General features: G+C 32.1%; 68 protein-coding genes (1 of these 68 only partly in view). 9 read left to right on the forward strand and 59 right to left on the reverse strand.

Features of this window, described 5'->3' with window-relative positions; all coding sequences use genetic code 11:
* Positions 1–274 precede the first annotated feature (274 nt).
* From BFJ87_RS15260 to BFJ87_RS15300, 9 genes are all read right to left on the reverse strand, one after another.
* Positions 275–727 carry a MarR family winged helix-turn-helix transcriptional regulator gene (locus BFJ87_RS15260; RefSeq protein ID WP_077406609.1) on the reverse strand — a complete coding sequence of 151 codons (453 nt, stop codon included), beginning with the start codon at positions 725–727 and terminating at the stop codon, positions 275–277.
* A 14-nt stretch (positions 728–741) separates the two neighbouring features.
* Positions 742–1,179, reverse strand: coding sequence for a DoxX family protein (locus BFJ87_RS15265; protein WP_077406612.1), 438 nt, complete (start codon positions 1,177–1,179; stop codon positions 742–744).
* A gap of 187 nt (positions 1,180–1,366) precedes the next feature.
* The gene (locus tag BFJ87_RS15270) at positions 1,367–1,774 is read right to left on the reverse strand and encodes a hypothetical protein (protein ID WP_077406615.1); all 408 of its coding nucleotides are present in this window, start codon (positions 1,772–1,774) and stop codon (positions 1,367–1,369) included.
* Between the two features lie 280 nt (positions 1,775–2,054).
* Positions 2,055–2,615: a hypothetical protein gene (locus BFJ87_RS15275; RefSeq protein ID WP_139344266.1), complete on the reverse strand. Its 561-nt coding sequence runs from the start codon at positions 2,613–2,615 to the stop codon at positions 2,055–2,057.
* Between the two features lie 233 nt (positions 2,616–2,848).
* Entirely contained in the window at positions 2,849–4,624 is a 1,776-nt protein-coding gene (locus tag BFJ87_RS15280; protein WP_077406622.1) for an AIPR family protein, read from the reverse strand.
* 509 nt (positions 4,625–5,133) lie between these two features.
* Positions 5,134–5,451, reverse strand: coding sequence for a hypothetical protein (locus BFJ87_RS15285; protein ID WP_077406625.1), 318 nt, complete (start codon positions 5,449–5,451; stop codon positions 5,134–5,136).
* A gap of 38 nt (positions 5,452–5,489) precedes the next feature.
* Complete coding sequence (locus BFJ87_RS15290; RefSeq protein ID WP_245799649.1) at positions 5,490–5,687, reverse strand: hypothetical protein; 198 nt, start codon at positions 5,685–5,687, stop codon at positions 5,490–5,492.
* A 10-nt stretch (positions 5,688–5,697) separates the two neighbouring features.
* Positions 5,698–6,045 (reverse strand): hypothetical protein, encoded by a 348-nt coding sequence (locus BFJ87_RS15295; protein WP_077406631.1) that lies wholly within the window; start codon positions 6,043–6,045, stop codon positions 5,698–5,700.
* Positions 6,046–6,375: a YtxH domain-containing protein gene (locus BFJ87_RS15300; RefSeq protein WP_077406634.1), complete on the reverse strand. Its 330-nt coding sequence runs from the start codon at positions 6,373–6,375 to the stop codon at positions 6,046–6,048.
* Positions 6,376–6,558: 183 nt separating this feature from the next.
* On the opposite strand from BFJ87_RS15300, the gene BFJ87_RS16935 reads away from it, so the two are divergent.
* Positions 6,559–6,735 carry a hypothetical protein gene (locus BFJ87_RS16935; RefSeq protein WP_171974524.1) on the forward strand — a complete coding sequence of 59 codons (177 nt, stop codon included), beginning with the start codon at positions 6,559–6,561 and terminating at the stop codon, positions 6,733–6,735.
* Between the two features lie 90 nt (positions 6,736–6,825).
* The gene (locus BFJ87_RS17100; protein ID WP_262487738.1) at positions 6,826–6,957 is read left to right on the forward strand and encodes a hypothetical protein; all 132 of its coding nucleotides are present in this window, start codon (positions 6,826–6,828) and stop codon (positions 6,955–6,957) included.
* An 87-nt stretch (positions 6,958–7,044) separates the two neighbouring features.
* Here the strand turns inward: BFJ87_RS17100 and BFJ87_RS15305 are convergent, their stop codons facing one another.
* The 9 genes from BFJ87_RS15305 to BFJ87_RS15345 form a co-directional block, all read right to left on the reverse strand.
* Positions 7,045–7,863 carry a universal stress protein gene (locus BFJ87_RS15305; protein WP_077406637.1) on the reverse strand — a complete coding sequence of 273 codons (819 nt, stop codon included), beginning with the start codon at positions 7,861–7,863 and terminating at the stop codon, positions 7,045–7,047.
* A 22-nt stretch (positions 7,864–7,885) separates the two neighbouring features.
* Positions 7,886–9,247, reverse strand: a complete 1,362-nt coding sequence (gene hemN, locus BFJ87_RS15310) for an oxygen-independent coproporphyrinogen III oxidase (RefSeq protein WP_077406640.1) — start codon at positions 9,245–9,247, stop codon at positions 7,886–7,888.
* An 84-nt stretch (positions 9,248–9,331) separates the two neighbouring features.
* A complete protein-coding gene (locus tag BFJ87_RS15315) occupies positions 9,332–10,381 on the reverse strand; it encodes a lactonase family protein (protein ID WP_077406643.1) in 1,050 nt (349 codons plus the stop codon).
* Positions 10,382–10,568: 187 nt separating this feature from the next.
* A complete protein-coding gene (locus tag BFJ87_RS15320) occupies positions 10,569–11,978 on the reverse strand; it encodes an MBL fold metallo-hydrolase (protein WP_077406646.1) in 1,410 nt (469 codons plus the stop codon).
* Positions 11,979–12,043: 65 nt separating this feature from the next.
* Positions 12,044–13,768 (reverse strand): SulP family inorganic anion transporter, encoded by a 1,725-nt coding sequence (locus BFJ87_RS15325; RefSeq protein ID WP_077406648.1) that lies wholly within the window; start codon positions 13,766–13,768, stop codon positions 12,044–12,046.
* Positions 13,769–13,841: 73 nt separating this feature from the next.
* Positions 13,842–14,627, reverse strand: a complete 786-nt coding sequence (locus BFJ87_RS15330) for an aldose epimerase family protein (RefSeq protein WP_077406651.1) — start codon at positions 14,625–14,627, stop codon at positions 13,842–13,844.
* A gap of 27 nt (positions 14,628–14,654) precedes the next feature.
* The gene (locus BFJ87_RS15335; protein WP_077406654.1) at positions 14,655–15,242 is read right to left on the reverse strand and encodes a sugar O-acetyltransferase; all 588 of its coding nucleotides are present in this window, start codon (positions 15,240–15,242) and stop codon (positions 14,655–14,657) included.
* Positions 15,243–15,254: 12 nt separating this feature from the next.
* Entirely contained in the window at positions 15,255–16,235 is a 981-nt protein-coding gene (locus tag BFJ87_RS15340) for a PLP-dependent cysteine synthase family protein (RefSeq protein ID WP_013621769.1), read from the reverse strand.
* A gap of 92 nt (positions 16,236–16,327) precedes the next feature.
* Positions 16,328–17,569, reverse strand: a complete 1,242-nt coding sequence (locus BFJ87_RS15345; RefSeq protein WP_077406657.1) for an ABC transporter permease — start codon at positions 17,567–17,569, stop codon at positions 16,328–16,330.
* 3 nt (positions 17,570–17,572) lie between these two features.
* Between BFJ87_RS15345 and BFJ87_RS15350 the strand changes: the two genes are divergently transcribed.
* The gene (locus BFJ87_RS15350) at positions 17,573–18,808 is read left to right on the forward strand and encodes an exo-beta-N-acetylmuramidase NamZ family protein (protein ID WP_077406660.1); all 1,236 of its coding nucleotides are present in this window, start codon (positions 17,573–17,575) and stop codon (positions 18,806–18,808) included.
* On the opposite strand, the gene BFJ87_RS15355 is transcribed toward BFJ87_RS15350, so the two are convergent.
* The 3 genes from BFJ87_RS15355 to BFJ87_RS15365 all read right to left on the reverse strand — a co-directional run bounded on the left by BFJ87_RS15355 (position 18,805) and on the right by BFJ87_RS15365 (position 20,708).
* Positions 18,805–19,635 carry a sterol desaturase family protein gene (locus BFJ87_RS15355; RefSeq protein ID WP_077406663.1) on the reverse strand — a complete coding sequence of 277 codons (831 nt, stop codon included), beginning with the start codon at positions 19,633–19,635 and terminating at the stop codon, positions 18,805–18,807. The genes BFJ87_RS15350 and BFJ87_RS15355 overlap by 4 nt on opposite strands.
* Positions 19,636–19,698: 63 nt before the next feature.
* The gene (locus BFJ87_RS15360) at positions 19,699–20,193 is read right to left on the reverse strand and encodes a YkgJ family cysteine cluster protein (protein ID WP_077406666.1); all 495 of its coding nucleotides are present in this window, start codon (positions 20,191–20,193) and stop codon (positions 19,699–19,701) included.
* The gene (locus BFJ87_RS15365; RefSeq protein WP_077406669.1) at positions 20,193–20,708 is read right to left on the reverse strand and encodes a DUF2059 domain-containing protein; all 516 of its coding nucleotides are present in this window, start codon (positions 20,706–20,708) and stop codon (positions 20,193–20,195) included. Before BFJ87_RS15365 ends, BFJ87_RS15360 begins: the two co-directional genes overlap by 1 nt.
* Before the next feature lie 60 nt (positions 20,709–20,768).
* Between BFJ87_RS15365 and BFJ87_RS15370 the strand changes: the two genes are divergently transcribed.
* Positions 20,769–21,485: a class I SAM-dependent methyltransferase gene (locus tag BFJ87_RS15370; protein WP_077406672.1), complete on the forward strand. Its 717-nt coding sequence runs from the start codon at positions 20,769–20,771 to the stop codon at positions 21,483–21,485.
* Positions 21,486–21,554: 69 nt separating this feature from the next.
* Positions 21,555–22,361, forward strand: coding sequence for a hypothetical protein (locus tag BFJ87_RS15375; protein ID WP_077406675.1), 807 nt, complete (start codon positions 21,555–21,557; stop codon positions 22,359–22,361).
* Positions 22,362–22,377: 16 nt separating this feature from the next.
* Here BFJ87_RS15375 and BFJ87_RS15380 read toward each other — a convergent pair whose 3' ends face one another.
* The 5 genes from BFJ87_RS15380 to BFJ87_RS15400 are packed head-to-tail and all read right to left on the reverse strand — an operon-like array spanning position 22,378 to position 26,150.
* Positions 22,378–22,806 carry a VOC family protein gene (locus BFJ87_RS15380; RefSeq protein WP_077406678.1) on the reverse strand — a complete coding sequence of 143 codons (429 nt, stop codon included), beginning with the start codon at positions 22,804–22,806 and terminating at the stop codon, positions 22,378–22,380.
* A 14-nt stretch (positions 22,807–22,820) separates the two neighbouring features.
* Positions 22,821–23,663 carry an alpha/beta fold hydrolase gene (locus BFJ87_RS15385; RefSeq protein WP_077406681.1) on the reverse strand — a complete coding sequence of 281 codons (843 nt, stop codon included), beginning with the start codon at positions 23,661–23,663 and terminating at the stop codon, positions 22,821–22,823.
* 32 nt (positions 23,664–23,695) lie between these two features.
* Positions 23,696–24,064: a cupin domain-containing protein gene (locus BFJ87_RS15390; RefSeq protein ID WP_077406684.1), complete on the reverse strand. Its 369-nt coding sequence runs from the start codon at positions 24,062–24,064 to the stop codon at positions 23,696–23,698.
* Position 24,065: 1 nt separating this feature from the next.
* The gene (locus tag BFJ87_RS15395) at positions 24,066–24,611 is read right to left on the reverse strand and encodes a hypothetical protein (protein WP_077406687.1); all 546 of its coding nucleotides are present in this window, start codon (positions 24,609–24,611) and stop codon (positions 24,066–24,068) included.
* Positions 24,612–24,641: 30 nt separating this feature from the next.
* Entirely contained in the window at positions 24,642–26,150 is a 1,509-nt protein-coding gene (locus BFJ87_RS15400; RefSeq protein WP_077406690.1) for a helicase HerA-like domain-containing protein, read from the reverse strand.
* 169 nt (positions 26,151–26,319) lie between these two features.
* On the opposite strand from BFJ87_RS15400, the gene BFJ87_RS15405 reads away from it, so the two are divergent.
* A complete protein-coding gene (locus BFJ87_RS15405) occupies positions 26,320–26,967 on the forward strand; it encodes a 7-carboxy-7-deazaguanine synthase QueE (RefSeq protein ID WP_245799650.1) in 648 nt (215 codons plus the stop codon).
* 63 nt (positions 26,968–27,030) lie between these two features.
* Here the strand turns inward: BFJ87_RS15405 and BFJ87_RS15410 are convergent, their stop codons facing one another.
* The 7 genes from BFJ87_RS15410 to BFJ87_RS15440 all read right to left on the reverse strand — a co-directional run bounded on the left by BFJ87_RS15410 (position 27,031) and on the right by BFJ87_RS15440 (position 34,506).
* Entirely contained in the window at positions 27,031–27,888 is an 858-nt protein-coding gene (locus tag BFJ87_RS15410) for an alpha/beta hydrolase (protein WP_077406695.1), read from the reverse strand.
* Positions 27,889–28,015: 127 nt separating this feature from the next.
* On the reverse strand, positions 28,016–28,477 hold the full coding sequence (locus BFJ87_RS15415; protein WP_077406698.1) for a GyrI-like domain-containing protein: 462 nt from the start codon (positions 28,475–28,477) through the stop codon (positions 28,016–28,018).
* A 38-nt stretch (positions 28,478–28,515) separates the two neighbouring features.
* Positions 28,516–29,241: a helix-turn-helix transcriptional regulator gene (locus BFJ87_RS15420; RefSeq protein ID WP_077406700.1), complete on the reverse strand. Its 726-nt coding sequence runs from the start codon at positions 29,239–29,241 to the stop codon at positions 28,516–28,518.
* Entirely contained in the window at positions 29,242–30,222 is a 981-nt protein-coding gene (locus BFJ87_RS15425) for a sulfurtransferase (RefSeq protein ID WP_077406703.1), read from the reverse strand.
* 152 nt (positions 30,223–30,374) lie between these two features.
* A complete protein-coding gene (locus BFJ87_RS15430; RefSeq protein WP_077406706.1) occupies positions 30,375–31,262 on the reverse strand; it encodes a bifunctional 5,10-methylenetetrahydrofolate dehydrogenase/5,10-methenyltetrahydrofolate cyclohydrolase in 888 nt (295 codons plus the stop codon).
* Positions 31,263–31,312: 50 nt separating this feature from the next.
* Complete coding sequence (gene ffh, locus BFJ87_RS15435; RefSeq protein ID WP_077407149.1) at positions 31,313–32,653, reverse strand: signal recognition particle protein; 1,341 nt, start codon at positions 32,651–32,653, stop codon at positions 31,313–31,315.
* A gap of 134 nt (positions 32,654–32,787) precedes the next feature.
* The gene (locus tag BFJ87_RS15440; RefSeq protein ID WP_077406709.1) at positions 32,788–34,506 is read right to left on the reverse strand and encodes a hypothetical protein; all 1,719 of its coding nucleotides are present in this window, start codon (positions 34,504–34,506) and stop codon (positions 32,788–32,790) included.
* 115 nt (positions 34,507–34,621) lie between these two features.
* Here BFJ87_RS15440 and BFJ87_RS15445 point away from each other — a divergent pair, with 115 nt between their 5' ends.
* The 3 genes from BFJ87_RS15445 (at position 34,622) to BFJ87_RS15455 (ending at position 38,652) form a co-directional block, all read left to right on the forward strand.
* The gene (locus BFJ87_RS15445; RefSeq protein WP_077406712.1) at positions 34,622–35,134 is read left to right on the forward strand and encodes an RNA polymerase sigma factor; all 513 of its coding nucleotides are present in this window, start codon (positions 34,622–34,624) and stop codon (positions 35,132–35,134) included.
* A 94-nt stretch (positions 35,135–35,228) separates the two neighbouring features.
* The gene (locus BFJ87_RS15450; RefSeq protein WP_077407152.1) at positions 35,229–36,137 is read left to right on the forward strand and encodes a FecR family protein; all 909 of its coding nucleotides are present in this window, start codon (positions 35,229–35,231) and stop codon (positions 36,135–36,137) included.
* Positions 36,124–38,652, forward strand: coding sequence for a TonB-dependent receptor (locus BFJ87_RS15455; protein WP_077406715.1), 2,529 nt, complete (start codon positions 36,124–36,126; stop codon positions 38,650–38,652). The genes BFJ87_RS15450 and BFJ87_RS15455 overlap by 14 nt, the downstream gene beginning before the upstream one ends.
* On the opposite strand, the gene BFJ87_RS15460 is transcribed toward BFJ87_RS15455, so the two are convergent.
* From BFJ87_RS15460 to rpsQ, 26 genes are all read right to left on the reverse strand, one after another.
* The gene (locus BFJ87_RS15460; RefSeq protein WP_077406718.1) at positions 38,649–39,461 is read right to left on the reverse strand and encodes a zinc-dependent peptidase; all 813 of its coding nucleotides are present in this window, start codon (positions 39,459–39,461) and stop codon (positions 38,649–38,651) included. The genes BFJ87_RS15455 and BFJ87_RS15460 overlap by 4 nt on opposite strands.
* A 15-nt stretch (positions 39,462–39,476) precedes the next feature.
* Positions 39,477–41,249, reverse strand: coding sequence for an arginine--tRNA ligase (gene argS, locus BFJ87_RS15465; RefSeq protein ID WP_077406721.1), 1,773 nt, complete (start codon positions 41,247–41,249; stop codon positions 39,477–39,479).
* Between the two features lie 59 nt (positions 41,250–41,308).
* On the reverse strand, positions 41,309–42,241 hold the full coding sequence (gene ctlX, locus BFJ87_RS15470; protein ID WP_077406723.1) for a citrulline utilization hydrolase CtlX: 933 nt from the start codon (positions 42,239–42,241) through the stop codon (positions 41,309–41,311).
* Between the two features lie 17 nt (positions 42,242–42,258).
* Positions 42,259–43,170 (reverse strand): dimethylarginine dimethylaminohydrolase family protein, encoded by a 912-nt coding sequence (locus BFJ87_RS15475; protein ID WP_077406726.1) that lies wholly within the window; start codon positions 43,168–43,170, stop codon positions 42,259–42,261.
* A gap of 119 nt (positions 43,171–43,289) precedes the next feature.
* Complete coding sequence (locus BFJ87_RS15480) at positions 43,290–44,573, reverse strand: citrate synthase (RefSeq protein ID WP_077406728.1); 1,284 nt, start codon at positions 44,571–44,573, stop codon at positions 43,290–43,292.
* Between the two features lie 237 nt (positions 44,574–44,810).
* A complete protein-coding gene (gene eno / locus BFJ87_RS15485) occupies positions 44,811–46,103 on the reverse strand; it encodes a phosphopyruvate hydratase (protein WP_077406730.1) in 1,293 nt (430 codons plus the stop codon).
* Positions 46,104–46,232: 129 nt separating this feature from the next.
* Positions 46,233–47,345, reverse strand: coding sequence for a glutamine-hydrolyzing carbamoyl-phosphate synthase small subunit (carA, locus tag BFJ87_RS15490; RefSeq protein ID WP_077406733.1), 1,113 nt, complete (start codon positions 47,343–47,345; stop codon positions 46,233–46,235).
* Between the two features lie 108 nt (positions 47,346–47,453).
* Complete coding sequence (rplQ, locus tag BFJ87_RS15495) at positions 47,454–47,942, reverse strand: 50S ribosomal protein L17 (RefSeq protein ID WP_077406735.1); 489 nt, start codon at positions 47,940–47,942, stop codon at positions 47,454–47,456.
* A 37-nt stretch (positions 47,943–47,979) separates the two neighbouring features.
* Positions 47,980–48,972, reverse strand: a complete 993-nt coding sequence (locus BFJ87_RS15500) for a DNA-directed RNA polymerase subunit alpha (protein WP_072303176.1) — start codon at positions 48,970–48,972, stop codon at positions 47,980–47,982.
* A 16-nt stretch (positions 48,973–48,988) separates the two neighbouring features.
* Positions 48,989–49,594 carry a 30S ribosomal protein S4 gene (gene rpsD, locus BFJ87_RS15505; RefSeq protein WP_077406738.1) on the reverse strand — a complete coding sequence of 202 codons (606 nt, stop codon included), beginning with the start codon at positions 49,592–49,594 and terminating at the stop codon, positions 48,989–48,991.
* Between the two features lie 97 nt (positions 49,595–49,691).
* Positions 49,692–50,084 (reverse strand): 30S ribosomal protein S11, encoded by a 393-nt coding sequence (gene rpsK / locus BFJ87_RS15510; RefSeq protein WP_077406741.1) that lies wholly within the window; start codon positions 50,082–50,084, stop codon positions 49,692–49,694.
* 99 nt (positions 50,085–50,183) lie between these two features.
* Positions 50,184–50,558: a 30S ribosomal protein S13 gene (gene rpsM, locus BFJ87_RS15515; protein ID WP_077406744.1), complete on the reverse strand. Its 375-nt coding sequence runs from the start codon at positions 50,556–50,558 to the stop codon at positions 50,184–50,186.
* Positions 50,559–50,560: 2 nt separating this feature from the next.
* Positions 50,561–50,677: a type B 50S ribosomal protein L36 gene (gene ykgO / locus BFJ87_RS15520; RefSeq protein ID WP_013621733.1), complete on the reverse strand. Its 117-nt coding sequence runs from the start codon at positions 50,675–50,677 to the stop codon at positions 50,561–50,563.
* A gap of 1 nt (position 50,678) precedes the next feature.
* On the reverse strand, positions 50,679–50,894 hold the full coding sequence (gene infA, locus BFJ87_RS15525; RefSeq protein WP_013305172.1) for a translation initiation factor IF-1: 216 nt from the start codon (positions 50,892–50,894) through the stop codon (positions 50,679–50,681).
* Positions 50,895–50,897: 3 nt separating this feature from the next.
* Positions 50,898–52,241, reverse strand: a complete 1,344-nt coding sequence (gene secY / locus BFJ87_RS15530; RefSeq protein WP_077406747.1) for a preprotein translocase subunit SecY — start codon at positions 52,239–52,241, stop codon at positions 50,898–50,900.
* A gap of 14 nt (positions 52,242–52,255) precedes the next feature.
* Positions 52,256–52,708 (reverse strand): 50S ribosomal protein L15, encoded by a 453-nt coding sequence (gene rplO / locus BFJ87_RS15535; protein WP_013621731.1) that lies wholly within the window; start codon positions 52,706–52,708, stop codon positions 52,256–52,258.
* 16 nt (positions 52,709–52,724) lie between these two features.
* A complete protein-coding gene (gene rpmD, locus BFJ87_RS15540; protein WP_013621730.1) occupies positions 52,725–52,904 on the reverse strand; it encodes a 50S ribosomal protein L30 in 180 nt (59 codons plus the stop codon).
* A gap of 10 nt (positions 52,905–52,914) precedes the next feature.
* On the reverse strand, positions 52,915–53,439 hold the full coding sequence (gene rpsE, locus BFJ87_RS15545; RefSeq protein ID WP_013621729.1) for a 30S ribosomal protein S5: 525 nt from the start codon (positions 53,437–53,439) through the stop codon (positions 52,915–52,917).
* Positions 53,440–53,445: 6 nt separating this feature from the next.
* Entirely contained in the window at positions 53,446–53,799 is a 354-nt protein-coding gene (rplR, locus tag BFJ87_RS15550) for a 50S ribosomal protein L18 (RefSeq protein WP_013621728.1), read from the reverse strand.
* An 11-nt stretch (positions 53,800–53,810) separates the two neighbouring features.
* The gene (gene rplF / locus BFJ87_RS15555; RefSeq protein ID WP_077406750.1) at positions 53,811–54,353 is read right to left on the reverse strand and encodes a 50S ribosomal protein L6; all 543 of its coding nucleotides are present in this window, start codon (positions 54,351–54,353) and stop codon (positions 53,811–53,813) included.
* A 19-nt stretch (positions 54,354–54,372) separates the two neighbouring features.
* Positions 54,373–54,771 carry a 30S ribosomal protein S8 gene (gene rpsH / locus BFJ87_RS15560; RefSeq protein WP_013621726.1) on the reverse strand — a complete coding sequence of 133 codons (399 nt, stop codon included), beginning with the start codon at positions 54,769–54,771 and terminating at the stop codon, positions 54,373–54,375.
* Positions 54,772–54,845: 74 nt separating this feature from the next.
* Positions 54,846–55,115, reverse strand: a complete 270-nt coding sequence (rpsN, locus tag BFJ87_RS15565; protein ID WP_013621725.1) for a 30S ribosomal protein S14 — start codon at positions 55,113–55,115, stop codon at positions 54,846–54,848.
* A gap of 1 nt (position 55,116) precedes the next feature.
* Positions 55,117–55,668, reverse strand: coding sequence for a 50S ribosomal protein L5 (gene rplE / locus BFJ87_RS15570; RefSeq protein ID WP_013621724.1), 552 nt, complete (start codon positions 55,666–55,668; stop codon positions 55,117–55,119).
* Positions 55,669–55,670: 2 nt separating this feature from the next.
* Positions 55,671–55,985 (reverse strand): 50S ribosomal protein L24, encoded by a 315-nt coding sequence (gene rplX / locus BFJ87_RS15575; RefSeq protein WP_013621723.1) that lies wholly within the window; start codon positions 55,983–55,985, stop codon positions 55,671–55,673.
* An 11-nt stretch (positions 55,986–55,996) separates the two neighbouring features.
* Complete coding sequence (gene rplN / locus BFJ87_RS15580) at positions 55,997–56,365, reverse strand: 50S ribosomal protein L14 (protein WP_034642780.1); 369 nt, start codon at positions 56,363–56,365, stop codon at positions 55,997–55,999.
* A gap of 1 nt (position 56,366) precedes the next feature.
* Positions 56,367–56,406 carry the end of a 30S ribosomal protein S17 gene (gene rpsQ / locus BFJ87_RS15585; protein ID WP_072303188.1) on the reverse strand. Its footprint extends 218 nt past the window's final position, so 40 of the gene's 258 nt are visible here — the last part of the coding sequence; its start codon lies off the right edge, out of view; its stop codon occupies positions 56,367–56,369.

The following is a 56,406-nucleotide window of genomic DNA, read 5'->3' on the forward strand; positions in this document are numbered from 1 at the left end:
TTATTAAACTTTTAATTATTTTTTATTTTTACAAGAAAAAAAAGCGAATACCATAAACAAAATTCCAAGTTTAAGTATATTTTTCATAATTAATTATTTGATGTTTTTTATAGTTAAAAAATTAATAGTAAAGTGTTTATACTTTTCTAAAACTAAATTAAAAATAAAATCTAAATAATAAATTAATGTTATAATACTATATGGTTAATAATTAAAACAGGGCTAACATAACCAAAAACTGCACAAAAAAATGCTAATAAAAATGAGTTGTATACTAATTTTTAACTGTAGCAATAACCTTATCTAAAATACTTTTCATAACCTCCATTTCTTTTTTATCTACAGAAAAACAATCTAACTTTTCTACCAGTTTCTGAGGAATTTCTAAGGCCTTTTGGTGTGCGTCTTTACCTTTTTTTGTTAATGATATAATTACCATTCTTTCATCGGTTTTAGACCTATTTCTTTGTAAGTAACCATTTGTTTCCATTCTTTTTAATAATGGCGTAAGTGTGTTGGTTTCTAACAATAATTTTTCTGAAATATCTTTAACAGGAATTTCATTATTCTCCCAAAGCACCAATAAAACTAAGTACTGAGGATAGGTAATATTTAGCTCATCTAACAAAGGTTTGTATTGTTGTATAAGCAGCCTAGATACAGAATACAGAGGAAAACAAATTTGGTTTTCTAATTTAAGTGGATTGTAATTTTCTTCCAAAAGCATATATTTTAGAGCTATTATTTTTTAATTTTTTGTTTTAAAAAACCCAATGCGCCTGTAGACCATAATGCCCAAAGTATTAATACAGGCTGAAAAAATAGTCTAATTAACCTTTTGTTATCTGTATTAAGCCCAAAAGAGTCTATTTGGTTTACGTACTGGTTTATATTACCGGGAAAAATTAACACAAAAAATATAGCCAAAGCAATACCTGTTTTTACTTTAAGCTTGCGGCCAACAATCATTAAAACACCCAAAACAATTTCTACCACACCAGATACAAGCACTACAAAATCCATAGTATCTGTTTTAGAAGATAACCAGGTTGGCACTTGTGCTAAAAACTCTGTTCTTAAAAAGGTTAAATGCCCTACTCCTGCGTAAAGCATAAAAGAACCTAATAATACCCTAAAAATATTTTGTATACTGCTTGTATTTGCTTTTGTTGTATTCATATCGTAAAAGTTTTAATCGTGAACGATACAAATATATAAATAAAATATAATTTAAGCGGTTTATTATAGATGCAAAAAAAAGCCGAACAATGTAAAAATCTAATTAAGTGCGAGTTACAACTACCTTTTTTTCCAAAAAAACTATGCTCTAGTTTTTAGTAGTACAAATTGCAATGTGTAGTTTTGTTTAATTTTCCCAAACAGAATAAGCTAAAACTTCCCATTTTCCATTTTTTTTATAAAAATTACCACTGCAACCAACATCTTCTATATTAAAAGACAATCCAAATTCTGTTGTGTCATTTTTTATATGTAAGGTATGTATTATTACAAGGTCTTTTATTTTTTCAACTTTTAATTCCGCTTTAGATACAATTCTAACTTTTTGTCCAAACTTATTTAAACTAAAGTTTTTTTTAATTATATCTGTTTCCAAAACTTTAATAGGTAACCTTTCTTTTAATTCTGGGTGATAAATCCACTGTAGATTAGGCAAGTCTAGTATTTTTTGAACAATTACTTCAGCTTTCTTAAAATCTGACGTTACAGGTTCTGCTTTGGTAAGTATACTTTCAGATTCTGAAGCTTTTCCCAATTCCGTCTTTTTGGAATTAGTACACGAAATAAAAAGTAAAATTATAAACGTAAAACCTATTATTTTATTCAATTTATAAATTCTTAGTAACAGTTAATAATAGAAACTTATATAGAAAAAACTAACTTTTCAGATAAGCACAGAGTTAAATTTTTAAATTTTGTTTTTATTTTTTTCTATTTAAAAAGCCAAATCTAAAAGAATTGGCGGACTGGCGGACACTCTAAATATACCCAAACTTAGCGTTAAGCTCCAAAACCCGTATTGATTATAGCCATTGTTACCACACGTTTTTTATTTCAGGTTGATATTTATATGGATTTTTAAATTCAGTTTTTCCATCGTGATATATTAAAAAATCCGCTTTGTCTTCTTTAAATTCCAAAGTCTCAATTTTATTGATTCCAGTAACACAGGAGTTATTTCCTACGTGCTTTAATTTGTCCATAATTAGCACTGTAGTTTCTGTAATAAAAAGACTTTCACCACAAGCCATAAATCCACCGTCTCTAACCTCTATATTATGCTTTTTATCAATTTCAAATTTCGCTATTGGCGGATGAAAGGGCATTGCAAGAAGATAGAAAAAGATAATTGGCATTTCCCAAATCAGACTTGAAACCCCAAATATTGCAAGAGGTATTGTCAAAATTCCGCTATAAATTTTGGTTCCAGTTTTTTTAGTTAATCCAAACAATATAACTGTAGAAATTAAGAAAGTCAGTCCTAGAATTGTAGTCGTATATTTTCCTTTAAATCTTAAATCAAAAACTAAAAATATCGAACAGATTATAATTCCAATTAAAGAGTAAAACGAAATTCTTTTAATAATCTTCTCCAATTTGGGAAAGTCAGATTTTGTCAAAATCAGCACTAAACTAATTATTAATAAAACCGCTATCAAAACTAAAAAATTCGTCATTTCTCAAATGTGTGGTAACGTGTTTGTATATGGTTTGTTGCGTGGTTTAAACACCTAATTTAGCAAATAAAAACCGAATAGAAAATCCGCGAGGATTTTCAGAAGTAGGCGAGAACCAGCAATTACTTATAGCCATTGTTGTAGCCAGTTTTTTATTCAATATTATTCACTAATTCTTTTATGTCTTTTTCAAAACTACCTGAACGGTACCACATTCTAGGGACAAATCTTCGTACTTCTGTTCTAGACTCTTTATCGTAGTAACGCCTATGATATTTTTTTGTGTCTCGACTGTAGTCGGCCATATGCTTATCCCATATTTTGTTAACTTTAGAAAGATTCTTATTTATTGCATTATTGTAGTCTTCTAACGAATCAGGTTTGTATAATCTTGTCATAAGGAAAAGTTTTGCAAAACCACTTTTATCTTTTCTAGCACCACCGTTGCTACTTGGAAAAGGTATTTTTTGTTGCATTAAATATCCGAAGTAAAATTTATCTAATTCTTCAATAGAATCCAAAGAGTTTAAAGAAGTATCAAAACTTTGGAAAAGCCTCTTCTGTGATGCTTTATTAATTTCCCCTTTGACAGAATAATAAATTCTAAAAAATAAATTTCTTTCAATCAATTCTGTTCTATTAATATATCCGTTTTTAATTCCGTCTTCAAATTCCCCTCTTTTTCTTTCTAGCAAAAGACCATATCTTTCGTATAAGGTTTTTTGTAATTTTTTATAAACTACATCATTAGCAAATTTATCTGCATTTAGAACAGGCGTTTGTTGATTTGTGGCGTTAGATACTCTATCTATTAGTTCGACTTTACTTTGCTTTTGTTCAAAGTTCTCAGGTGTATCTAGGAAGGTGATTACCTTAAGTAAAACTTCCTTATTTTGAAAAATGTCTAAATTATCTTGATTATCTTCTAATAGTCGACTTAGTGTGAATGCAGTCTGACCACCATTTATAATTTGTGGATTCTTAACTGATAATTGAGCCTTATTCTTTTGTCCTATTCTTTCATTAATTGAGGAATCATCAGACAACATTGTAATTCCATTATTAAATAAGGCAAACTCATTTGTTGATTCATTTATTATAGTCTCCTTGATGGCTGAATTAACTTTTTTTCCATCAAATTCTAAGTAACTTCTTGGGTTGTACTTCAGAACAGAGTTTTTATACTTTAGAAGAACCTTTGCTATTTCTATGGTCGGTACGAAAAGTACAGTTATTTCACATTCTCCGTTTTTTGTAGTTACTGTATAACTAATTTTACTTCCAGCATTTTTATTACTTAAATCAAGAGAGATATTTAATTCTGTTGCATTGAAAAATGTTCCAGTAATAACAGGGAAAACTAAATCATTGTAGCATTTTTCATAATTGAAGGCAGTGACAGGATAACCTCCAGTAAGTTGTTTAAATTTCGAGTTTGGAATATTTTGCTCAATATTAGCAAGTAATATAACCTCATATCTATATCTTCCAATATTTTCTATTTCAGAAACTTCTCTTTGAAGTTGCTTTATTTTTCCATTATAATCATTTCCTTTTTCATCTTGAGTATTGCCATCTAGAATTTCATTGATGTCCATTACTAGGATTTCATCAAGTGCAATTTTCTTTGATTCAAAGTTATCTTCATTTGTTCTAAATTTAGATTGTATGAAATAGATGGTTCTAGATTCTTTGTCAATATAATAACCATCAATTCCGCCATCATATGAGCCATCAGTAATATATCTTTCTCTCTCTTCAAACGATAGCAAGCCAAATCCAACTTTTAAGTATAAATGTATAAATGCTCTAGACCTACTTTGGTTTGTCTTTTCGAGAGTTTCATCAGAATAAAGCTTTGTATATTTTTCTGGCTTTGACTGAATTATTTTATCTAAAATATTGGTTAATATGGCGTATTTTTTCATTAGTGTAATTCAGTTTTTCAAATTGGCTACAACTACATATAAACTCAAGTCATTGCGTTTATTACGCAAGTACGGCTGTATAAACGCACATATTCTATTTGTAGTTGTTATTTTTTCTCACAATTTATAATTATTTTTTGTATTGTAATTACGGAAATGTATAATTGCCCTAAAATAGTTTACCAATGGTATATTTTTAATGGTAATGTGCTGCAAAACAAAAAAGCAACACTATTATAGTGTTGCTCTTTAAAAAGAGAGGTTCTTTTGGGGAACAGTCTCGTCTCTTACAATTACAATTTAAAACCAACTAATTAACTTTACTAATTTTCCTACAAGTTACAATCTAAATTTATATCTTAACTAAACATATGTATGGTTGTAGCAAAATACTTTACCAATGGTATGTTTTTAATGGTAAATGGCACAAAATGCTTTATTTACAAAAAAAGCAACACTAAAAATAGTATTGCTTTTTACATATATATAGGGCTGTTTTGGGGAACAGTTTAACTGTTGTAATTTTCTTTGGGTATGTTTTTAAAAAACTCTGCAGCATTTAAATTACCCGTTGGACCATAACCTATTAAGGCTGTGCCTTTATTGTTGTCTTCTGTTTTTATAACGTATAGTATAGACATATCAGACGGGTTACTCATACCCTCATACCTGTGTTCTTCTACCACAAAAACTTGTTGTGGCGTGTATTTGGTTTTCTCTGCAACGTCTACCAATTTGCCATCTACCACGCTAAAGTTACTGGTGTAACCTTGGCTTTGGTATTTTTCTATGTTATCTCTTTCGTTTTTAGCATATTCATTACTCATAGTTTGTGTGTTTTTGTGATTAAAAAATAGGCAGATGCTTATTTAAAAATTTTTTTAATTACTAGTAGTGCTCCGTATTTACGGGCTAATTTATAAGCCCAACCAAACCAGTTGTAAGGTTTTAAGTCTTCTGCAACTTGGTGTTTTTGTGCTTTTAGCTCTTCTACTAGTATTTGCCTTTCTAAACTAAGCCTTTTCAAATCTAGCTCTATTTGCTTAAATGATGTGTATTGCATAGTTTGTGGTTTAATCAAAATATGTTTTAGACATATTTTTAATTAATATTTTATCTATAAATGTTCTTCTACCATATACCAACAAGCCCAACAGTATAAATATACCTCCTACTGCTGCATACCCTAATGGTATATTATTAAACAAGTCTCCTAAAGCCAATGCAGCGCCAATTGCCATAAACAAAAATGCTAACAATAGTAGGCCTCCTATAATAACTGTTTTTACCACGTAGGATGATGTACTTGTTAACTGCTGAAAAACTTTTAACTGGTAGTATTTTTTAGATACTTCTACGTATTGTTTTCCGGCCGCTGCGGCTTCTGTTGCCGTTTTGTCTATGGAGTTAATTACACTCATTTATGACTTCTGTAATTTTTTGTTTTTAGCCTTTAACTCCTTTAATTTACCTTCTAATTGGTTAATTACATCGTCTGCTTTATAGCTAGCATCAGATACTAAGTTTTCAATTCTAGTGTCCAAAGTTTCTTTATTAGTTGCTACTGTTGCAGCTACTGTGTTTCTTAAGTCTAATGCGCTTTCTGCAATAGTCTCTTTTGTTGCTACAGCTTCGTCTACCAATTTTCTTCTGGTATTAATTCCTTTGTCTGGCGCAAACAAAATTCCTAATGTTGCTCCTACTGCGGTTCCTGCTAATACTCCTAATAATGTGTTACTGTTATTGCTCATGATTTTTATATTTTATTTGTTTGTTTTACAAATTTCAGAAAACTTTAGGCGTTACATTGCCGCAAATGATATTATCCTTAACTCATTTACCATAAAGCATTTGCGTTACTTTTATTTTTTTTTGCGATACTATTTTCTTTGCCATTCTTGTATACTTGTACACACACACTAAAAACTATAACAATGAAAAGAGATTTAAAACAAGGAGAAGAAGATATTAAGTTTATGAAAGAAGAAGACAAAAAAACTAGCAACTACTTATTTCAGAACAATACCATTACTATAGTGGCATTTGTAATTGTAATTGCAGCATTAATATTATTGTCTATTGCTGTTTTTAGCACAGGAACAGAATTGTAATGTTTTTTTTATTAGACTGACAATTATCATATTATAGGTGGGTTTTAGCCAATATCTTTACGGTATGAAACATAAATACACCAACAAAAAATGAAATTATCTATAATATTATCTAATTTAAACAATGGTAAAATAATGATTGCCATTTTTGCACTAGTATGTATTGTACTAGTAGCAATAGTTGTAGGTTTTTTAATGAATAGTACTAAAAAAAAAGAATAATACGTGGTTAATGGTTAGTTGTAATAATTGATTACATGTTTGGTTGAAATGAAAAAGCAGGTTTTTAAAACCTGCTTTTTTTTATGTTTATATTTTAAATGTTACTACGGGTATGGTGGCGTGGTTGGCAACATCTTCTCCTATGCTACCCATAAAAAAGTGAGATAAGCCTTTTCTGCCGTGTGTAGATATGGCTATTAAATCTGCATTTGTTGTATTGCTGTAATTTAAAATTCCTTTTTCTACAGTATAGTCGTTATAAATTTCTACTTCTATACCGGCATTGGTTTTAGATATAAACTGTGCTATTCTGGTGTAGGCATCTTCTGTGCTTAAAAAATTATCACCTGGTGTATTTATGTACACGTAGTTTATTTTGGCTCCTAAAAGGTTGGCAAAACTTTTTACTTTATGAAAAGCTGGTATGTTGTCTTCATTAAAACTAGACGCAAAAACTATAGAGTTTACTGTAAAATCTTCAATATCGTCTTTAATTACCAAAACTGGCACTGTTGCATTACGTACTACACGCTCTGTATTGCTACCTATAAAAATTTCTTCCAAACCATCTACACCGTGGGAGCCCATAACAATTAAGTCTGCTTTGTGCTCTTCTGCAACCTCATTAACCTCACTAAATACTTTGTAGTGTTTTATTATTGGTGTTACTGTTATATCTTTTAAAAATGGTTTGTCTAAAAATTCTGAGAATCTTTTTTCTGTAAGTTTTAATAAAAATACAACTTGCTCTTGTGGTAATCCTTCAGAAGAAATCATTACTGCATTTAGTTCTAACATATGCAAAACTACAAGCTCTGCGTTTTGCTTACTAGCTAAAGATGCAGCAACTTTTAATGCTTTATTAGATTGATCTGAAAAATCTACAGGTACTATTATTTTTTTCATGCGTAAAATTTAAAGTTTATAATTAAATTGTCATTGAAAATAGTCTTGTCTGCGGTGTTTTTTGATGTAGTAACACATCAAAAGCCATACATATATTTCTAATAAAAGGCCTGCCTTTATCTAATACAGTTAGCTTTGTAGAAGAAATTTCTATAAGACCATCATTCTTCATTTCTTGTAACTTGTCTAAAGTTTCGCTTAGTTGTGCAAACTCTTCATTTTTGTTACTCCAAGAAGTTTCTAACCTACACATCAAATTTAAAATATGTTTTCTAATTACAACATCTTCTTGTGTTAAAATGTGTCCTCTATAAATAGGAATTATATTATTAAATACTAAATGATTGTATTCTTCTAAACTTTTAACATTTTGCGCAAAACTATACCAACTATCACTAATACTAGAAACACCTAAACCTATCATTACTTGTGTTTTAGATGGTGTATACCCCATAAAATTTCTATGTAAATTGTTAGTTACCATAGACTGGTATAAACTATCATTCTCTAGGGCAAAATGATCCATACCTATTTCTTTATAACCTACTTTTGCTAGTAAGTTTTTTCCTTTTTGATATTGCTCTCTTTTTTGTGTTGCAGTTGGTAAATCTTCATCTTTATAACCACGTTGCCCATTACCTTTTAACCACGGTACGTGTGCGTAACTGTAAAAAGCCAACCTATCTGGCAGCAATTCTTTTGTTTTTAAAATGGTTTCTTCTACGTGTTCTAAAGTTTGGTGTGGTAATCCAAAAATAATATCGTGCCCAACAGAGGTATACCCTATTTCCCGTGCCCATTGTGTTACGTTTTTTACGTTACTAAAAGGCTGTACTCTGTTTATGGCTTTTTGCACAGTACTGTTATAATCTTGCACGCCATAGCTTACACGTCTAAAACCTACATTGTATAGTGCTTGTAAATGTTCTTTAGTAGTGTTGTTTGGGTGGCCTTCAAAACTAAACTCGTAATCTGCTGCGCGTTCTGCTTTTCTAAAAATACCATTTATAAGTGCCTGTAAGTTTTCTGGCGTAAAAAATGTTGGTGTGCCACCACCCAAATGCAACTCTTTAACAATTGGTTTTTCTGGTAACATATTGCAATACAATTGCCACTCTTTTAATACTGCTTGTATATAAGGTGTTTCTACTTCATGCCTTTTGGTAATGCGTTTATGGCAACCACAAAACGTACAAAGACTTTCGCAAAAAGGTAAGTGTATGTACAAACTTATGCCTTCTGTAGCATTACTTTCTTTAAAAGATTTAATTAAGGTACGCTCCCACTCCTTACCAGAGAACGTGTTAATATTCCAATACGGAACGGTTGGGTAACTTGTATAACGTGGACCTGGAATATTGTATTTCTGAACTAAATTGCACATTTGTATAGCGTATTTTTAAGGTAAAAATACAGGCTATTTTATGCTATAACTATGACAAATGTCATACTACCAAAAAAATACAATTTAGGCTTTATGCCAAACTATGCACGTTGGGGTATTTATGTCTTTTATTTGGTGTGATAGGGTTAACGTACCTGCATCTTTATTTCTTTTAAAGACACTTACATCATTAGAGCTTTGGCCTGCAACCAGCAACCAATCTTCAGACGGAGACAAGTTAAAATCTCTTGGTGTTATACTATTTGCATCTACACGCTCTACCAATGTTAATTCTCCCGTTTTTTTATCTACCTTAAAAACTATAATTTGACTAGTGGTTCTTTCTGATGCGTATAAAAATTTTCCGTTATCACTTATTCTAATGGCTGCCGCACCTGGCAGACCTATAAACGATTCTGGTAACAATTTTATGGTTTGCAACAAACTACTGTCTTTAGTTGTAAATACACTTACAGTACCAAACATCTCGGTTAACACATACACAAACTCTTTTTTAGGATGAAAAACACAATGCCTTGCTCCGCTACCGGCAGCTACTTTAAAATTTAAATTAGCCCTGTTCATAAAACCAGTATTGCTACCTTTTTCATAGGTTTTAACAGCATCTAAACCTAGGTCTGTTACATACATTCTGTTTTTATTGTACAAGCACATATGTGCGTGCGGCCCTTCTTGTCTGCCTGGGTTTACTCCTTTACCGGTATGTTGTAAAATTTGAGCATTTTGCACAAAACCGTTTTTCTGTATGGCATACACCTCAGCATTTCCTGTACCATAATTGGCAACAGCAACTTCTTTACCATTTGGTGATATGGCTATGTGGCAAGGGTATGCGCCGTGTATGTATTTTTCATCTATAAATGTATAACTACCATTACCGTTGTGTTTAAATACTTTTAGTTTTGGTGTATCTTCATAAGCAATTTCTTCAATAACATACAAACAATTGTTTTTATCATTATACGCAAAATAGCTTGGGTTTTTAAGCGGTAAATGTCCTATTTCTGTAGTAGTACCAGTGTTTTCATTCCATTTTAAAATGTAAATACCTTTACTTTTCCCAATTAGGGTTTCAGACATTTTTTGGGTGTAACCACCAACCAATACAATCATAATTTAAATGCTAGTTATTTAAAACACAAATTACAAATAAAAGAATAACATTACTTTATATGCTACTTTAAATTTACAACAGTATTTGTAAAACCTGTATAATAGAGTTTTTAATAAAAAAAAAGGCTAAAACAAGCTGGTAAGTACCAAACTGTTTTAACCTTTTGTAATTTATATTATACAGTTACTATAAAGTAGATGGACAAACATATTTTGTTATATTCATATCTGCTTTACGCATAGCTGCAAAACCACCTGCTATGTCTACCAAATTATGAATTCCTCTACTTTTTAAGATAGATGCAGCTATTACAGATCTGTAACCACCAGCACAGTGTATATAAAAAGTTTCTTCTTTAGGAAACTCTGCTAAATGGTTGTTTAGCATACTTAATGGCGTACTTGTAACATCTACTAAATGCTCTGACTGGTACTCGCCTACTTTACGAACATCAAAAACAGGTGCATTTTTTTCTATTATTTCTTTTTTTGCTTCGGTAGCAGAAATAGAACGTAAACTATCTACTTCCTTACCCGCAGCTTTCCAGGCATCTATACCACCTTTTAAATAACCAATAGTATTATCAAAACCAACACGAGATAAACGTGTAATTGCTTCCTTTTCTAGTCCCTCTGGTACAACCAAAACAATAGGTTGCTTAACATCTGCTATTAAAGCACCAACCCAAGGAGCAAAACTACCGTTAAGACCAATAAAAATAGACCTTGGTATGTGTTCTTTTACATATTCATTTTGATGCCTAACATCTAAAACAATTGCATTAGTTTCATTTGCTACAACCTCTAACTCTTCTGGTGATAGAGGTCTTGTACCTCTTTCCTGCACAACAGCTATATCATCATACCCTTCTTTATTCATTTTTACATTAAGTGGAAAATATTTTGGAGGTGGTGCTAAACCATCTGTAACCTCTTTTATAAATTCTTCCTTAGTCATATCTGCACGTAGGGCGTAATTCATTCTCTTTTGGTTGCCTAATGAGTCTACGGTTTCTTTCATCATATTTTTACCACAAGCCGATCCTGCACCGTGAGCTGGGTACACAATAACATCATCTGCTAATGGCATAATTTTGTTACGTAAACTATCAAACAAAAAGCCTGCTAAATCTTTTTCTGTAATTTCACCAGCTTTTTGGGCTAAATCTGGTCTTCCCACATCTCCTAAAAACAATGTATCACCAGAAAAAATAGCGTGGTCTTTACCGTTTTCATCACGTAGTAAATACGTTGTACTCTCCATAGTGTGTCCTGGTGTGTGCAATACAACTATAGTTACATTACCTAATTTAAACTCTTGTAAGTCTTCTGCTATAAGGGCATCAAAACCAGTATTTGCGTTTGGTCCAAAAACTATTGGTGCACCAGTAGCTTTAGATAACGAAAGGTGTCCGCTAACAAAGTCTGCATGAAAATGGGTTTCAAAAATATATTTTATTGTAGCATTATCTGCTGTTGCTCTTTTTATATAAGGATCTATTTCTCTTAACGGATCTATAATTGCCACCTCTCCATTACTCTCTATATAGTAGGCACCTTGTGCTAAACATCCTGTATAAATCTGTTCTATATTCATAGTCTATTTCAATTTTGTAAACGCGTAAAACTACGTTAATTATTTTTTTTAGTTACTGATATTTATCAGTTAAAGTTTTTTTGATGTGCAACCTTGGCTCTTAGTATAGATATTTCTTTAGGCTCATCAAAATACGTTACTGCTTCAGATGTTTTTACAAACAAAAACTCTCTGTGCAACTCCGTTATAATTCCGCTTGTAAAAATAATGTCTCTTGCAGGGCCAATTGCACCAGCAACATAAAACTGTATATTTTTTTCGTGAATTTCTTTTATTACTTTTTCTAGCATTTGTGCAGCGCTAGAGTCTATATAATTTATAGCTTCGGCATTTAATATTACACCTTTTAAAGCGGCACCTTTTTTATGTATGTGTTTGTACAATTCTGTTTTAAAATAGCCTGCATTACCAAAGTACAATTGTGCATCAAACCTAACAATTAATAAATCTTCTCTGGTAATTACTTCTGTACCAAACCTACTTACATTTTTGTAATAATCTGTTCCCTCTACATTACCTAAAACCGCAAAATGTGGTTTAGATGTTCTGTAGACCATTAGTAATAATGAAAATAAAACGCCTACCAAAATACCTTCTTTAATACCTATAAAAACCGTACAAATAAATGTTGCTAACAATACTAAAAACTCGTCTTTACGGTGTTTCCATAGTTCTTTGGGGTAAGCTACGTCTATTAAACCAAATACAGATACCATAATTATAGATGCCAATACTGCTTTAGGTAGATAGAAAAATAATGGTGTTAAAAATAATAACACCACCACTACCATTATTACACTAAAAAGTGATGCTAAATTTGTTTTTGCTCCTGCCTCATAATTTATAGCAGACCTAGAAAAACTTGCAGTAACCGGAAAAGATTTAAAAAAAGAACCTACCATATTTGCAGATCCAATAGCTATTAACTCCTGGTTTGGATTTATAGTTTCTTCTCCTGTTTTTTCTTCTAGAGCTTTACCTATAGATATTGCCTCTAAATACCCAACTAAAGCCAAAGTAATGGCAATTGGCCAAATATCTAATATGTTTTTTATATTTATGTTAGGTACACCAAATGAAGGTAAACCATCTGGAATTGCACCTACTATTTTTACGCCGTATTGCTCTAATTTTAAAAAGTAAACAGCCAAAATACCCAATACAACTACAAATAAAATAGACGGTATTTTTTTATTTATTTTTTTTACTACCACAATTATAAGTATACCAACCATACCAATAGCAAAGTCGTACATATTGGTTTCTGCTACTTTTGCAAATACATTTTTTATTAGCGTTACAAATTTGCTACTGCCCTCTATATTTGCACCTAGTAAATGTTTAAGCTGACTAAACATAATTATTATTGCTGCACCAGATGTAAAACCACTAATTACAGGTTTAGACATAAAGTTTACTAAAAAACCCATTCTAAAAAGTCCTAGCAGAAACTGAGTAGCACCAACCAAAAAAGCAAGTACAATTGCCATTGCAATATAATCTTCTGTGGTGGTAAGTGACAAAGCTCCTAAACCTGCTGCAACCAATAAAGAATCCATAGCAACGGGCCCAACAGCCAACTGCCTAGATGTTCCTAAAAAAACATACATTAAAGTAGGAAACAAGGCTGCATACAAACCATATACAGGTGGTAAACCAGCTATCATAGCATATGCCATACCTTGCGGAATTAAAATAATACCCACCGTAAAACCAGCAAGTAAATCTTTTATAAAATCTCCTTTTTTATAGGTTTTAAGCCAAGTAAGTATTGGAAAAAAATTATGCATTAGGCAAATTTACAGTTATTGTTTTATAGTATAAATATGATATTAAAAAAAGGGTGACAAATTATAACATAAGTTACAAATTAGAAGGTGTTAAAAACACTTTATATTCTGCTGGCAAGTTACCTATATGGCTAAACCCTTTAAATAATTTGTTTTGTGCAACATCATAAGGATAAAATGTAATAGGCTCTATACATAACATAGTGTCTACCTCTGTCCATAACATTAACTCTTTAAAACCTTGGGTTTTTATAGTAATAGTATTTGTATTTTGTAGTCCTGCTTTAGTAACATCTCTTAAAGGATAAGCCACACTACCTGCAGCTTTTATATCTTGTACACTAGTTTTAATATTTTCTCCGTAACTAATTTGCGTAGTACTACTTTCTGTTTTAAAAGCTGGGTGATACCCTAACATATACGGCATACCTTCTTCTGCTGTAATTGTAAATGTAATTTTTAAACCAGTGTTGGTAAGTTGGTATTTTTTTTCAAATTGAAAATCATATGGCCAGTACAATTCACTTACGGTAGATTTATTTGGATATTTAGAATTGGTTACTTTGGTATTGGCCTTATACTCCTTTTTAAAAATTGCTGTATTAGTACTATTTTCTACCAGTGTATATGCTAACTCTCTTAATAAACCATGTTGGTCTTGAACAGCATCTCCTTTAGGCGTCTGTACTTTAAAATTTGCTTCTGCAGTAGGCCCAATTATAGGAAACATTTCTGTATCTGCATTACGCCATCCCGGATCTCCCTTTTGGTGTATAAATTCTACATCATTAACAATGTAATTTACCAGTTCACCTTTATCAATCTTAACGGTTTGGTTTGCTAATTTAAGTGTTATCATGCTAAACAAATTATAGCACACAAGTTACTATTTTATATCAAAATAGACTTTATCTTCTTCTGTAATTTGTCTTTTTACAACACAAGGATTACCTACTGCAATAACATTACTAGGTATATTTTTGGTTACTACACTACCAGAACCAATAACACTGTTATCTCCTATAGTTACACCTGGATTTATAACCACGTTGCCACCAACCCAAACATTATTACCTATAGTTATTGGCAAAGCGTGCTCATAATGTTTATTTCTAATAGTATGGTGTATAGGATGTGTTGCAGTATATATTGCAACATTAGGACCCAACATTACATTGTCTCCTATGGCAACTTTAGCACAATCTAATATAGTAAGGTTATAATTAGCAAAAAAGTTAGCGCCAAGTTCTATATTATAACCATAATCACACCTAAAAGGCGGCTCTATATAGAACCGCTTAGGTGTTTTTCCTAAAAGCAAAACTAGGTCTTGCTTTTGTTCTTTTAGTTGTGAGGGTCTGCGAGAGTTAAAATTAAAAACAATATCTTTTGCTTTTAAGCGCTCTGCTGCTAATTGTTTGTTATAAGGAGAATACGGCTTACCAGAAAGCATTTTGTCTTTTTCACTCTGCATAGGCACTACTATTTATTCTATAAAGTTTTGCTCCCTCATCCAATCATCATTAAACATTTTACCAACATACCTACTTCCGTGGTCATGAAAAAGTACTACTACAACATCATCTTTTGTAAAATGTTCTTTTAATTGTAACACACCTTTAATGGCTGCACCTGCACTATTACCTAAAAACATACCTTCTTCTTTAGCCAAGCGTTGTGTGTAAACAGCAGCATCTTTATCGGTTACTTTTGTAAAACCATCAATAATACTAAAGTCTACATTTTTAGGTAAAATATCTTCACCAATACCTTCTGTTATGTACGGGTAAATCTCATTTTCATCAAACTCACCAGTCTCATGATATTTTTTAAATACAGAACCATAGGTATCTACACCCCAAACTTTTACATTAGGATTTTTAGATTTTAAGTATTTACCAACACCAGATATAGTACCACCAGTACCAACACCAACAACAAAATGTGTTATTTTACCTTCTGTTTGCTCCCAAATTTCTGGACCCGTACTTAAAAAGTGTGCTTTTGCGTTAGACGGATTGTCATATTGATTTACATACCATGAATTTGGTATTTCTTCTCCCAAACGTTTAGAAACTGAGTAGTATGAGCGTGGATCCTCTGGCTCTACCGCTGTAGGGCAAACAACAACCTCTGCACCTACTGCTTTTAAAATATCTACCTTTTCTTTAGACTGTTTGTCTGCCATTACAAAAATACATTTGTATCCTTTTATAATAGCTGCCAATGCCAAGCCCATTCCTGTATTACCAGAAGTACCTTCTATAATAGTTCCGCCTGGTTTAAGCCTTCCGTCTGCCTCTGCATCTTCAATCATCTGTAAAGCCATACGGTCTTTTACAGAATTCCCAGGATTAAAAGTTTCGTATTTAGACAATACCAAACAAGGTAATTCTTCTGTTAGTTTATTTAATTTAACTAGCGGTGTGTTACCAATAGTCTCTAAAATATTCTCTGCGTAATTCATTTAAATAATTTCTATTTACCTGCAAAGATAAATTAATGATATAGAAAAATAACTAAACCCGAGGTTATTGTTAGATTATGTAAGTTATTAGCCTACTCAAACTTAATAGATTTAACTGGGCTAATTCTAGTAATTATGTAAGATGGTAATAACAACATAAGTAAACAAAGTAACATTACACCTATGTTTAGTAGTAATACAGTTACAACATTAATATGTACAGGTATATACTCTATATAATATTCTTTTGGGTCTGCAAAAGTTAAAAACTTAAATTTACTCTGCAGCCATAGCAGTCCCAAACCAATTAAGTTACCCCAAAATAAACCAATTGCAATTAAATAAACTGCATTGTATAAAAACACTTTACGCACACTCCAATTTGCTGCGCCAAGAGCTTTTAAAATACCTATCATTTGTGTGCGCTCTAAAATTAAAACCAACAGAGCAGTTATCATATTAATACCGCCAACAATTATCATAATACCAATAATAAGTGCCACATTAAAATCAAACAAACCTATCCACTCAAAAATACTACGGTACTTATCTTTTATATTGCTAGAGTCTAATGTAGAAACTGTAGCTCCGTATATTTCTTTACTTTTAGCATCTATAGCATCAAAACTATTTAAAAAGACCTCAAAACTACCCACTTGGTTTTTATCCCATTTGTTTATACGCTGTATGTGGCGTATATCTACAAAAACATAAGTACCATCAAATTCTTCAAAACCACTATCATACAAACCAACAATAGTGAAGTTTCTTCGGTTTGGTGTTTGTGAAGGATTATTATCTTTTAAAAAGAAGGTAGAAAACTTGTCTCCTACTTTTAGTTGTAACCTATTAGCAATTAATGAAGAAATTAACACTTCTTCATTTAATTTATCTTTATAATTAGGTAGTTTACCAGCAACCAAGTACTCTTTAAAAACATCCCAATTATAATCTTTTCCAACTCCCTTTGCTATAATACCTTCAAAAGTATCATCCGTAATAATTATTCCGCCTTTATTTGCAATTGCTTGTATATGCGTTATACCACTAACAGATGTAAATTCTGGATAAAATTTTTGATGTATAGATACGGGAACAACAGACACATCTGAGGTGTTATTGTCGTAATTAAAAATTTGAATATGCCCATTAAAAGCAGCTACTTTTTCTCTTACTTTCTCTTTTAGTCCGTCTCCTGTAGCAATTGCAAAAAGCATCATAATTACGCTCAATGCAATTGCTACAATAGCAATTTTTATTATTGGCGCAGATATACTACTTTTATTCTCTTTACCTTTAATTAGGCGTTTAGTAATAAAAAATTCTAAGTTCAATTTATGGCAATTTTATCCGGTTTCAAAAGTACAGTTTTATTATGGTTTTTAATACTATCTGCTTGTGGAAACGCCCCAAAAGCTAATTTTACAGCAAAAGTAGAAGAAAAAATAGAAGTTAGTACTCCCAAAAAAATTGTTGTAGCTGCTAATAAAACAAATAGCTATTTATCGTTATTAAAGGGTAAAAGAGTTGCTATTGTTGCCAACCAAACTAGTGTTATTTTTAAAACGGACAGCACGTATACTCATCTGGTAGACTCACTACAGACATTAAAAGTAGACATTAAAAAAGTATTTGCCCCAGAACACGGTTTTAGAGGCAAGGTTGATGCTGGTGAACACGTAAAAGATGGTGTAGATACTAAAACAGGTTTGCCCTTAATATCTTTATACGGTAAAAATAGAAAGCCAAATAATACACAATTAAAAGATATTGATGTGGTGCTTTTTGATATACAAGATGTTGGCGTACGCTTTTATACCTATATAGCAACCTTGCAATTGGTTATGGAAGCTTGCGCAGAAAACAATATTAAAGTTGTTGTGCTAGACAGACCAAACCCAAACGGGCATTATGTAGACGGCCCAACAATGGAAACAGAACATAAAGGTTTTTTAGGAATGACAAATATTCCTTTAGTATACGGAATGACAATTGCAGAATATGCAACAATGATAAATGAAGAGGGTTGGTTAAATGGCGATAAAAAAACAGATTTAACCGTAATAAAACTTGACAATTACGAGCATACTAGTGATTACATTTTACCTATTAGACCTTCTCCAAACCTGCCAAACAATACTGCAATTACACTTTACCCTAGTTTAGGTTTGTTTGAAGGTATGAACATTAACGCTGGCCGTGGTACAGAGTTTCAGTTTCAGCGTTATGGTGCTCCTTTTTTAGACAGTACAAAATATGGTTTTACTTATACTCCGCAACCAAATTTTGGATCTAAACACCCAAAACACAAAGGAAAACTATGTTATGGTAATGACTTGTCTAAATCTGAAAGAATGAACAGTATGACATTAAAATGGATTATAGATGCTTATGAAAATAGTACCGATAAAAGCAACGTATTTTTAACAAACGGATTTACAAAACACGCTGGTACAGATAAATTACAAAAACAAATAGAATCTGGTATGTCTGAAACAGAAATTAAAAAAACTTGGCAACCAGCTATTGAAGAATTTAAAAAGATAAGAGCTAAATACCTTTTGTACAACTAAGTATTAGTTGTAGGTTTCCTATATTTATGAAAGGGTTGCTTTAGCAGCCCTTTTATACTTGCATTCTCTACCTCATCTGGAAAAGTATCTACACCATATACAATGCTATCACGATCTAATTTCATAAATGTACCAAACAACCTATCCCAAACTGAAAAAATGTTGCCGTAATTAGAGTCGGTATAAGGCAAAACATAATGATGATGTACTTTGTGCATATCTGGAGATACTAAAAAATAACTAATAAAAGCATCTACCTTTTTAGGTAGTTTAATGTTTGCGTGTCCAAATTGTGTAGCAACTAATGATAAAGATTGGTATAACATTACAACACCCATTGGTGCACCAACAATAAAAACACCTGCTAAAGTAAATACAAAACGTATTACGCTCTCTAACGGGTGGTGCCTGTTTGCTGTAGTAGTATCTACATTATGGTCTGTATGATGAACCAAATGTACCATCCACAACGGTTTTACTTTATGCTCTGTAAAATGTGCTAGGTAAGCGCCAAAAAAATCTAGTAACATTACACCTATTGTAACATACAACCATAATGGCATTTTTGGTAACCAATTTATAATACCAAAGTTATTTACAACAGTCCAATCACTTGTTTTAAGTAATAAAAATGCTAGTAAAAAATTTATTACAACAGTAGTAAACGTAAAAAATATATTAGGCAATGCGTGTCGCCATTTTTTGTACGTAAATCGTTGTAGCGGTAAAACACCCTCTAAAAGCCAAAAAAATGTTATACCACCAACTAAAATTAGGCTGCGGTGAGCAGATGGTATGTTTTCAAAATACGTAACTATACTTTCCATCTTCTAAATATAAAAAAAACCGTTAACTTTTTGGTTAACGGTTTTTTTAAAAAATTAAAAATATTATACTTTAATTTTCTTTTTCATTTCTTCTACAATGTTATATGCAGCCGGACAAATAGCAACATTTTTTAAAGTTAAATTACTTATTTGCTGAAACTTTTTACGGTCTGTATGCGGAAATTCTCTGCACGCCTTTGGTCTTACATCATAAATAGAGCAATAATTATCTGAACCTAAAAAAGTACAGGGTACGCTTTGCAGCACATAATCATTATCTTCATCTACACGTAAATAATTTTGTATAAACTGTTGTGGTTTTTGCCTAAAAAATTTTGCAATACGCTCTACATCTGCATTAGTAAACAAAGGCCCCGTAGTTTTACAACAATTAGCACAAGTAAGGCAATCTGTTTTAGTAAACTCCTCTTCATGAAGCTCTTGCATTACATAGTCTAAGTTTTTAGGCGGCTTTTTTTTAAGCCTTGTAAAAAACTTTTTATTCTCGTTTTGTCTCTCTTTTGCCTTTTTGGGTAGTTCTTTTAAAACCTCTTCCATTATTTTAATAAACTCATAGCTGTTTCATACAAATCTCTACTCCAAGCTTCAGAAGCAGCTCCAATTTCTTTACTAAGAACTTGCTGTTTAGATATTATTTTTTTTCCTACTTCAGAATTATAATATGCATTAAGCTCTTGCTTTTGTTCTTCTGTCATTTTTGTTCTATCGGCAAGCATTTGCTTTGCAGCCTCACCTCTGTAAAAGCCTAACATTTCTTTTATGTCATCTTGAGTAAAATGTTTTGTGTAAACCGCTTCTAAATCAGTTAAAATTTCACTAACAGCTTTACTTTTATTATCATTTAGATATTTGTAAGCATCTGCATTATTATCCGTTTTTGGATGGTTTTTAGTAAGCATTACTAACAATTGATCGTATGCATACTCGTATTGTGCTGCAGAACCGTTAGCTTGTAAATAGGTTGCTACTAAACTTTTATCTTTTTGTGTTTGGGCCATACCATTTGCCGTAATAAAAAAAACTAAAACCAATGCAATTCCAAGTTGTTTCATATAAAATACTTTCTATTGTTGTTAAAAAATGCCACTTTTGTTGGCTAAAATACAAATAAAATGGGAAGCGATATTTTTGGTGCCGCAATGTTAGACTATCTAAATAATACTTACAAAGAAGACATTGTAACGCGTTCCTCTATTTCTGAAGATGATACAATTCCTGTGCCATATCTTTTTAGAGACTATGCAAAAATGCCAATTATAGAGCAAAAAGCACTAGTATTAAGTAAAGGAAAGGTTTTAGATATTGGTTGTGGCGCTGGTAGCCATAGTTTGTATTTACAAGAGAAAAACATAGATGTTACAGCTTTAGATTCATCTAAAGGAGCTATAGAAACTTGTAAAAAAAGAGGTGTAAAGCAAACAATACACGCCAAAATTCTAGATTACAATACCACTACGTATGATACTCTTTTACTACTAATGAATGGTATTGGTATAGTTGGCACATTGCAGAAATTAGGTGATTATTTACAGCACCTAAAATCTCTATTAAACACAAACGGACAATTGCTACTAGATTCTAGTGATATTATTTATATGTTTGAAGAAGACGAGGATGGCGGCTACTGGATTCCTCCTGGCAAAGATTATTACGGAGAGGTAGATTACCAAATGCAATACAAAAATGAAAAAACCAACACTTTTCCTTGGTTATATTTGGATTACAACACACTACAACGCGCTGCAATTATAAATGGTTTTAACTGTGAACTGATAGTTGAAGGAGAACATTACGACTATTTAGCTAAACTTACCGTTGCTAAACAATAGAAATACAAATTATTACGTTTGGCTAGTAGGGTTTTGTTGCAACTAACTGTTAGTTATAAAAAGATTTTTATGAAGAATTTTAGCGCTTTACTATTTGCCGTTTTACTTGTTATTAGCTGTTCTAGTACAGATGACAGCTCTGCTGAACAAAAAGATGGGACCAACAAAGCATCTAACCTACAAGGCTCTGGAGATTCTGCTAATGATATTTTAGCTAACACAAAATTCTCTAAACTAGCATTAGAAGTTGTTTATGTAGATGGCTTTAGACCTAATGATGCTTCAATTGCGAACTTTACAGACTTTATTAATGATGTTACTTTTAAAAACGAAATAACAACCACGTACAAGCAAGTTTCTTCTCCTAATAAAGAAAGTTTAACGATAGAAGAAATAGCTAAGTTAGAAACTGATAACAGAACTGCTTACAATACAGATGACACCTTAGCAATTTATATTTACTTTGCAGATGCACCATCTAACAATGATGATAAAGAAACTAACTCTGTAACTTTAGGTGCTGTATACCGTAATACATCTATGGTAATTTATGAGTCTACAATAAAAGAATTAGCAGCTAAAAGCACATTAGTTTCGGAAACATCTGTAGAAACTGCAACTTTACAGCATGAACTTGGCCACTTAATGGGCCTGGTTAATTTAGGAACAGAAATGGTACACCCGCATGAAGGAGAAACCACAAATGATGACGGCGAAACTGTTGGAAGCAACCATTGCAATGTTGAAGATTGCTTAATGAACGCAAAATTAGAATTTGGGGCTGGTATGAAAAAAATGCTTATTGCAAGTAAAAACGGATTACCTACTTTAGACGCTGAATGCATAGCAGATTTAAAAGCTAACGGTGGTAAGTAGTTAATTTTTGCAACTACTATTTAGCAAATAATTGATTTAAATCTTTAAAGGCTTTAAACTCTAACGCATTACCAGCAGGATCATAAAAAAACATAGTAGCCTGCTCACCTACCTCATCCTTAAATCTCACATAAGGTTCTATTACAAAAGTTACACCCTTAGCCTTTAAGTCTTCAGAAAAATTCTCAAAAGTTTCCCAAGGTAATACTACACCATAATGTGGTACAGGAACATTTTTTCCATCTACGGCATTGGTGTGTAGTTCTTCTGTTTCGGTTTTTGGCTTGTAATGTATTACTAATTGATGACCAAACAAGTTAAAATCTACCCAATGGTCACTACTTCTACCTTCTGGACACTCTAAAACATCTCTATAAAAAATTCTACATTCCTCTAAATTATGAACAGGAATGGCAATATGAAAAGGTGCTATTGGGTATGTCATTTTATATAATTTATTTATGCTTCTTTTATGAATGATATAACAGCATTACTTACCTCATCTTGATGTAATGAATGGCCATAACCTTCTGTTACTAGTAGTTTGCTATTTGTCCAATTTTTATGCACCAACTCAGAGTCCGAGCAAGGAGCTATTAAATCTAACTTATCATGCACAAGTAAACCTTTTTTAGTGTTCTGCTTTGCATATTCTGAGATAGAAAAATCTTCTGGCAAAAAATTAAACTTATCAAATATAAATTCTTTTAAACTGTTAAAAACAGCTTTATTAAACTTTAACATTGACTTGTAATTCTTTAATATAGTATAAAACTCTGATGGTGCACCTAGTATTACAAGTTTTTCTACAAATGGGTTGTTGTATTTGTAATTATTATACAAGGTTGTCATACCACCAACACTATGTCCTATAATATATTTTGGTTGGTATTTGGTTATTAGTGCTTGTGTAACCTCTGTATAAATTGGTACGTGCAAAACTGAGCCTGTAGAGTTACCGTGTGCAGGTGCATCAAAAGCTATAATATTATAATTTTCTTTAGTTAAATACCCAATTAAATTGCGCCACCTAAAGACATTACTTTCCCAACCATGCAACAGTAAAATAGTTTCTTTTTCTCCTGACCATTGGTATACTTGTAAATCTAAATTATTGGTATTTATTACCTCTTTTTTTGCCTTGTTTAAAAATTCTGTTTGGTGTGGCAAAACTTTACCTTTTCTTGGGGTACAAAAAAGATAAAATGCTTTTTTTGCTGCTAACCGTTTACTGAAAACAGATAGCACATTAAAATATGTACCATAGGCAACAGGTATAATTTTACTTAGCATTTTTTTCATAAAATATAGTGTAGGCTATTATAAAATAAGGGTTAATCTTCTTCTCTATTTACTGTATCTATAGAAAAAGCTGGGGTACATATAGAAATATACTCACAAGAAGCACTAAAAGGGTTAGCATATTGTACGCGTGTATTTTTTTCTATGCGTATAGATTGCCCTTGTTCTAAAACAACAAGCTCACCATCTATAGAAAATTGCTTTTTACCTTTAATAATATAAGTATACTCTGTAAATTCTGGAGTCTGAAAAGGCTCTGACCAACCTGGAGGAGCCACCATATGAGCAATACTTAAATCCTGTTGCTTGTTTGTTGCTCCGCCAAAATGTTCTTCAATTAATTTGCCATCTGTAGTAGGTACAACAAAAGGCTCTGTTTGTATGGTGTACTTCTTTTTCATACTATTCCCAGTCTATCATTAAGTATTTTATTTTAGCAGCGTCTGGTATCTGTATTGCTTCAATATTGGTATTGTTACTGTAGCGTAAGTTCTCTGGCAGCTCTTTTTTATCAATAGTAAAATACACATCACTATCTTTTATAAATAAAACTACATTATTCATAGAAGTTAATACCTTATGAATAGTGTAATTATCCTTAATATCTTTAAACGTACTAAGTAAATTAATCCCTTTATCTGTAGTGTAACGCGGATCTAAAACTCTAATATTATCAATTATAGAGTCTTTACTAATACTTACTGTAAACAATGGTTTTCCACCCTTTTCATAAATATGCTCTTTGCGTACACTAGCACTTAGTTGCACTGCATCATCCTTAACTATAGAATCTGTTGCATAAATTGTTTCTAAATCTTTTGCCGAATTTTCTTTTGTTAATTTACCAAAACTCGTTGGCGTAATTAAAAAATCTGACTCTGTTCCTTTGCCGCATTTTGCCGCCAAAATTGCCACTGCAACTAAGCAGGTAATTGTAATTTTTTTCATTTAAAATATATAGTTAGTAAGTAGGTTTTTTTAACGTAATACTTTTTTAAGCACGCCTAACACACCTCTAATAAAAGTTGCACTGGTTAAAACTTTTACCACAGGATTTTGCCTTGTACTTCTAGAGCGACTACTTGTTCTTTTAGCTGCTGGTTTCTCTTTTTCTTTTTCCGCTAGAGCTTCTGCTTTTTCAATTTTCTCGTTAAGCATTTCATAAGCACTCTCTCTATCTATTACATCATTATATTTTTTAACCAAAGAAGAAGCATCTATCACTTCTTTTAGCTCTTTATCTGTTAAAACATCCATACGACTCATAGGTGCGCGCAACATAGTAGCGGCTAGCGGAGTTGGCCTACCTTTTTCATCTAAGGCAGAAATTAAAGCTTCTCCTATACCTAAAGATGTTAATACATCTTCTGTATTGTAATACTCACTATCTGGATAATTTTGTGCTGCTAATTTAATAGCTTTTCTATCTTTTGCTGTAAATGCACGTAATGCGTGTTGCACTTTTAATCCTAGTTGGGCCAAAACATCTTCTGGAACATCTGCAGGATTTTGAGTTACAAAATATACACCAATACCTTTAGAACGTATTAATTTTACAATACTCTCTATCTGGTTTAATAATGCTTTAGATGCTTCATCAAAAATTAAGTGAGCCTCATCTATAAACAATACTAGTTCTGGTTTATCACTATCTCCTTGTTCAGGAAAAGTATCATAAATTTCAGCCAATAGACTTAGCATAAAAGTTGAAAACAACTTAGGCCTATCTTGTATATCTGTTAATCTTAAAATATTAATGTATCCCCTACCGTTTTCATCAATCCTAGTTAAATCATCTACTTCAAAAGATTTTTCACCAAAAAATAAATCGGCTCCTTGCTGTTCTAACTCTATTATTTTTCTAAGAATTGAACCTGTAGATGCAGAAGAAATTCTTCCGTAGCTTTCTTTAAACTCTGCCTTACCTTCTTCTGTAGCGTACTGTAGTACTTTTTTAAAATCTTTAAGATCTAAAAGTGGCAATTTATTATCATCACAATATTTAAAAATAACTGCAACAATACCTTCTTGCGTTACTGTTAAATCTAAAATTCTAGAAAGCAACACCGGACCAAATTCAGATATTGTAGCTCTTAACTTTACACCATCTTGCTCAGACAACGACAAAATTTCTACAGGAAAACTTTTAGCGTTAAATGGCAAACCTATTTTAGCATGGCGTTCATCTATTTTAGGATGTCCTGCACTTGGTTGTGCTATACCACTTAAATCTCCTTTTAAATCCATTAACATAACTGGCACCCCTTTGTCTGACAAGTTTTCTGCCAATACTTGTAAAGTTTTTGTTTTGCCCGTACCTGTAGCACCTGCAATTAAACCGTGTCGGTTAAGTGTTTTTAAAGGTACTTTTACAAACGCATTTGTAACGGTTTCACCGTCTACAATACCAGCGCCCATAGTTATAAAATCTCCTTTTGTTGCGTATCCTTTTTCTATGTCTGCTAAGAACTTTTCCTTGGTGCTCATTTCTTAAAATTTTGATAAAAATAGCTTAAATTTAAACAACTAAAAAGAGAAGTTTTGCTGTAAATACAATAAAACATTAAGTAACAACCACCATAATTGTTGTTTTTTTTATGTTATACAGTAACACTATGCTATCTTTTACGTAAAGTTAGATAGTAAAAAACAAAAAATGTATCTTTGCATAATGGTTAAAAATGAGGTATTAGCATTGGTAGATAAAGGAGAAATGCTTCCGTTAATGGAAGAATTTTATACCATACAAGGAGAAGGTTTTCATAAAGGAACAGCTGCATATTTTATACGTGTAGGTGGTTGTGATGTAGGTTGCCATTGGTGTGATGTTAAAGAAAGTTGGAATGCAGCTACGCACCCACCAACAACTATTGATGCCATTGTAAATAATGCTGCAAAATACTCTAACACAATTGTGGTTACTGGTGGCGAGCCTTTAACTTGGAATATGGCTCCGCTTACAGAGGCTTTAAAGGCTAAAAATTTACAAACACATATAGAAACTTCTGGTGCATATACCTTAACTGGTATTTGGGACTGGATTTGTTTATCGCCTAAAAAAAATAAATTACCACAAGGTATTATTTATGATAAGGCACACGAGCTAAAAATGATAATTTATAATAAAAACGATTTTAAATTTGCTGAAGAACAAGCGGCTAAAGTAAACAAAGATTGTATTTTATATTTGCAACCAGAGTGGAGTGTTAAAGATAAAATGACACCGCTTATTGTAGATTTTGTTATGAAAAATCCGCAATGGAAAGTATCCTTACAGACGCATAAGTATTTAAACATACCATAGAAAAAACAAAAAAGAAGCTAGTATAAATTATACTAGCTTCTTTTTATTACAGCTGTTTTACTTTTAATGTTGATGAAAAGCAGCAGATACAAATTTTAAAACTTCTGGTAGAGACTCTCTCCAATAGGTCCAATTATGAGCCCCGTCACGAACCCTATACTCGTGTGGTATTTTCTTTTTCATCATAGAAATATGCACTAAACTATTGCCCTCAAACAAAAAATCATCATCACCACAATCTATATACCAACGTACAGATTTTATATCGTTTACAGGAACAGTATCTAATAAGGAAATGGCTGAATGTCTTTTAAAATAATTCTTCATTTCTTCTACCGTTTTGTTTTCACTTTGTGCAAAATCTTTTATTTTAACCGTGTCTTGTGGCAACATACCTACAGAAGCACTAAGCGGACAAGCAGAAGAAAACAACTCTGGTTTGTGTAAAGCATACATAAAAGTACCACCACCACCCATAGAGAGTCCAGATATTGCACGATAACGCTTTTCTCCTTTTATACGGTATTTCTTCTCTACATAAGGCATTAATTCTTCAAAAAAGAAATCTTCATACCTCCAGTCTTCAGTATTAAAATATCCACGTTTGCCAGTATCAGCATCTGGCATTACAATAATCATTGGTGTTGCCTTGCCTGCTTTTATAGCTTTGTCTGTAATATGCAAAACTTCTCCAAATTGTACCCAACCGGTATGGTCATCTCCTGCTCCGTGTAATAAATACAGTACTGGATAATCTCTTTTAGAAGTTTCGTAATCTGGCGGTAGGTAAATTGAAAAATTACGTTCGCTCTTTAATATTTCACTAGTAACTTTTAGGTTATCAAAAACCTTACCTGTTTGCGCTTTAGTTATAAAATTAAGCAGCAAACAAAAGCAAATAGTAGGTATTAATTTTTTCATGGGACAAAAAATTTTATAAGCTAGTGTCCCTAAATATAAAAAATGTAGTCCAAAACAGGACTACATTATCTTTAAACCTTGTAATATATTGGTTAAGTTACCACTGTAACTTAATACAATATTAAAACTACTCTTTAATAGCAATATAAATAGGAACCTCAGCATTTGTTGTATCTTTTGCAGTATCACCATAAACTTCAAAATCTGCGGTATACAAACGATCTAGATCTGTACCCCAGATCTCTAACCACTTTTTATATACAATACCTTTGGATAAATTTCCTTGAGCTTTAAATTCTTTATAGGTCGATGCCTTAAAAGAGTGGCCAACCATACCTTCTGGGATTTTATCTAATGAAGAAACTTTACATCCTAAAATGGTATCGTACGGTTTTGTGTAGTCGCTCTCATAATTTGTATAGATTGAAAAAACAGCCGTACTCACCTTATTTGGTATTTTATTTATACAGTTTTGAGACATAAATGTATTCCACAATGCAACTATATCTTTTGCAGCTTGCTCGTTTTCATTTGTAGTACGCACCTTAATACCAATTACACTAAAAGATTCTAATTTTACAATATTCATAGCTTTCTATTTTTATTTACTTCAAAAATAAACAGCTACTATGTCATAGATATGTCAGGGGTACTCTTCCATTTTTTTCTAGCCATATCAAAATAATCTTCAAGTGTTATTTTATGCGGATTAAAAGTATTGGAAGAAATTATCATTTGCTGAATGCAGTCTACCCTAAAAGCTCTAAAGTCTTTTCTAAGTCTACAAAAAGCAATTAACACCCAATTGTCTTTATTATGTATTAACGCAAATGGCTCTATATCTCTTTTTGTTTCTTTCTGTTCTAAAGACAAGTAGTTTATTTGTATTACTTTATAATTAGTTAATGCTGTTTGCAGTTGCATTAAATAACTACTTGTTTTCTGATTCTCTAAATTGCTTCTTATTTGTAAGCGCTGGGTAAGCAATGCTACTTTATCTTTTTGAGAATATTTAAGTACAGCTTTAATTTTTTCTACTGCGCTAACATATCCATCAACAAAAGAAGTATCCTTATTCTTGTTTATAATTTGCTCTGCAGTTATTAAAGCATTTGCTTCTTCTTCTGTAAACATTACAGGCGGTAACTTATAACCATCTACCAAAGAATAGCCTTTACCTTCTTCTGTATAAATAGGAATCCCAGATTGTTCTAAAGTACGTATATCTCTATAAATAGTTCTAATACTAACTTTATACTTTGCAGACAATTCTGTAGCTGTTACAACTTTTTTAGTTTGTAACTGAGTAACAATTGCTGTAAGTCTAACCAATCTGGGTTTCCCTTTTTCCATTTACTCTTCTTCTTCTCTGCTTATCTCTTCATTATTAAAATCTTCATCATCATTTACCTCTTCTTCCTGACTAACTTCTTCTTGACTAACTTCTTCTTGAGTAGTTTCATCTAAAACCTCATCTAAAGCATCCGTGTCCACTTCTATTTCTTCAATTTCTTCTTCATACAACTGTACCCACTCTGTCCAAGAGCCATCATAAACAGATGTATCTTTAGTGTCATCTACCAACTTACTTGCTAATAAAATAACGCAAGCTGTTAAACCAGAGCCACAACTAAAAACTAGTGGTTTATCTTCTGCTAAAATGGGATTAAAAATTTCTGTTAATGCTTCTTTAGATTTAAATTTACCATTTTCTAAAACTTTTGTAAAAGGAAGATTAACTGAACCTGGAATGTTACCACTAGCCAATTCTGCTCTAGGTTCTGGCTCCGTACCATTAAACCTACCTTCAGAACGTGCGTCTATAACTAAAGCGGTATTGCTCTCTGTATTTTCTTTAACCATAGAAAAGTTTACCACAGCAAACTCTTTTTGATGTGCTATAAAATTACCCAATGGCACTCTTTTTTTAGCTGTTTCTTCTGTTGGCAAACCTTGAGCTACCCACTCTGGCAAGCCACCATCCAAAACTGTTACAGCACTATGACTAAATGTAGTAAACAACCACCATACGCGTGGTGATGTGTATACGCCTAAATTATCATACACTACAATTTTACTGGTTTTTTTTATCCCCAGTTTGCGTGCTTCTTCTTGAAACTGTTTTGCACTTGGTATTGTATTAGGAAAATTGCTTGACGCATCACTAAAATTATCTTTTATATTAAACTTACGAGCTCCTTTTATTTGTAAATTTTCTAGGTCACTACTTAATCCGGATACATTTGTGACCGGACTAGCATCTAAAATTATAACATTACTTTCTTCTATCAATAAGGCTTGCAGCTCTTTAGCCGAGATAAGGGGTGTTTTCATTAGTTTATATTTATGCGGATTAAAATTACCCAATTAAATGGTAGGTTTGGCGCTAACTTATTAACATAAAAAAAACCATTACACGCTGTGTAATGGTTTGCTATTATTACTAAGAATACCAATATTTTTTTGGTTAAAACTTATGTTGTTTATTATTTGTTAGCACTTCTATGGCGCTCTCTAGCTAGTAACGTGTTTTTTAACAACATTGCAATTGTCATTGGTCCTACACCACCAGGAACAGGAGTAATAAATGATGCTTTTTTACTTACATTTTCAAAATCTACATCACCCGTAATATAATAACCTTTTGGCTTGGTATCATCTGCAACACGTGTAATACCAACGTCTATAACTACTGCATCATCCTTAACCATTTCTGCCTTTAAAAAGTTAGGAACACCTAATGCAGATATAACAATATCTGCCTGAGAAATAATTTGTGTAATATTTTTTGTAGCACTGTGTGTAAGTGTAACTGTAGAGTTTCCTGGCCAACCTTTACGCCCCATTAAAATACTCATTGGTCTACCAACAATATGACTACGACCAATAACAACGGTATGTTTTCCTTTAGTATCTACTTTATAACGCTCTAAAAGCTCTAAAATACCAAATGGAGTTGCAGGTATAAATGTACTCATATCCAACGCCATTTTACCAAAGTTAGTTGGGTGAAAACCATCTACATCTTTATCTGGGTCTACTGCTAAAAGTACTTTTTGCGTATCTATCTGCGGAGGCAATGGTAGTTGTACTATAAAGCCGTCAATTTCGTCATCTTGATTTAGTTCCTCAATTTTACGAAGCAACTCTATTTCACTAGTTGTACTTGGCATTTGCACCAAAGTAGACTCAAAACCAACACGTTCACAAGAACGTACTTTACTGCCTACGTAAGTTAAACTAGCACCATCATTACCAACTATAATTGCCGCCAAGTGTGGTACTTTTTCACCACGATCTCTCATTTTGGTTACCTCAACGGTAATTTCCTCTTTAATTTGGTTTGATACTTTTTTTCCGTCTAGTAATTCCATTATTAGATTGTTAGTTTGATGGTTTTTATATTACAATTACATTTTATTGATTAAGGGCGCATACCTTTCATACCACCCATCATTTGCATCATTTTTTTGCCGCCACCGCCTTGCATCATCTTCATCATTTTGCTCATTTGGTCAAACTGTTTAAGCAATTGGTTTACTTCTTGCACAGATCTACCACTACCTTTTGCAATTCTCTTTTTACGACTAGCATTAAGTAAATTTGGTGTTTCACGTTCTACAGGAGTCATAGAGTGTATTATTGCCTCTACGTGTTTAAAGGCATCGTCATCTATATCCATACCTTTTAATGCTTTACCAGCACCAGGTATCATACCCATTAAATCCTTTAGGCTACCCATTTTCTTAATTTGCTGAATTTGCTTTAAGAAATCATCAAACCCAAATTTATTTTTGGCAATCTTCTTCTGTATTTTGCGTGCCTCTGCCTCATCAAACTGTTCTTGTGCACGCTCTACTAAAGACACAACATCTCCCATACCAAGGATACGTTCTGCCATACGCGATGGGTGAAAAACATCTATTGCATCCATTTTTTCACCAGTACCAATAAATTTAATTGGTTTAGTCACAACAGATTTAATAGATATGGCTGCACCACCACGAGTATCACCATCTAATTTTGTAAGTATAACACCATCAAAATTTAAAACATCATTAAAAGCTTTAGCTGTATTTACGGCATCTTGCCCTGTCATAGAATCTACAACAAATAATGTTTCTTGAGGGTTTATTGCTTTGTGTACATTGGCAATCTCTGTCATCATTTCCTTATCTACAGCTAAACGACCAGCTGTATCTATAATAACAACATTATGTCCGTTTGCTTTTGCGTGTGCTATACCAGCTTCTGCAATTGCTACCGGATTTGTATTACCACGGTCTGAGAAAACCTCTACTCCTATTTGCTCACCTACAACGTGTAACTGATCTATAGCCGCAGGACGATAAACATCACAAGCAACCAATAGAGGTTTTTTAGTTTTTTTAGTTTTTAGGTAATTAGCAAGTTTACCAGAAAAGGTTGTTTTACCAGACCCTTGCAAACCAGACATTAATATTACTGATGGTGTACCAGATAGGTTTATGCCTTCTGCATCACCACCCATAAGCTCGGTAAGCTCATCCTTAACCAACTTAACCATTAATTGGCCAGGCTGTAAGGTTGTAAGTACGTTTTGACCTAGTGCTTTTTCTTTTACTCTATTGGTAAATTCTTTTGCTATTTTAAAGTTAACATCGGCGTCTAATAAAGCTCTACGAACTTCTTTTAAAGTTTCTGCTACATTAATTTCTGTAATTTGTCCGTGTCCTTTTAAGACGTGGAACGCTTTATCTAACTTTTCACTTAAATTATTGAACATAAGTCTACTTTTTTCTGGAAATGCAAATTTAATAATTACATTGGGAAGTGTATGCTTTAAGCAAAAAAATATAACATAAAAAAAGGGCAACTTATATAAAGTTACCCTTTTGCATAATTATTATGTGCTACTATTTAGCTGCACACTTTGGTTAAGACAATAATTTCTTCTCCTTTTTCTAGTGTAAATGCTTCTTCACTACACTCAATTACTTTCCAATCTCCTCCATAATTTTCAAGAATCATAGTAAAGTCATTAAATGATAACGTTCCGCTTTGTAAAGACCAGTTACCTTCCTCTACAACTGTATTGTTGGCATCATAAACGTGAATATTATTACTTGAAAAATCTATTAACAACTCTTCTGAAAAAGTACCATCTACATTTGTAATTTTAAATTTACACTCACCCAGTAGAGCTTCGTTTATTTCTGCATCGCTACAAGCTGCATTTTCATCACAATTTCTTTGCAATACGTTTTGATAAATTAGCTCATTCTCATTATAAATATCTACAAATATTTGATTTTGTGAGTATGACGATATTTTCCATTTTTCTGCTATTAACTCTTGGTTAATGTTGTAAAAAATAATTGCATTACTTTCTACAGCCCAAGTAGAAAAAGTATCTATAGTAAAAACAGTTCCGTTATCATCTACAAACTTAACATTTCCATTTTCTAAAAACATAATGTTATATAACCCAATAGATGAGCTACTTGGCACAGCAAAATTCCACTTACAACCATCTAACAAATCTCTAATTTCTTCATTAGAATAGTCGTTAGATAACTCACAGTGTTTTTCTAGTATTATTTTATCAGTACCGTTGTTAGCAAATAGTTTTATTCTATTATCATTTAACTCGTATACATACCAATCCAAGTTAAAATCTGCCATAGTTTCAAACTCCATTTTTAACTCTACTCTATTGCTAGTAGCATTTACGCTAGTAGACCAAGTACCTTCTACATAATTACCTTGATTGTTTTTAGTAACAACACTTCCGTTTTCTTTAAAATCCATAACAAATTCTAAATACTGCTCTGTTTGCTCTTGGTTGTTTCTAAAAATTTCGTCTATCATCCAAGGGCAATCAATTAAAAATGCATCTAACCTTTCTTTTGTAAAGTCATCATCATTATAATCATTGTCATCATCTTCATCACACATATCTTTTGCACTCTCTAACACAGCTGCTAATTCTGCATTGCTATTAACAACCACTTTAGTATTATCGTATTTTTCTAAGGTAATAGGGAAATCTAGACCAACAATGTCATTATCACCAAGACCTGCAAAAAATAATCTAAAATCTTTATCACTTTTAACCGTAGTAGTATTTGTTATTTCTAAGTTAGTATTAAAACTAAATACATCTATTGGGTACACAAAATCTATACACTCAATATCATCATCTTCACCACCTTCTACACAGTCTTTAGCTTTCGCTAATAACTCTTCTTTACTATTAATAGTAATTTCTGTGTAGTTAGACAATGTAATTTTTACTGGAAAAATAATTTCTAAATCATAATCGTTAGAATCTATTTCATCTAAAATTTCTTCAATTAATTCTAAATCTTCAATAGAATCTATAGTAATATCTAACCCATTTACATTAACCTTGTAAGGGAATTGTATTGCAAAACAACTGGCACCATCAACTATATTATCATAAGAGCCATCTTTAGAAGATGTTCCCTTAATTAATGCTGCTGTGGCAGAAGTAGACTCAATAGCTTTGCCGTCACTATTGTTTGGCAACTCTTCAAACTCTTCTTGACAAGAGGTTAGACTAAATGTTCCCATAAGTAGGATTGCGAACATAAATTTTGCGAAAAACTTTTTCATAATAATTTGGTTTATTTTTTGTTTTATAGCTCTATAACAATTCAGTTAAAAAAAACCCTACCAATAAAATATCATTTTTTTAAAATACCTTTGAAAAAAAATAAACAAAGTAGTTTTGAACATAGACAACCATAATAACGTTTGCGAAGAAAAGATATACAACCAAGTCTTTACAACCAACTCTAAAACGGTGTTTAATTACATATATTATAAGTTTGGTAACGAAGAAAAGGCTTACGATGCTGTACAAGAAGCATTTGTAAAATTATGGGAAAATTGTGCAAAGGTAGTACCTAGTAAGGCCAAAGCATATGTATACACTATTGCCAATAATTTATATTTAAATATGATTAAGGCAGACAAAGTACGCCTAAAATATGCGCATTTAAATACTGATGTAAGTAATGAAACACCAGAGTTTTTACTTGAAGAAAAACAATTTCAAGAAAAATTAGAAAGAGCACTTGCTAGTTTACCTGAAAACCAACGAACTACTTTTTTATTAAATAGAATTGATAAAAAGAAATATGCAGAAATTGCAGAATTAGAAGGCGTAAGCGTAAAAGCAATTGAAAAAAGGATGCATTTGGCACTAAAATCTCTTAGAGAACATATAAATGGTATTTAAAATACTGGTGCACAAAATTATAGATTTATAAAAAATAAAATATAAAGTAGGGTTTTTTACTTATTGATTGTTATACCTACGTAAAGCAAAAATTATGCAAGAAAATTACCTAGCCAAATGGCTTAATAACGAGTTAACAGAGGAAGAAATTATTCAGTTTAAAAAAACCGAAGAATATACCTCTTACCATAAAATAATTACAGCTTCTAACAACTTACAAGCTCCAGAATTTGACCAAGAAAAGGCTTTACAGGCAATTAACAACAAACGTAATACTATTAAAGAAACTAAGGTTGTTAAATTAAATCCATTAAAAAAATACATAAGTATAGCTGCAGCTGTACTATTAATATGCAGCTTAGGTTATTTTTACACTACTACTCTAGACCAAACCATTAGTACAGATTATGCGCAAAACAATGAGTTTGTGTTACCAGACAATTCTGAAGTTATACTTAATGCCGAGTCTAAAATAGCATACAATAAAAACAGTTGGGACAAAAAAAGAGATGTATCTTTAGAGGGCGAAGCTTTTTTTAAAGTAGCAAAAGGAGAAAAATTTACGGTTACAACCAACCAAGGTATAATTAGCGTATTAGGCACACAATTTAATGTAGAAACAAGAACTAACTTTTTTGAAGTTACTTGTTATGAAGGTCTTGTTAACGTAAATTACAATGGCAAAGATTATAAAGTACCTGGCGGTACATCTTTTATGGTAATTAATGGTAATGTGGCACCACTTAGCCACGTAAAAACATTAGTTCCTTCATGGACACTAAACGAAAGCACATTTAAGAGCATACCGTTAGAGTTTGTTTTTAATGAACTGCAAAGACAATTTAACTTAACGGTAACCACAAAAAACGTAAATACAAAACAACTATACACTGGCTCTTTTAACAACAAGGATTTAGAACTTGCCTTAAAGAGTATTAGTATACCTTCTAAAATTAGTTATACATTAGAGGAGAATAAGGTGTTGTTTTATGCTCAGGAATAAGTTTTTTAGAGTTATTTTTTACTGCTTTTTTTTTGCCATTAGTTATGTAACTAGTGCGCAAGAAACAAGTAATACTATACCTTTACTTAAATACATACAACAATTAGAGCAGACATTTAATATTAGGTTTTCTTATGTAGATAAAGATGTAGAGCCCTTTAATATTAAACCTAGCACAAGCACCAATTTAAATAATATACTAAGTTATATAACTACAAAAACAGATTTAAAACTTACCCAATTAAATAAGCGTTACTTTGCATTATCTAAAGAAAATACTATTAGTATACACGCTAAGTTTTTAGATAATTTTGAACAAAACACTATTAACGGTGCAAGTGTAGAAGTATTGCAACATAATATAGCAACCGTTACAGACTCTACAGGTTACTTTACACTAAATAAGGTACCTAAAAATGCTGTAATAAGAATACGTTTTATTGGCTACAAAACTCTACATTTTAATGCCACAGAACTAAACAAAAACAAACCTGTTAACACCTATTTACTTAGTCAGCATTATGTAGAATTAAATGAGGTAATTGTTTCTAAGTTTTTAACAACCGGTTTACGCAAATCTAAAAATGGTAGTATTGTTTTAAAAACTACAGATTTTGGTATTTTACCAGGACTTATAGAGCCAGATGTTTTACAAACTGTACAGGCATTACCGGGCATAAAAAGTAGTAATGAAACTGTGTCTGATATAAATGTACGCGGAGGAACAAATGACCAAAACCTAGTGCTTTGGGAAGACATTAAAATGTACCAATCTGGCCACTTTTTTGGATTAATATCTGCTTTTAACCCCTACCTAACAAACAGTGTATCTATTACTAAAAACGGTACTAGTCCGCAATATGGAGACGGTATTAGTAGTGTTATAGATATGAGAACCAATAACAATGTTAAAGACTCTTTTTATGGAGGAGGCTTTAATATGATAACTGCAGATATTTATGCACAGGTACCAATAACAAATAAAGGAGCTTTTCAATTCTCTGCAAGAAGATCTGTTACAGATTTTTTAAATTCTCCTACCTACAATAGATATTTTGATAAAACTTTTCAGGATAGCGATATAGAAAACGATACAGAAGACAGTGAAGTTACTAGAAAGGAAGATTTTTATTTTTATGATATTACCGCTAAAGCAATGTATAACATAAATAAAAACCACAAAGTACGCTTTAGTTTTATACAAATGAACAATGCCTTAAAATATGCAGAAACAAATGCTAATGAAGAAAATAGTAACAGTAGTTTAGACCAACAAAATACCTCTTTTGGAGGCAGCTTACAAAGTACCTGGAATAGTAAACTAACTACAAAAATTAATGCATACCGCACATATTACAATTTAAATACCTTAGCAGTAACTAATAGGCAAGAATTACAACAGAACAATAAAGTATTAGAAAATGGCTTAAAATTAAATGTAAACTATAAAATAAATAGTACTATGGGTATTTTAAGTGGTTACCAACTTATAGAAACTGGTATTTTAAACCTAACTAACGTAACACAACCGCCCTATAGAAAAAATATAAAAGGAGTTATTAGAACAAATGCTATTTTTAGTGAATTAAATTACAACACCACAAAATTAAAAGCCCAAGTAGGTGCTCGTTTAAATTATATTGAAAATTTAAATACCTTTAAAAGATGGATATTAGAACCTCGTTTAAATATAAATTACAGCATAGCTACCTATTTTAATGCTTCAATATTAGGAGAATACAAAAGTCAATCTACCAACCAAATTATAGATTTAGAACAAAACTTTTTGGGAATAGAAAAAAGAAGATGGATTTTAGCAGATGAAGATGAACTACCAATAACCACAAGCAAACAATTATCTGCTGGACTAAATTACGATAAAAACAGTATTTATATTGGTATAGAAGCTTTTTACAAAAATGTAGAAGGCATAAGCACCCTTACACAAGGATTTCAAAATCAAGACCAGTTTAACGGAGAAATAGGAAAGTACAATATTAAAGGTGTAGAATTTTTAATTAATAAAAAGGCAAATAACTACAGTACTTGGTTAAGCTATACATATAACTTAAACAATTACACATTTAAAGACATTACACCAAACACTTTTCCTAATAATTTAGATATTAGGCATACCATAACATTTGCAACAACTTATAATTATAAGAATTTTAAAATAGGTGCTGGTATAAATTATAACTCAGGTAAACCTTATACAGAACCAGAAGAAGGCAATAATGCTTTAGATGTATTAAGTTTTCCTTCTAAAATAAACTACAAAGACCCAAACAGTAGTAGATTACCTAGTTACGTTAGAGCAGACTTATCTGCTTTGTACAATTTTAAAATAAATAAAAAGTACAAAGCAACAATAGGTGCATCTGTATTAAATGTTTTAAACAAAAAAAATATTTTAAATAGATATTACAGAGTTACTAATGATAATGAAATAGAAACGGTAGAAAGCGTATCACTAGGCATAACACCAAACGCTAGTTTTAGAATTAGTTTTTAAAGCTTGCTATGAAAACTAAACTCTTCAAAATTTAACATACGCGTAATTATTTTATACAACTCCGGAAAAGTGTCTACAAAATCTGATGGAGTTTCTACGTAATTTTCTAAAGCAACAGCAAAAAACTCATGAATATTGGTTGTAGCATAAGGTCTAAAATACTGCGTGTTTTCTACGCGCTCTAAAAACGTCTTATTGTGCAATAGTTTTTCCATTTTTGTCAATCCGTTTCTAAATTTAACCGCAGTATATTTTAAATCTTTTTTAAAATGAAAAGCTAAAGCGTGTGCAAACTCATGTACACCTAAATTTAAATTATCTGTAGCATCTTCAAAACCACTAAGCACATGTTCGGCAGAAAAAACCAATGTTTTTAATTGCGGATTATATTCTCCTAAATGGTTTTGCTTAGTTATTGTAGAGAAATAAGCAGAAGGGTAAATAAGTATTTTTTTTATTGTAGATATTCTGTAATCTTTAAAACCCAACATTAAAAAAGCCGCCGTTGCAGACAACAGCAGCTTTATTTCTTCGTCTTTAGCACTTTTTTCAGAAAAAATAAAGGTTTTATTAGCTCTAAATCTAGACACTCTATTTTTAAACTTCTGTTTGTGTTTTGGAGATAGTAAGGAGTATGCCGGTAAATTTTTAACTATTAAATACTCATCTGCTGCAGATAATTTTATATTATTTTTAGAAGGTGTAAAAAAATACAAATCTGCTATATAGTAAAGGATATAAATAAAATAGCCTAAAATTGCTAACAAAGCAGTAATACCAAAAATACTAACTCCTAAATCATCACCCATAAATTGTTTATAAAATTACATACGGTTTGGCACTTCTATACCTAATAAAGCAAAAGCAGACTTTATTATATCTCCTACTTTTTTAGATAACTGCACTCTAAATATTTTCTTTTGTAAATCTTCTTCTGGCAAAATTGGCACGTTTTGGTAAAATGAGTTAAACTCTTTAACCAAATCATACGTATAGTTTGCTACCAAGGCAGGACTATAGTTTTGAGCTGCATTTTGCACAACAGAAGGAAAAACTTGTATTTGTTTTACTAGTTCTTTTTCTTTTTCATGTAAGTTGTTAGTAGCTACAGTGGCCGTATAATCAAAATCAGACTTTCTTAAGATAGACTGTATTCTTGCATAAGTATACTGTATAAAAGGCCCAGTGTTACCTTGGAACTCTACAGATTCTTCAGGGTTAAATAAAATACGTTTTTTAGGGTCTACTTTTAATATGTAATATTTTAAAGCTCCTAAACCAATTATTCTGTAAAGTTCTTCTTTTTCTTCATTAGTGTAACCATCTAACTTTCCTAATTCTTCAGAAATACTAGCTGCAGTAGCCGTCATATCTTTCATTAAATCATCAGCATCTACCACAGTACCCTCTCTACTCTTCATTTTTCCGCTAGGCAAATCTACCATACCATAACTTAAATGATACAATTGTTCTGCCCAAGAAAAGCCTAATTTTTTAAGTATTAAAAACAATACATTAAAATGGTAATCTTGTTCGTTACCAACAGTGTAAACCATACCATTTACATCTGGGTAATCTTTAGTACGCTGTATAGCTGTACCAATATCTTGCGTCATATAAACTGCAGTACCATCTGCACGTAGTACAATTTTTTCATCTAAACCTTCATCAGACAAATCTATCCAAACGCTACCATCTTCTTTTTTGTAAAAAACTCCTTTTTCTAAGCCTTCATCTACAATATCTTTTCCTAAAAGATATGTATCACTCTCATAATAATAAGTATCAAAATCTACACCTAAGTTTTTATAAGTAACTTCAAAACCATTATAAACCCATTGGTTCATTGTTTTCCACAAGGCAACAACTTCTTCATCGCCAGCCTCCCATTTACGTAGCATTTCTTGTGCTTCTAATAAAATAGGCGCTTGTTTTTCTGCATCTTTAGCATTTGTACCTTTAGCTACTAATTCTGCTATTTGTGCTTTGTATTCTTTATCAAACTTAACGTAGTAATTACCAACTAATTTATCGCCTTTTAACCCTGTACTCTCCGGAGTTTCTCCGTTCCCAAAAAGTTTCCAAGCCAACATACTTTTGCAAATATGTATACCACGATCGTTAATAATTTGAGTTTTATATACTTTTTTACCAGATGCTTTTAAAATTTCTGCAACAGAGTAACCTAATAAATTGTTTCTAATGTGCCCTAAATGCAAGGGCTTGTTAGTGTTTGGAGAAGAGTATTCTACCATAACTGCATCTGCAGTCTCTGCTACAAAACCATAGTTTGTTGTATCTTTAATATTATTAAAAAAGTTTACATAAAAAGCGTTGCTAATTACAATATTTAAAAACCCTTTTACTACATTAAAATTTTCTACCTCTGCTACGTTGTCTTTTAAATACAAACCTATTTGTTCTCCAATTTGCGCAGGATTACCTTTAACAAAGCGTAAAATAGGAAAAACTACTACAGTTATGTCGCCCTCAAAATCTTTTCTTGTTGGCTGAAACTCTACTGTTGGCAGTTCTATTTCATAAATAGCTAAAACCGCTTCTTTTACCTTTTGCGTTAACACTTCTTGGATATTCATTATAAATTGTATTTAAGCCTGTAAAATTACGGCTTTTATCTTTTTTTTAAAGATAGATTTTAGTTTGTTTTTGGTAAAAATACTTCTGCCATCATACATCTTGCACTACCACCTCCGCAAGTCTCTATAGTTTCTAAAGAGCTATGTATAATTTCTGACGTTTTTTCTATAGCTGAAATTTGAGTTTTAGTTAAACTATTATAGGCAGCAGAGCTCATAACCAAGTAACGTTTATTGTCTTTACCTAAAACTTGAAGCATATTACCTGCAAAAGAATGCATTTGTTTTTCTGTAATAGCAATTACCTCTTTACCATCTTCTTTTAAATGTTTAACTACATTTTTACGTTCTTTTTTATCGTCTATAGTATCCAAACAAATTACAGAAAAATCTTCTGCTAAGCACATCATTACATTTGTATGGTAAATAGGCAAACGTTTACCATCTACTGTTTGGTTGGCCGTAAAAACTACTGGTGTATATTCAAAATCTTCACAAAATTCAATAAATAAATCTTCATCTGCTCTAACAGACAAAGCACAATACGCCTTTTTATTTACCCTGTCTAATAAAATACTACCTGTGCCCTCTAAATATAATTCTTCATCCTCTGCACTTGTATAGTCTATGGTGTGGTCTATACTAAAACCTTTTTCTTCTAAGATATCTAAAATATCTTCTCTACGTTCATTTCTTCTGTTTTTTGCATACATTGGGTATAAACCAACAGTACCATTATTATGAAAAGAAATCCAATTATTAGGAAAAATTGAATCTGGAGTATCTGGTTCTTTTGTATCATCTACAACAATTACATTTACTCCTTTAAAATGTAATTGAGTTACAAAAGCATCAAACTCATCTTGTGCTTTTTTATTTATTTCTGCATTTTTAATATCAAGATCTTCCTGAAAGTAATTGTTAACAGCTGTTTGTTCGTTTTTACGAAAACCAACCGGCCTTATCATTAAAATTGTATTTGTAATTTGCATAGTGTAGTTGTAAAATATTATTCTCTTAGTAATGGTAGTGTACTGCAGCGTAACAAACCTTCTTGCTTAGATATTTCTGCATAAGGTATTTCTTCTACTGTAAAACCTTGCTCTCTTAGCCAATTATTTAATCTTGTAAAGTTTTTTTCTGAAACGATAACATTTTCTGAAATTGAAAAAATGTTACTAAACATATGGTACATTTCTTCACTGGTTATTTCAAAAATATTTTCTTTACCAAAAAAATTAACTAACCATTGGTATTCTTCTTCTACTAAAAAACCGTTTTTATGAAGAATGGCCTTATTTGTTCCTATGGGTTGAAAACAACAATCTAGGTGCAATGCATTTTCTTTAGCATTTGTAGATTTACGCAACTCAAAAGATTTTACTGTTTTATTTGGAAAAAATTTTGTAATGTGCTCTACTGCCAATTTATTTGTTCTTGCTGTTATGTGGTGCGAGTAGTTTTCAGCAGTATAAGTACCAATAAAAATATGGTTGTTCCATGGCATAACATCACCTCCTTCTATATGCGCTTCTTCAGGCAACTCTACTACCTTGTCAGGATTTATTTGATCTACTATGTATTGGATTGCTAAATATTCTTCTTCTCTATCCGGCAAAATATTTGCTCTAAAAAAAACATCGTCTATAACAAAAGCAATATCTCTAGAAAAAATCTGGTTACAGTCTTTAAGTAATTTAGGTCTTAACACCTCTACATTGTACTTTTTTAGTACAGCTTCAAAAGCATTCATTTCTGCAATCATATCTTCTTCTAAAGGATATGTACCTGCTAAAATATGCTCTAAAGATTTAGGATCATAAGCTTCTTCTGCTGTTGGAGTAGGGCCGCAACTTTCTGCAGTACCTAATACAACAGTTTTTAACCTAGAAGTTTCGTTTTTCACATTTATTTGACGCATAAACTAATTTTTATGCAAATATGAAACGAATTTTTCTAAATAAAAATAAGAATCTCTAAAATAATAAAAGCCTTTTTGAAATTTCAAAAAGGCTTTTACTTAAACTAAATTATTAAAGTTTATCTTTTATTTACTTCAACAAAAAATCTGTGATTTTCACCAACATAAACCTGTCTTGGTCTACCTATTGGCTCATTATTTAATCTCATTTCTCTCCACTGCGCTATCCAACCTGGTAACCTACCTAAAGCAAACATTACAGTAAACATTTCTGTAGGTATGCCCAGAGCTCTGTAAATAATTCCCGAGTAGAAATCTACATTAGGATATAATTTACGATCTACAAAGTAAGGATCTTCTAAAGCTTCTTTTTCTAAACCTTTAGCTATATCTAAAATAGGGTCGTCTATACCTAAGTCATTTAAAACTTCATCTGCCGCTACTTTAATAATCTTAGCTCTAGGGTCAAAGTTTTTATATACTCTGTGCCCAAAGCCCATTAACCTAAACGGATCATTTTTGTCTTTAGCTTTAGCCATATATTTTTTAGTGTCTCCACCATCAGCTTCAATAGCTTCTAACATTTCTAAAACTGCCTGGTTAGCACCACCGTGTAATGGTCCCCATAAAGCAGAAATACCTGCAGATAGAGAAGCAAATAAACCTGCGTGAGAAGAACCTACTATTCTTACAGTAGATGTAGAGCAGTTTTGCTCATGATCTGCGTGTAAAATCAATAATTTATCTAATGCATCAATAACAATTTTATTAGACTTATAATCTTCACTAGGTCTCTTAAACATCATTTTATGAATGTTTTCTACATAACCTAAAGAATCATCTCCATAATCTAAAGGAAGACCTTTTTTCTTTCTTAATGTCCAAGCAACTAAAACAGGGAATTTAGCTAAAATTCTTACTATTGCGTGGTACATATCATTTTCTGAAGTTACATTTACAGAAGATGGGTTAAATGCTATTAAAGCACTTGTTAAAGAAGACAAAACGCCCATTGGGTGTGCAGACTTTGGAAAACCATCTAAAATCTTTTTCATCTCCTCATCTACGTGAGACTCCTTTTTAATATCTGCATGGAATTTAGCTAACTGATCTGTGTTAGGTAATTCTCCAAAAATTAATAAATAAGCTACTTCTAAAAAGTCTGCTTTTTCAGCCAACTCTTCAATAGAATATCCACGGTACCTTAAAATACCCTTTTCACCATCTAAAAACGTAATAGCACTTTCACAAGAGCCTGTGTTTTTATATCCTGGATCTATTGTAGTTAAACCGGTTGCAGAACGTAATGTTTTAATATCTATGGCCTGTTCTTTCTCTGTGCCCTCCACTATTGGGAAATCATATTTATTCCCGTTAAATTCTAAAGTAACTTTATCTGACATTGGTATAATTTACTAATATTATTAATCGAACTGTAAATTTAAGAAAAAGACAAGAGTTTATCAATTAGTTATAGCTATTTATACATTTAATAACATATATTATTCAAAAAATATATTAAGTTAATTAAGATGTCATAAAAATCACTCAAAAAGTTACCTATATTATATAAAATTAACAAGAAGCGAAAAAGCCACTCTAAAAAGAGTGGCTTTTATTAATAATTAGTTTACAACTTATTATTTTATCTTAAATGCATCCATTTGTGGGTAATATGCAACAGTACCTAATTCTTCTTCTATACGTAATAATTGATTGTATTTTGCCATACGATCTGATCTTGACGCCGAACCAGTTTTAATTTGACCTGTATTTAATGCTACCGCTAAATCTGCAATTGTATTATCTTCAGTTTCTCCAGAACGGTGAGACATCACAGATGTGTAACCTGCATTTTTAGCCATAGTAACAGCTGCTATAGTCTCAGTAAGCGTTCCTATTTGGTTTACTTTAATTAAAATTGAGTTTGCAATGTTATTTTTAATACCCTTAGACAAACGCTCTACATTTGTAACAAATAAATCATCACCAACTAATTGCACTTTATCTCCAACCTTTTCTGTTAAAGATTTCCATCCATCCCAGTCATTTTCATCCATACCATCTTCTATAGAAATAATTGGGTATTTAGCAGATAAATCTGCTAAATATTGCGCTTGTTCTTCAGAGGTTCTTACTACACCTTTATCTCCTTCAAACTTAGTATAATCATACTTACCGTCTACAAAAAACTCTGCAGCAGCACAATCTAAAGCAATCATAATTTCATCGCCTAATTTGTAACCAGCATTAGCAACAGCTTTGGCAATAGTATCTAAAGCATCTTCCGTACCACCAGCTAAGTTTGGAGCAAAACCACCTTCATCACCAACAGCTGTACTTAATCCTCTGTCGTGTAAAACTTTCTTTAAATGATGAAAAATTTCTGTACCCATTTGCATTGCATGCGTAAAGTTTTTTGCTTTAACAGGCATTACCATAAATTCTTGAAAAGCAATAGGTGCATCTGAGTGAGAACCTCCATTTATAATATTCATCATTGGTACTGGTAAAGTATTAGCACTTACACCACCAACATATCTATATAAAGGCATACCCATTTCATTAGCAGCAGCTTTAGCAACTGCCAGAGAAACACCTAAAATAGCATTAGCTCCTAATTTAGATTTGTTTGGAGTACCATCTAAATCAATCATTGTTTGATCTATTAAGTTTTGCTCAAAAACAGACATTCCAACAATTTCTTCTGCAATAGTAGTGTTTACATTAGCAACGGCATTAGAAACACCTTTACCCATAAAAATATCACCACCATCTCTAAGCTCTACAGCTTCATGTTCTCCTGTAGAAGCTCCAGAAGGAACTGCGGCTCTACCTAAAACACCATTTTCTGTATATACATCTACTTCTACCGTAGGGTTACCTCTTGAATCTAATATTTGCCTTGCATGCACATTTATGATAATACTCATAGAATTTTTTATTTTTAGGTTGATATAATCTAGTTGTAAAGATACAAAAGTGTAGCATTAACAGTGATCTTTACGCCATAACTATACCAATAATTAACTATAATTTAAACGAAAACGATATCGTATTATTTAGTTCTGACTGTTTTTTATTAAATCAAAAAAATTATCAAATAAATAATTAGAATCATTTGGTCCAGGACTGGCTTCCGGGTGATATTGAACCGAAAAAACATTCTTATTTTTCATTTTGATACCCGCTACAGTATTATCATTTAAATGTTTGTGTGTAATTTCTAAGTCGGCATTAGCCTCTGTTTCTTCTCTATTAATTGCAAAACCATGATTTTGAGAAGTAATTTCTCCTTTACCCGTTGTCAAGTTCATCACAGGATGATTGATACCTCTATGACCATTATGCATTTTATATGTAGAAACACCGTTAGCTAAAGCAATAACTTGATGACCTAAACAAATACCAAATAATGTTTTATTGTTGGCAATAATATCTTTTGCTGTTTGAATAGCTTCCGTTAAAGGTTCCGGATCTCCAGGTCCGTTAGATATAAAATATCCATCAGGATTAAAAGAACTTAAATCGGCATACGATGCATTATAAGGAAATACTTTAATGTAAGCATCTCTTTTAGCTAGGTTACGTAATATGTTTTTCTTAATTCCTATATCTAAAGCTGAAATTTTATATTTTGCATTTTCGTCCCCATATAAATAAGGTTGTTTAGTAGATACTTTAGACGACAATTCCAAGCCTTCCATACTTGGTACATTTGCCAATTGCTCTTTTAAACTATCAATATTATCTACATCTGTAGAGATTACAGCATTCATAGCTCCATTATCTCTAATATAACTTACCAAAGCTCTTGTATCTACATCAGAAATAGCAAAAAGGTTACTGTTTTCTAAAAAATCTTGTAAACTAGTATCTGCATCAACCCTAGAATAATCATAACTAAAATTTTTACAAACAAGACCAGAGATTTTTACAGAATCAGACTCAACTTCTTCCTGGTTTGTACCGTAATTACCAATGTGTGCATTAGTAGTTACCATTATTTGTCCAAAATAAGATGGATCTGTAAAAATTTCTTGGTACCCTGTCATACCAGTATTAAAACAAACCTCACCAAATGCAGTACCTTCTGCATCACCAACAGCTTTTCCGTGAAAAATTGTACCGTCTGCTAATAAAATTAGCGCTTTTTTTCTTGCTTGATATTTCACCCTATAAAAATTTAATCCTTATTATTTTTACTTTACAAATTTAACATAAAAAAAAGGATAGACTATAAGCCTATCCTTTTTTGAATATTTAAAAATAAAATCATTATTTTATTCTTCTGAATCATCTGATTTTGTTTCTGCTACAGGCGCTACAGCCTTTTTGCTTCTACCTCTTCTAGATTTCTTCTTCTCTTTTGGTTTACCAGCGTTATAAACTTCATTAAAGTCTACTAACTCTATTAAAGCCATATCAGCATTATCACCTAACCTGTTACCAAGTTTAATAATTCTTGTGTAACCACCTGGTCTGTCTCCTACTTTAGAAGAAACTTCACCAAATAAAGTTGTAACTGCGTACTTATCTCTTAAACTTTTAAAAACTATACGTCTGTTGTGAGTACCTTTCTCTACAGATTGATTGTTTTCTGCCTTTGATTTTGTAATTAAAGGCTCTACAAATTGTTTTAAAGCTTTAGCCTTAGCAACAGTAGTGTTAATTCTTTTGTGCTCAATTAAAGAACAAGCCATATTTGCTAACATAGCTTTTCTATGCGCTGCTTTTCTTCCTAAATGATTAACTTTTTTACCGTGTCTCATTGTATTATCTTATATATCTCCTTTAATGGAAATAAAATTAATCTTTATCCAATTTATATTTTGACAAGTCCATTCCAAAACTCAATCCTTTATTAATCACTAACTCCTCTAATTCAGTTAATGATTTTTTACCGAAGTTTCTAAACTTCATAAGATCGTTTTTATTAAATGAAACTAAGTCTCCTAATGTATCTACTTCTGCTGCTTTTAAACAATTTAGTGCACGAACTGATAAATCCATATCTACTAATTTAGTTTTAAGCAACTGACGCATGTGTAATGATTCTTCATCATAAGTTTCAGTCTGAGCTATTTCATCAGCTTCTAGCGTAATGCGCTCATCAGAAAACAACATAAAGTGATGAATTAAAACCTTAGCAGCTTCAGTTAAAGCATCTTTAGGATTTATTGATCCATCGCTACTGATTTCAAAAACTAGTTTTTCGTAATCAGTTTTTTGTTCAACACGATAGTTCTCAATACTATATTTTACGTTTTTAATAGGCGTAAAAATAGAATCAATTGGAATAGTTCCTATAGCAGCACCAGGCTTTTTATTCTCTTCTGCTGGTACGTATCCTCTTCCTTTTTCAATAACAATTTCCATATTAATGCTAACTTTAGCATCCATATTACAAATCACTAAATCAGGATTTAATACTTGGTACCCAGAAATAAATTTCTGAAAATCACCCGCAGTTAACTGATTTTTTCCACTTACAGAAATTGAAACAGTTTCAGTTTCAACATCTTCTATTTGTCTCTTAAAACGAACTTGTTTTAAGTTTAAAATCATTTCTGTAACGTCTTCAACAACACCAGGAATAACAGAGAACTCATGTTCTACTTTATCCATTCTTACAGAAGTAATTGCAAAACCTTCTAATGCAGAAAGTAATACTCTTCTTAATGCGTTTCCAACAGTCAATCCATAACCAGGCTCTAAAGGACGAAATTCAAATTTCCCTTCAAAATCTGTAGAATCGATCATTATAACTTTATCGGGCTTCTGAAAATTTAATAATGCCATAGTTGAATTAGGTTGTTTATTTAGAGTATAACTCGACGATTAGTTGTTCCTTGATATTCTCTGGAATCTGAACTCTTTCTGGGATAGATACATAAGTACCTTCGCTTTTTTCAGAATTCCAAGTTATCCACTCGTATACTCGGCTATTTGCAGCCAATGCATCTTGTATAGCAGATAATGATTTAGATTTTTCTCTAACACCTACAACATCTCCTGGCTTTAAAGAATAAGATGGTATGTTTACCAATTCTCCATTAACTGTAATGTGACGGTGAGAAACTAATTGTCTTGCTCCTCTTCTTGAGTTAGAAATACCCATTCTGTAAACAACGTTATCTAAACGAGATTCACATAACTGAAGTAATACTTCACCAGTTACTCCTTTACTACTGTTTGCTTTTGCAAATAAGTTTCTAAATTGTTTTTCTAAAATCCCGTAAGAATATTTAGCTTTTTGCTTCTCCATTAATTGGATAGCATATTCAGATTTTTTTCCACGACGTCTATTGTTACCGTGTTGTCCTGGAGGGTAATTCTTTTTTTCAAAAGACTTATCTTCTCCAAATATCGCTTCTCCGAATTTACGTGCGATCTTAGTTTTAGGTCCTGTATATCTTGCCATTTTCTAAAATTTTGAAAGTGAGATTATGAATTAAGGCTTATCCTTCGATAATCGTAATTACACTTTCTGTGAAATGCCCTTAGGGCTATTAATTTAATTAAACTCTTCTTCTTTTTGGAGGTCTACAACCGTTGTGCGGTAATGGAGTAACATCAATAATTTCTGTTACTTCTATTCCTGAGTTGTGAATTGCACGAATTGCAGATTCTCTACCGTTACCAGGTCCTTTAACATAAACTTTAACTTTTCTTAGTCCAGCTTCATGTGCAACTTTAGCACAATCTTCAGACGCTACTTGAGCTGCATAAGGAGTATTTTTCTTAGATCCTCTAAAACCCATTTTACCGGCAGATGACCAAGAGATTACATCTCCTTTTTTGTTTGTTAAAGAAATAATAATGTTGTTAAAAGAAGCCGTTACGTGTGCTTCTCCAACAGATTCAACTATAACTTTACGTTTTTTAGTTGTTTTTGTATTTGATTTTGCCATATTTTTCTAGTTTTTAGTTGTTAGTTGTTAGTATTAGAATCCTAAACTATCACATTTCAAACAGATTCAATCCAACTACTAAATACTAATGACTTTTAATTATTTAGTCGCTTTTTTCTTATTAGCAACAGTTTTTCTTTTACCTTTTCTAGTTCTAGAGTTGTTCTTAGTTCTTTGACCTCTTAAAGGCAAACCAGATCTATGACGAATTCCTCTATAACATCCAATATCCATTAAACGCTTAATGCTTAATTGAATTTCTGAACGTAATTCACCTTCAATTGTAAACTCAGATACAGCATCACGAATACGACCAATCTCGTCATCATTCCAATCTGATACTTTTGTATCTTCACTAACTTGGGCTTTAGCTAAAATATCTTTAGCTCTACTTCTACCTACACCAAATATATAGGTTAAAGCTATAACTCCTCTTTTCTGTTTTGGTATATCTACACCTGCAATTCTTGCCATAATTACCCTTGTCTTTGTTTAAATCTAGGATTCTTTTTATTAATTACGTACAACCGTCCTTTTCTGCGCACTATTTTGCACTCGGCACTTCTCTTTTTTATTGATGCTCTTACTTTCATCTTAATATCTATATGTAATTCTTGCTTTAGTCAAGTCATAAGGGCTCATTTCTAATTTAACCTTATCACCTGGTAATAATTTAATATAATGCATTCTCATCTTTCCAGAAATATGCGCTGTTACCACGTGTCCGTTTTCTAACTCCACACGGAACATTGCATTTGACAATGCTTCAATTATAGATCCGTCTTGCTCTATCGCTGCTTGTTTAGCCATAACTTATGCTACTTTTCTATTTTTACCACTTTTCATTAAGCCATCATAATGTCTATTTAACAAATATGAATTCACTTGTTGAACTGTATCAATTGCTACACCTACCATAATTAATAGTGATGTTCCACCATAAAACATTGCCCAATTTCCTTGAATTCCTAGCAATTGAACAACAATAGCTGGTAAAACAGCCAGCAAAGCTAAGAAAATAGATCCGGGTAACGTAATTAATGACATAATTTTATCTAAAAAATCTGCAGTTTCTTTCCCAGGCCTTGTTCCTGGTACAAATCCACCACTTCTTTTTAAGTCATCTGCCATCTTATTTGTTGGTACCGTGATAGCAGTATAAAAATATGTGAATATTATAATTAGAAAAGCAAATAAAACATTATATGCTAATCCAAAAGGATCCTGAAAATTAACCTCAAACCATGAACCTATTGCAGAAGTATTAAAATACTTACCAATCATACCTGGCAAAAACATAAGAGCTTGCGCAAATATTATTGGCATTACACCAGATGCATTTAATTTTAAAGGAATATATTGTCTAGACCCAGTAATATTTTTTTCATAACCCCCAGAAGCAGTCCTTCTAGCGTACTGAACAGGTATTTGACGAGTTGCTAATACAATAAGTACAGATGCCAATATAACCAGGAACCACAAAATAACCTCTACCAATATTAACATCGGACCACCAGTATTTTCACCAGTTCTAGAAGCTACTTCTTGCATAAATGCCTGCGGCATTGTTGCAATAATACCAATCATTATTAATAATGATATACCATTACCAATTCCCTTGTCAGTTATTTTTTCACCCAACCACATAGCAAATACAGTACCAGTAACTAGTATTATAACAGCAGGAATCATAAAATCTAATCCCTTACCTAATACAAAAGCACTATCCGGAACACCAAATGCACCTAAACCTAATAAATAAGCAGGAGCCTGTACTATACATATAGCAATTGTTAACCATCTTGTGATTTGGTTAATTGTTTTTCTACCACTCTCTCCTTCTTTTTGTAATTTTTGAAGGTAAGGGATAGCTATACCCATTAATTGCACTACAATAGATGCAGAAATATAAGGCATTATACCTAATGCAAAAACAGATGCTTTGGCAAAAGCACCACCTGTAAATGCATTTAATAAACCAAATATACCTTGTTCTGTACCCGATTGTAAATTACCCAATTCCTGAGAGTCTATCCCTGGTAGTGCAATTTGAGCACCAAAACGGTATACTAATAGTAAAGTAAGCGTAATAATTATTCTGTTTCTTAACTCTTCTATTTTCCAAATATTGGATATGGTATCAAAAAATTTCTTCATCTTCTGTTTAGTGATTAAAGACTTATTGCTTCTCCTCCAGCAGCCTCAATAGCTTGCTTTGCAGACGCAGTAAATTTGTGAGCAGAAATCTTAAGTGAAGCTTTTAACTCACCACCACCTAAAATCTTAACCAAATCATTTTTTCTTACTAATCTATTCTCAACTAGAGTTTCAAAAGTAACTACATCTTTTATAGCTCCTTTTTCAACCAAACCTTGTAGTTTGTCAAGATTAATACCTTGGTATTCTTTTCTATTAATGTTTGTGAAACCAAACTTAGGCACTCGTCTTTGCAACGGCATCTGTCCACCTTCAAAACCAATTTTCTTAGAGTAACCAGACCTAGATTTAGCACCTTTGTGCCCTCTAGTAGCAGTACCACCTTTACCTGAACCTTGTCCTCTACCTACGATTTTACCTGCTTTATTAACAGCACCTTCTGCAGGTGTTAAATTACTTAAATTCATCTTGATAAATTTATAATTAAGCTTCTTCAGTAGAAACTAAATGTTCAACTTTATTTACCATACCAAGGATATTTGGCGTAGCCTCATGCTCAACAACTTGACCAATTTTTCTAAGCCCAAGAGCCTCTAAGGTTCTTTTTTGTCTTTGAGTCTGTTTAATATTACTCTTAACTTGCTTTACTTTAATCTTTCCCATTGTATCCTATTTATCCTTTAAATACTTTTTCTAAAGATACTCCTCTTTGATCTGCAATTGTTTTTGCATCCCTAATTTGCAATAAAGCATCAAAAGTTGCCTTAACTACGTTATGAGGGTTAGAAGATCCTTGTGATTTTGATAATACATCATGTACACCAACTGCTTCTAATACAGCTCTTAAAGCTCCACCAGCAATTACACCTGTACCGTGAGATGCAGGCTGAATGTATACACGTGCTCCACCAAATTTACCTTTTTGCTCGTGAGGTATAGTTCCTTTGATTAGAGGGATTCTAATTAAATTCTTTTTTGCGTCTTCAACAGCTTTTGCTATAGCAGTAGCAACATCTTTAGATTTTCCTAAACCGTGTCCTACAACACCATTTTCATCTCCTACAACAACTATAGCAGAAAAACCAAAAGCTCTACCACCTTTTGTTACCTTAGTAACTCTTTGTACACCAACCAGACGATCTTTTAAATCCAATCCACCTGGTTTAACTGTTTCTACGTTTTTATATTTTTGGTACATAATATATTAGAATTTAAGTCCGCCTTCTCTAGCACCTTCTGCTAATGATTTAATTCTTCCGTGGTATAAGTTTCCACCTCTATCAAAAGCAATAGTCTCTATACCAGCTTTTAAAGCCTTTTCAGCAATAGCCTTACCAACTTGGTTTGCTATTTCTATTTTAGTTCCTTTTGCATCTAACTCTTTATCTCTTGATGAAGCAGCAACTAAAGTAGTTCCTGCATTATCATCAATAATTTGAGCGTAAATTTCCTTATTACTTCTAAATACAGCTAATCTTGGTCTAGTTGCAGTTCCAAATGAAACTTTTCTAATCCTTCTCTTGATTCTGTATCTTCTTTCAGTCTTTGATAATCCCATATTGCTAATTATTAAGCTGATTTACCTGCTTTTCTTCTTAATATTTCTCCAACAAACTTAATACCTTTTCCTTTGTATGGCTCTGGCTTACGGAAAGCTCTAATTTTAGCCGCTACTTGACCTACTAATTGCTTGTCAAAAGATGTTAATTTTACAATTGGATTCTTTCCTTTCTCAGAAACTGTTTCCACTTTAACTTCAGGAGCTATGTCCATTACTATGTTGTGTGAAAAACCAACAGCCAAATCTAATTTTTGTCCTTGGTGGCTAGCTCTATAACCAACACCAACCAATTCTAATTCTTTAGTCCAACCTTTAGAAACCCCTTCTATCATATTAAAAAATAAAGCTCTATACAAACCATGTTTAGCTTTATCGTTTTTATGCTCAGAATTTCTCGTTACAATGATTGATCCTTCTTCTATTTTTACTGAAACTCCTGAAAACTCTTGAGTTAATTCACCCAACTTACCTTTCATAGTAACTACATTGTCGTTAACCTCTACGGTTACACCCTCAGGAATTGTTACTGGATTATTACCTATTCTAGACATTATTCTTATTCTTTATAGATTAATAAACGTAGCATAAAACTTCACCACCAACTTTTTCTAACTTAGCTTGCTTGCTAGTCATAACTCCATGAGAAGTAGAAACTATAGCGATACCTAAACCGTTAAGTACTCTTGGCAAGTCTGAAGAACCAGCATACTTACGTAAACCTGGCTTACTTACTCGTTGTATTTTTTTAATTACAGGCTCTTTAGTTGCTTTATTATATTTCAAAGCAATTTTAATTGTACCCTGTACTGCGTCTTCAATGACTTTATAACTTAAAATATACCCTTGATCGAATAATATTTTAGTTATTTCTGTTTTTAGATTTGAAGCAGGAATCTCTACCACTCTGTGACCTGCACGACTGGCATTTCTAACTCTTGTTAAATAATCTGCTATAGGATCTGTTACCATTTAAAATAATTTGCGGTGACGGTTTTTAACTTCTTTGTTAAACCTGAAACCAATTTATATTGATTGTTTATTGTTTACCAACTTGCTTTTTTAACCCCTGGGATTAAACCATTGTTAGCCATTTCTCTAAAAGTTACCCTAGAAATACCAAAAGTTCTCATATAACCCTTTGGTCTTCCTGTTAACTTACATCTGTTGTGCATACGAACAGGCGAAGCATTTTTTGGTAATTTTTGTAATGCTTCATAATCTCCAGCTTCTTTTAAAGCTTTTCTTTTTTCAGCATATTTTGCAACTGTTGCCGCTCTTTTTCTTTCGCGGGCCTTCATTGATTCTTTAGCCATACTAATTCTTTTTAAAAGGTAATCCTAAATGAGTTAATAATGATTTAGCTTCTTTATCAGTCTCAGCAGTAGTTACAAATGTAATATCCATACCATTGATTCTATTAATCTTATCAATGTTTATTTCAGGAAATATAATTTGCTCTGTAATACCTAAGTTATAGTTTCCTCGACCATCAAAACCTGTAGCCTTAATACCCTGAAAATCTCTAACACGTGGTAATGCACTTGTAATTAACCTATCTAAAAACTCATACATTCTCTCACCTCTTAACGTAACCTTAGCACCAATTGGCATACCTTTACGTAATTTAAATGAAGCAACATCTTTTTTAGACATTGTAGAAACTGCCTTTTGACCAGTGATAAGCGTTAACTCATCAATAGCGTGATCTATAAGCTTTTTATCTGCAACTGCAGCACCAATACCTCTACTTAAAACTATTTTAGTAAGTTTTGGCACCTGCATAACGTTTTTGTATTCAAACTCTTCTGTAAGAGAAGACACAATACGCTCTTTATATTCTTGTTTTAATCTTGGAGTGTAAGTCATAATTAAATTACTTCATTAGATTTTTTAGAAAATCTCACTTTCTTACCATCTCTTACTTCATAACCAACTCTTGTAGTTTCTCCTGATTTAGGATCTATTAAAGATAGGTTAGAAATGTGTAATGGAGCTTCCTTTTTAACGATTCCTCCTTGAGGATTGTTTGCGCTAGGCTTTTCGTGTTTAGACACCATATTAGCACCTTCAACAATTGCCTTATTTTTTTCACGATCTACACTAACAACCTTACCTTCTGTACCTTTATGGTCTCCAGCTATAATTCTTACTGTATCTCCTGTTTTAATTTTTAACTTCATCATTTTTCTGAATATTAAAGTACCTCAGGGGCTAATGAAACAATCTTCATGAATTGCTTATCACGAAGCTCTCTTGCAACAGGTCCAAAAACACGCGTACCTCTCATCTCACCTGTTGGGTTTAACAACACACACGCATTATCATCAAAACGAATGTAAGATCCATCTTGTCTTCTTACTTCTTTCTTTGTTCTTACAACCACTGCAGTTGAAACAGCACCCTTTTTGATACCTCCGTTTGGAGTAGCATCCTTAACAGACACTACTATTTTATCTCCAACAGATGCATATCTTCTTTTTGTACCGCCCAATACACGTATAGTCAAAACTTCTTTTGCCCCTGTATTGTCTGCCACTTTTAGTCTAGATTCTTGCTGTAACATATTATTTAGCTCTTTCTAAAATTTCCACCAATCTCCAACAC

The organism is Cellulophaga omnivescoria, assembly GCF_001999725.1.
Taxonomy (GTDB): Bacteria; Bacteroidota; Bacteroidia; order Flavobacteriales; family Flavobacteriaceae; genus Cellulophaga; species Cellulophaga omnivescoria.

What these genes read in the sequence shown, in the direction of transcription:
- BFJ87_RS15410 (WP_077406695.1), bottom strand. Translation starts at nt 27,888, where the DNA reads ATGAAAAAATTAATACCTACTATTTGCTTTTGTTTGCTGCTTAATTTT.
- BFJ87_RS15400 (WP_077406690.1), bottom strand. Translation starts at nt 26,150, where the DNA reads ATGAGCACCAAGGAAAAGTTCTTAGCAGACATAGAAAAAGGATACGCA.
- rpsK (WP_077406741.1), bottom strand. Translation starts at nt 50,084, where the DNA reads ATGGCAAAATCAAATACAAAAACAACTAAAAAACGTAAAGTTATAGTT.
- BFJ87_RS15455 (WP_077406715.1), top strand. Translation starts at nt 36,124, where the DNA reads ATGCTCAGGAATAAGTTTTTTAGAGTTATTTTTTACTGCTTTTTTTTT.
- ykgO (WP_013621733.1), bottom strand. Translation starts at nt 50,677, where the DNA reads ATGAAAGTAAGAGCATCAATAAAAAAGAGAAGTGCCGAGTGCAAAATA.
- BFJ87_RS15350 (WP_077406660.1), top strand. Translation starts at nt 17,573, where the DNA reads ATGGCAATTTTATCCGGTTTCAAAAGTACAGTTTTATTATGGTTTTTA.
- BFJ87_RS15290 (WP_245799649.1), bottom strand. Translation starts at nt 5,687, where the DNA reads ATGCAATACACATCATTTAAGCAAATAGAGCTAGATTTGAAAAGGCTT.
- BFJ87_RS15375 (WP_077406675.1), top strand. Translation starts at nt 21,555, where the DNA reads ATGAAGAATTTTAGCGCTTTACTATTTGCCGTTTTACTTGTTATTAGC.
- BFJ87_RS15385 (WP_077406681.1), bottom strand. Translation starts at nt 23,663, where the DNA reads ATGAAAAAAATGCTAAGTAAAATTATACCTGTTGCCTATGGTACATAT.
- BFJ87_RS15315 (WP_077406643.1), bottom strand. Translation starts at nt 10,381, where the DNA reads ATGATTGTATTGGTTGGTGGTTACACCCAAAAAATGTCTGAAACCCTA.
- rplQ (WP_077406735.1), bottom strand. Translation starts at nt 47,942, where the DNA reads ATGAGACACGGTAAAAAAGTTAATCATTTAGGAAGAAAAGCAGCGCAT.
- BFJ87_RS15405 (WP_245799650.1), top strand. Translation starts at nt 26,320, where the DNA reads ATGTATCTTTGCATAATGGTTAAAAATGAGGTATTAGCATTGGTAGAT.
- BFJ87_RS15320 (WP_077406646.1), bottom strand. Translation starts at nt 11,978, where the DNA reads ATGAATATAGAACAGATTTATACAGGATGTTTAGCACAAGGTGCCTAC.
- rpmD (WP_013621730.1), bottom strand. Translation starts at nt 52,904, where the DNA reads ATGGGAAAGATTAAAGTAAAGCAAGTTAAGAGTAATATTAAACAGACT.
- BFJ87_RS15285 (WP_077406625.1), bottom strand. Translation starts at nt 5,451, where the DNA reads ATGAGTAATGAATATGCTAAAAACGAAAGAGATAACATAGAAAAATAC.
- BFJ87_RS15475 (WP_077406726.1), bottom strand. Translation starts at nt 43,170, where the DNA reads ATGCGTCAAATAAATGTGAAAAACGAAACTTCTAGGTTAAAAACTGTT.
- BFJ87_RS15390 (WP_077406684.1), bottom strand. Translation starts at nt 24,064, where the DNA reads ATGAAAAAGAAGTACACCATACAAACAGAGCCTTTTGTTGTACCTACT.
- BFJ87_RS15355 (WP_077406663.1), bottom strand. Translation starts at nt 19,635, where the DNA reads ATGGAAAGTATAGTTACGTATTTTGAAAACATACCATCTGCTCACCGC.
- BFJ87_RS15325 (WP_077406648.1), bottom strand. Translation starts at nt 13,768, where the DNA reads ATGCATAATTTTTTTCCAATACTTACTTGGCTTAAAACCTATAAAAAA.
- BFJ87_RS15420 (WP_077406700.1), bottom strand. Translation starts at nt 29,241, where the DNA reads ATGGAAAAAGGGAAACCCAGATTGGTTAGACTTACAGCAATTGTTACT.
- BFJ87_RS15295 (WP_077406631.1), bottom strand. Translation starts at nt 6,045, where the DNA reads ATGAGTGTAATTAACTCCATAGACAAAACGGCAACAGAAGCCGCAGCG.
- rplO (WP_013621731.1), bottom strand. Translation starts at nt 52,708, where the DNA reads ATGAATTTAAGTAATTTAACACCTGCAGAAGGTGCTGTTAATAAAGCA.
- BFJ87_RS15450 (WP_077407152.1), top strand. Translation starts at nt 35,229, where the DNA reads ATGCAAGAAAATTACCTAGCCAAATGGCTTAATAACGAGTTAACAGAG.
- BFJ87_RS16935 (WP_171974524.1), top strand. Translation starts at nt 6,559, where the DNA reads ATGAAAAGAGATTTAAAACAAGGAGAAGAAGATATTAAGTTTATGAAA.
- rpsN (WP_013621725.1), bottom strand. Translation starts at nt 55,115, where the DNA reads ATGGCTAAAGAATCAATGAAGGCCCGCGAAAGAAAAAGAGCGGCAACA.
- rplF (WP_077406750.1), bottom strand. Translation starts at nt 54,353, where the DNA reads ATGTCTAGAATAGGTAATAATCCAGTAACAATTCCTGAGGGTGTAACC.
- rplN (WP_034642780.1), bottom strand. Translation starts at nt 56,365, where the DNA reads ATGTTACAGCAAGAATCTAGACTAAAAGTGGCAGACAATACAGGGGCA.
- rplX (WP_013621723.1), bottom strand. Translation starts at nt 55,985, where the DNA reads ATGATGAAGTTAAAAATTAAAACAGGAGATACAGTAAGAATTATAGCT.
- BFJ87_RS15280 (WP_077406622.1), bottom strand. Translation starts at nt 4,624, where the DNA reads ATGAAAAAATACGCCATATTAACCAATATTTTAGATAAAATAATTCAG.
- BFJ87_RS15415 (WP_077406698.1), bottom strand. Translation starts at nt 28,477, where the DNA reads ATGAATATTGTAAAATTAGAATCTTTTAGTGTAATTGGTATTAAGGTG.
- BFJ87_RS15500 (WP_072303176.1), bottom strand. Translation starts at nt 48,972, where the DNA reads ATGGCATTATTAAATTTTCAGAAGCCCGATAAAGTTATAATGATCGAT.
- BFJ87_RS15330 (WP_077406651.1), bottom strand. Translation starts at nt 14,627, where the DNA reads ATGATAACACTTAAATTAGCAAACCAAACCGTTAAGATTGATAAAGGT.
- eno (WP_077406730.1), bottom strand. Translation starts at nt 46,103, where the DNA reads ATGAGTATTATCATAAATGTGCATGCAAGGCAAATATTAGATTCAAGA.
- BFJ87_RS17100 (WP_262487738.1), top strand. Translation starts at nt 6,826, where the DNA reads ATGAAATTATCTATAATATTATCTAATTTAAACAATGGTAAAATAATG.
- BFJ87_RS15440 (WP_077406709.1), bottom strand. Translation starts at nt 34,506, where the DNA reads ATGAAAAAGTTTTTCGCAAAATTTATGTTCGCAATCCTACTTATGGGA.
- rpsH (WP_013621726.1), bottom strand. Translation starts at nt 54,771, where the DNA reads ATGGTAACAGATCCTATAGCAGATTATTTAACAAGAGTTAGAAATGCC.
- BFJ87_RS15365 (WP_077406669.1), bottom strand. Translation starts at nt 20,708, where the DNA reads ATGAAACAACTTGGAATTGCATTGGTTTTAGTTTTTTTTATTACGGCA.
- BFJ87_RS15480 (WP_077406728.1), bottom strand. Translation starts at nt 44,573, where the DNA reads ATGTCAGATAAAGTTACTTTAGAATTTAACGGGAATAAATATGATTTC.
- BFJ87_RS15265 (WP_077406612.1), bottom strand. Translation starts at nt 1,179, where the DNA reads ATGAATACAACAAAAGCAAATACAAGCAGTATACAAAATATTTTTAGG.
- BFJ87_RS15360 (WP_077406666.1), bottom strand. Translation starts at nt 20,193, where the DNA reads ATGGAAGAGGTTTTAAAAGAACTACCCAAAAAGGCAAAAGAGAGACAA.
- infA (WP_013305172.1), bottom strand. Translation starts at nt 50,894, where the DNA reads ATGGCTAAACAAGCAGCGATAGAGCAAGACGGATCTATAATTGAAGCA.
- BFJ87_RS15395 (WP_077406687.1), bottom strand. Translation starts at nt 24,611, where the DNA reads ATGAAAAAAATTACAATTACCTGCTTAGTTGCAGTGGCAATTTTGGCG.
- rplE (WP_013621724.1), bottom strand. Translation starts at nt 55,668, where the DNA reads ATGACTTACACTCCAAGATTAAAACAAGAATATAAAGAGCGTATTGTG.
- BFJ87_RS15380 (WP_077406678.1), bottom strand. Translation starts at nt 22,806, where the DNA reads ATGACATACCCAATAGCACCTTTTCATATTGCCATTCCTGTTCATAAT.
- secY (WP_077406747.1), bottom strand. Translation starts at nt 52,241, where the DNA reads ATGAAGAAATTTTTTGATACCATATCCAATATTTGGAAAATAGAAGAG.
- argS (WP_077406721.1), bottom strand. Translation starts at nt 41,249, where the DNA reads ATGAATATCCAAGAAGTGTTAACGCAAAAGGTAAAAGAAGCGGTTTTA.
- BFJ87_RS15335 (WP_077406654.1), bottom strand. Translation starts at nt 15,242, where the DNA reads ATGCAGAGTGAAAAAGACAAAATGCTTTCTGGTAAGCCGTATTCTCCT.
- hemN (WP_077406640.1), bottom strand. Translation starts at nt 9,247, where the DNA reads ATGTGCAATTTAGTTCAGAAATACAATATTCCAGGTCCACGTTATACA.
- rpsE (WP_013621729.1), bottom strand. Translation starts at nt 53,439, where the DNA reads ATGTACCAAAAATATAAAAACGTAGAAACAGTTAAACCAGGTGGATTG.
- rplR (WP_013621728.1), bottom strand. Translation starts at nt 53,799, where the DNA reads ATGGGATTATCAAAGACTGAAAGAAGATACAGAATCAAGAGAAGGATT.
- ffh (WP_077407149.1), bottom strand. Translation starts at nt 32,653, where the DNA reads ATGTTCAATAATTTAAGTGAAAAGTTAGATAAAGCGTTCCACGTCTTA.
- BFJ87_RS15425 (WP_077406703.1), bottom strand. Translation starts at nt 30,222, where the DNA reads ATGAAAACACCCCTTATCTCGGCTAAAGAGCTGCAAGCCTTATTGATA.
- rpsM (WP_077406744.1), bottom strand. Translation starts at nt 50,558, where the DNA reads ATGGCAAGAATTGCAGGTGTAGATATACCAAAACAGAAAAGAGGAGTT.
- BFJ87_RS15430 (WP_077406706.1), bottom strand. Translation starts at nt 31,262, where the DNA reads ATGGAATTACTAGACGGAAAAAAAGTATCAAACCAAATTAAAGAGGAA.
- BFJ87_RS15460 (WP_077406718.1), bottom strand. Translation starts at nt 39,461, where the DNA reads ATGGGTGATGATTTAGGAGTTAGTATTTTTGGTATTACTGCTTTGTTA.
- ctlX (WP_077406723.1), bottom strand. Translation starts at nt 42,241, where the DNA reads ATGCAAATTACAAATACAATTTTAATGATAAGGCCGGTTGGTTTTCGT.
- BFJ87_RS15340 (WP_013621769.1), bottom strand. Translation starts at nt 16,235, where the DNA reads ATGAATTACGCAGAGAATATTTTAGAGACTATTGGTAACACACCGCTA.
- BFJ87_RS15370 (WP_077406672.1), top strand. Translation starts at nt 20,769, where the DNA reads ATGGGAAGCGATATTTTTGGTGCCGCAATGTTAGACTATCTAAATAAT.
- BFJ87_RS15260 (WP_077406609.1), bottom strand. Translation starts at nt 727, where the DNA reads ATGCTTTTGGAAGAAAATTACAATCCACTTAAATTAGAAAACCAAATT.
- rpsD (WP_077406738.1), bottom strand. Translation starts at nt 49,594, where the DNA reads ATGGCAAGATATACAGGACCTAAAACTAAGATCGCACGTAAATTCGGA.
- BFJ87_RS15305 (WP_077406637.1), bottom strand. Translation starts at nt 7,863, where the DNA reads ATGAAAAAAATAATAGTACCTGTAGATTTTTCAGATCAATCTAATAAA.
- BFJ87_RS15300 (WP_077406634.1), bottom strand. Translation starts at nt 6,375, where the DNA reads ATGAGCAATAACAGTAACACATTATTAGGAGTATTAGCAGGAACCGCA.